Source organism: Klebsiella sp. BIGb0138 (genome assembly GCF_004342285.1).
Classification (GTDB): domain Bacteria; phylum Pseudomonadota; class Gammaproteobacteria; order Enterobacterales; family Enterobacteriaceae; genus Klebsiella.
Genome location: NZ_SMCV01000019.1, coordinates 1 through 48,660 on the forward strand (window position 1 = coordinate 1; position 48,660 = coordinate 48,660).

A 48,660-nucleotide genomic window follows, 5' to 3' on the forward strand; every position below is an offset into this window, starting at 1 on the left:
CATCTTATTATTCTGACTGGTGTTAAACATAGTTCCAAGACTACCTCTTATTTTAAGAGAGGCGAAGTGTCTGGTGATCTATGGGGCTAATCTAAACGTATTTATCTTCGATGAAAACCGAATTTGCGGAAAAGTCTTCCCTATACATCGGCTTTCTGTACCATAACTCCCCGTTGGGAGTCATCGCATAGTTTTGTTTCTGTAGTCCGAAGGGTAAATAACTGTCGCAATGAATCCAGACACGGCTATACACTATCGAATCACCGAACACCCTGCGAGCCATTGCAATCTCGCCTAACGTCATCCGGCGTAATGTTCCTTCATCTGTCTGTGCGCTCATAAACAGTCCTTCTTGTATGATTTATCTAAATCGTAAAATCATAAGTCGAAATAGTCTATACGCGAACATTAGCCATTCATCAAACGCAGTGACGGTGCAAGCGCTATTCCCCATTGGTATTATCCCCGTCCTCTTGTAGCATGGACTCGATAAACTCCCGTTGCTCATGCGTCGGCGCAAGTTCTTCCAGCAAGCGCTCCTGGACTGACCCCACAACCGTGGTGGGGTCAGTCCAATAAGAACAGCATGTACTCATTCACATACATCACTAAAGGGCAGTGCTCGTATACCAAAACCTTTGACACGGATGATCAGTCGTAGAGCCAGCGCCCGACTTTAGCACTTTCAATAAACATTTGTACCGTTAATGGTTCTGGTTTGTGGTGATCTGTTTTGAGGTATTCAGGAAGAATGGCGTTTGGAAGAAACCAAATGCCAGTACTGGGAAAATAGCGACGAAAGTTAGAACTCTCGATATCTACATTCAATGATTCAGAGTAGTCATTTAGGAATGAGTCCATATCTTCTGGAAGCACTACATTATCACCATCACTCAGTGATGTATCATCGTCCATCTTCCAAAAGTGCTTTTCGATCAGTCCGTGAACAGTAGCATCGATATCCATACCTATTTCCCCGTAATTAATCGGTAACGATGAACAACATTAGTAGTAATGACGCCAATATCGTAAACAGCGATCACAACACCAATCCACGGTACCCAGCGCCCAATATAACCACCGATACTAGTGGTGTATGCCCAATCTTTGCGGAGTATCGAAGCAATTGTGAGCGTCCTTTTGCGTTTCTCAAAGGAGCCTGTGAACACCTTACGGAAAACAAGAGATAGAGGCTTGTACCTTTGGTTGCACGGCGGTAATCAATCTTACCTCGTACAGGCACTAAAGGTAGTCCTTTCGAGACTATCAAAAATCGGTCAGATATTTTAAATTTGCTGCAATTTTGAGCGATGGAGCTATTTTTCTACTAAGCCGTGAGAATGTAGAGCCAGGGATATTTTAAGCAGGAGGATGTAAACTGGGAGGATAAAGAGATGGGACACCCACGGGGCGGGTTGTGAAAGTATTTCCTGTTGTCTTCGACCTTATTGCACATAAAATGACCAGACACATTTTGGGAAGGAGTCTTTAATGGATATCGCGCTGCTCAACAGGGGCTGGAACAGAACATGGTCAGATACCATGGTGAATCTTGAAGCCCGGAAACTCGTCGAAACAGCAAATCGGCTGTCAGCATTCTATTTGCAAGATGGTCTTACACGTATCAAGTTTGTCGAAGAGATAAAACAGGTCGTAGAGAAAGAATTTGAAACTGCACGACGGGCCAAAACCGATGAAGAATGCATTGCATGCATCAAAAATCTGCGTGCCGAAACGGATAATCTGCACGAACAAGAACGCCTGTTAAGAACCAGAGCCGCACAGCTTTACGCGAAGGTCGAGTTTGTTAAGGAAAATAATAAAATCGTCGGATACGTGATTTCGGCTATTCACATTGTGGTTTCTGGAATGGCAATTGCTGGCGGTGCGTTGATGGTCGCTACGATGACACCTTTAGGTATGCTGGCAGGGGCTATCCTTGTAACTGATGGCATTAACGGTCTGTCAAAAGAAATCATTCCTGGCATATATGGAAAACAATATAAAACAGAGGGATTTGTGGCTGATGGCACTATGGAAGCAGCCCAATTTATGGGTTTCAAGCCTGAAACAGGACTTGCGATTTATAACGCGATTACGTTAACTGCAAGTGTATATAGCATCTTTGGATTAGCCAGAAGACCCGAAGCATGGAGGCTATTTAAATGGATGCCCCGTGATTTCTATCGCAAGGTCGATACGATGAGCCGTCCAAAATTAACGATGAAAATAGTAGGTTATGGGCTTAAGGCCAAAGTAATATTTGACCTGCTTTCTACTGACACATCGAACCATTAGCCTCTAAATTTTCTCCAGAACCGCCAGGATTTATAAGAAAGGACTGGCGGCTGAATAAATGCAACGATGACTATTGCGATCAGAATTGATATCCCACCACCCACGACGGTTTCTTTCGCAGAAAACAACACTAAAATGATAAAAACCATCAGACATGCCGATGCTATCCATAAAACAACCCTGAATCGATTAGCTAGATCCTGAATCGCCTCACCCAACGTGCCACCATAGCTTTCAACGTTGTTTTTTATCTTCTGCAAATCCGATGGAGTAAACCCTGAACGTAACAAAGCCTCATCAGTCACTTTCATATCGTCTTGTCCCTTATCTCCCAGAAGTTTTTTCTCAATCGCTGATTGTGCAAGCAATCATACTGATGAACTTTACAGCAATCCAGCCGAAACTTTTCGGCAGACTCCATCTCCCCTTTCTTAACTTCTGGGTGATGCCAGGACATTGCGACGATATAAGATTAACGATCGCATGATGTTTCTGCTATTTATCAGATTTCAGACAATAACAGCCATAAAGCCCGTTGGTAGTAAGACAACGTGCGGAGCCGCCAGGCGACCACATCAGGGTATGTCAGACAGTGGGGTTTATCAGGATGACCATGTACCCGAAGGAGCGAGGCCGAACCGCTGGCAGAGCTTGCATGTGGTTTGCAAGTACCAAAACCACCATAAACCTGTTTATTCCCTGCAACGTCACCACGACGTGTGGCATGTGGGAGCATCGGCAAAAATGCGCTTCACTGAAAGTTCGGGGAATTATGCCGGGTAGACGGCTTTGTGTTCATGTTGGACTGTCGCAGTATGAGCGATGGAACGACTGCCAGTGTGAAGATATGCTCCCCTGTACCACAGACCAATCACACGACAGGTGCGGGCGTAGAACAATGGGTAGTTTAAGTTGTACCTGTAAAGCAGGGCAATGTAACTGACTGAACAATCTAACTTATTGATTATTCAGGAGAATTGGAGCGGGCGAAGGGAATCGAACCCTCGTATAGAGCTTGGGAAGCTCTCGTTCTACCATTGAACTACGCCCGCATTGAGGTGCGAGGGTCATTATAGACCTTACGCACCATGTTACAAGACTGAATGACGCTAACTGCCGATAAATTAACCTGTTAGCACTTAGGTTTACTGCCCTGCGGCGGTAAATAACGCAGCGGATCGATAGCGGTGGCCCGATAGCGTATCTGGAAGTGCAGACGCACGGAATCGGCATCGCTGCTGCCCATGGTGGCAATCTGTTGGCCAATCTTCACGCTCTGGCCATTATTGACCATCAGCTTATCATTATGGGCATAGGCGGTGATGTAATCTTCATTGTGCTTAATCATGATCAGATTACCGTAACCGCGCAGCTGATTCCCGACGTACACCACCTTGCCGGCCCCTGCCGCATAAACCGCCTGCCCGCGCGTGCCGGCGATATCGATGCCCTTATTCCCGCCATCATTAGAGGAGTAAGGCAGCACCACCTTGCCGCTGGTCGGCCAGCGCCAGCAGCGTTGCCCCACCGGTGGCCAGGATACCGGCGGCAAAGCGGCCGGCGGCTTCGCCGCCGCGGTACGCGTACCGCTGGTTTTCTTCGCACTCTTCGTAGAGCCCGCCCCTGCCGCCGGGTTCAGCTTCAGACGCTGCCCAACTTCAATCGTATAGGGTGGGGAGATGTTATTGAGTCGGGCCAGATCTTTGACGCTGGTGCCGGTCGCACGGGAAATTCGGTACAGCGTATCCCCGCGTTTGACGGTGTAGACGGAACCGGAATCAGATGTACTGGAACATCCCGCAATAACCAGGCTGCTGACCAACATCATCGTGATAAAAAAGCGTTTTCTCATCTGGCGTCCTGCACTTAACACAGCTCTCATCTCGTCACAATGGACGACCATCATACCAGCCCGCCGGCAGATCCCCAATCGATACGCTTGTTATGTCACCTGCGCTCCGTCGCGGTTGCCAACTGTTAGGGTAGCCTGTTTAGGTAATGCCTTTCGCGCATTTATCGGCTACCCTAGGCCCTGAGTGCATGACCTGGCGAGTGTGTGCCGGGTCATTTTTATGATCAGGAGTTGTCATGACCGGGGAATATGTCATTTTGCTCGATGAGCAGGATAAACCCGCTGGCATGCTGGAAAAGTATGCTGCCCATACCCTCAATACCCCTTTACACCTCGCGTTTTCCTGCTGGTTGTTTAATCAACGGGGCCAGCTGCTGGTGACCCGCCGTTCGCTGGGTAAGAAAGCCTGGCCGGGCGTCTGGACCAACTCGGTCTGCGGGCATCCTCAGGAAGGTGAAACCTTTGAACAGGCCGTGACGCGACGCAGCCGCTTTGAGCTGGGCGTCGATATCGCCAACGTCGCGCCCGTTCATCCTGAGTTCCGCTATCGGGCGGTGGCGCCAAACGGTATTGTCGAAAACGAAGTGTGCCCGGTGTACGCCGCGCGGATTACCAGCCCGCTGTTGCCCAATAGCGATGAGGTCATGGATTATCAGTGGTGTGAACTGGATGCGCTGCTGCAGGCTCTGGCGGTCACGCCGTGGGCATTCAGCCCGTGGATGGTGCTCGAAGCGGCGGATGAGGATGCGCGTCTGGCGCTGATAAACTACGCCGCCTCACTGGCTGACGGCACAGCGCAGCAATAAAAAACCCCGGCATCTGTGGCCGGGGTTTTGCTTTGCGCGGACGCGCTTATTTAACCGGACGCATCGCCGGGAACAGAATAACGTCGCGGATGGTGTGGCTGTTGGTGAACAGCATCACCATACGATCGATACCGATGCCGAGGCCAGCGGTCGGCGGCAGGCCGTGCTCCAGCGCGGTCACGTAGTCTTCGTCGTAGAACATCGCTTCGTCGTCGCCAGCGGCTTTCGCGTTCATCTGATCCAGGAAACGCTGCGCCTGGTCTTCGGCGTCGTTCAGCTCGCTGAAGCCGTTGCCGATTTCGCGGCCGCCGATGAAGAACTCAAAGCGATCGGTGATTTCCGGGTTCTCATCGTTACGACGCGCCAGCGGAGAAACTTCTGCCGGGTATTCGGTAATGAAGGTCGGCTGAATCAGGTGCGCTTCCGCCACTTCTTCAAAGATCTCGGTCACGATACGGCCCAGACCCCAGCTCTTCTCAACGTTAATGCCGATGGACTCGGCAATGGCTTTCGCCGAATCGAAGTTATCCAGATCCGCCATCTCGGTTTGCGGACGGTATTTCTTGATAGCTTCGCGCATGGTCAGTTTTTCAAACGGCTTGCCGAAGTCAAAGGTCTGATCGCCATAAGGCACAGCGGTGTTGCCCAGAATATCCTGCGCCAGGGTGCGGAACAGGGATTCGGTCAGCTCGATCAGATCTTTATAATCCGCATACGCCATGTAGAGTTCCATCATGGTGAACTCGGGGTTATGACGGACAGAGATCCCTTCGTTGCGGAAGTTGCGGTTGATCTCGAACACGCGTTCAAAGCCGCCCACCACCAGGCGTTTCAGGTACAGTTCCGGCGCGATACGCAGGTACATGTCCAGATCCAGCGCGTTGTGATGAGTAATGAACGGACGGGCAGACGCGCCGCCGGGGATCACCTGCATCATCGGGGTTTCCACTTCCATAAAGCCGCGGCCTACCATGAACTGGCGGATACCGGCCAGAATCTGCGAGCGGACTTTAAAGGTGTGGCGCGATTCGTCGTTGGAGATCAGATCCAGATAGCGCTGGCGATAGCGCGCTTCCTGATCCTGCAGGCCGTGGAATTTGTCCGGCAGCGGGCGCAGGGCTTTGGTCAACAGGCGCAGCTCGGTACAGTGGATAGACAGCTCGCCGGTTTTGGTTTTGAACAGCCTGCCGCGCGCCGCGAGGATATCGCCGAGGTCCCATTTTTTGAACTGCTCGTTGTAGACGCCTTCCGGCAGATCGTCACGCGCAACGTACAGCTGAATACGGCCGCCAACGTCCTGCAGGGTCACGAAAGAGGCTTTCCCCATGATACGACGGGTCATCATGCGGCCAGCCACAGAGACTTCAACGTTCAGCGCTTCCAGCTCTTCATTGTCTTTGGCATCGAAGTCAGCGTGCAGTTGGTCAGAGGTATGGTCACGACGGAAATCGTTCGGGAACGGGATACCCTGCTCACGAAGCTGAGCCAGCTTTTCACGACGGCTTTTCAGTTCATTATTAAGGTCAATTGCCGCGTCAGCGCCCTGTGCTTGTTGTTCAGACATGTTGGTTCCTCATAACCCTGCTTTCAAACTTGCTTCGATAAATTGATCCAGGCTGCCGTCAAGCACCGCCTGAGTGTTGCGGGTTTCCACCCCGGTGCGCAGATCTTTAATGCGGGAATCATCCAGCACGTAAGAACGGATCTGGCTGCCCCAGCCGATGTCGGATTTGGTATCTTCCATCGCCTGCTTCTCGGCATTTTTCTTCTGCATTTCCAGTTCATAAAGCTTGGCTTTCATCTGCTTCATGGCCTGGTCTTTGTTCTTGTGCTGTGAACGGTCGTTCTGGCACTGCGTCACTAACCCGGTCGGGATGTGGGTAATACGTACCGCCGACTCCGTACGGTTGACGTGCTGACCGCCCGCGCCGGAGGCACGGTAAACGTCAATACGCAGGTCCGCCGGGTTGATCTCGATATCGATATCCTCGTCAACTTCCGGATAGACGAACGCGGAGCTAAAGGAGGTATGGCGACGGCCGCCGGAATCGAACGGGCTCTTGCGCACCAGACGATGGACGCCGGTTTCCGTACGCAGCCAGCCGTAGGCGTAATCGCCGATAATCTTGATGGTCACGGACTTAATGCCCGCCACTTCACCCTCAGACTCTTCAATAATCTCGGTCTTAAAGCCGCGCGCTTCCGCCCAGCGCAGATACATACGCGTCAGCATGCTGGCCCAGTCCTGCGCTTCAGTGCCGCCGGAGCCGGCCTGAATGTCAAGGTAGCAGTCGGCGCTGTCGTATTCACCGGAGAACATGCGGCGGAACTCAAGCTGCGCCAGTTTCTCTTCCAGCACATCCAGTTCGGCAACGGCTTCGTTGAAGGTCTCTTCGTCTTCGGCTTCGACAGCCAGCTCCAGCAGACCGGAAACATCTTCCAGCCCCTGAGACATCTGATCCAAGGTGTCAACGATGGCTTCCAGTGAAGAACGCTCTTTCCCCAGCGCCTGCGCGCGCTCAGGTTCGTTCCACACGTCCGGCTGTTCCAGCTCGGCGTTTACTTCTTCCAGACGCTCTTTCTTAGCATCGTAGTCAAAGATACCCCCTAAGAACGTCAGAGCGCTCCGTGAGGTCCTGAATGCGGTTTTTTACCGGATTTATTTCAAACATGGTCGATTTTCTTTTAATGGATTCGTCAAAATGCGGTGATAAGAGCGGAATTGTACCGGATCCCCGCTCTCTTTTATAGACACTTCGCCCTTCAGTCGGCCTCTTTGTTGACGACTTTTTCGTCAGACCGGCCAGAGATGGTCGATGATAAGCTGCAGGCTGCGGTTGCCGCGGAACTCATTAATATCGAGCTTATAGGCCAACGTCACCTCGCGCACGCCGTTATCCGGCCATAGCGAAGTATCAACGTTGAAGGCAATACCGTCCAGCAGCGGGCCGCCGCCCACCGGCTCCACCATCACCTTGAGATGCCGCTCGCCCACCAGGCGCTGCTGTAACAGGCGGAAACGACCATCAAACAGCGGCTCCGGGAACATCTGTCCCCAGGGGCCCGCCTCACGCAGCATATGGGCCACGTCCATGCTCATCTCCGCCGCATCCAGCGGGCCGTCCGAGACCACCTCCCCCTGTAACAGCGCCGGATCCAGCCACTCGGTGACCAGTTCGCCGAAGCGCTGCTGAAACTCCTCAAAGCGCGCCTCTTCCAGCGACAATCCCGCCGCCATAGCGTGGCCGCCGAACTTCAGGATCAGCCCCGGGTTCAGCGTATCAAGACGTTCAAGCGCATCGCGCATATGCAGACCCTGAATGGAGCGGCCGGAGCCTTTTAACAGCCCGTCGCCGGTTGGCGCGAAGGCGATGACCGGGCGGTGGAAGCGCTCTTTAATTCGCGACGCCAGAATCCCGACCACCCCCTGATGCCACTGCGGATGATACATCGCCAGCCCGCCGGGCAGCGTTTCGCTGCTGCGCTCGAGCTGCTGGCACAGAGCTAGCGCTTCGGCCTGCATCCCCTGTTCAATCTCTTTGCGCGTCTGGTTCAGGGCGTCCAGCTCGTTCGCCAGCATCCGCGCTTCGCCGGCGTTATCGCACAGCAGCAGCGCCACCCCGACCGACATATCGTCCAGCCTGCCTGCCGCGTTCAGCCGCGGCCCGAGGGCAAAGCCGAGGTCGCTGGCCGCCAGTTTGCGCGGGTCGCGGTTGGCTATCTCCAGCAGCGCTTTAATCCCCGGACGGCACTTGCCCGCCCGAATGCGGCTCAGTCCCTGCCAGGTAAGGATGCGGTTATTGGCATCCAGCGGCACCACGTCCGCCACCGTGCCCAGCGCAACCAGGTCCAGCAGCTCCGCGAGGTTTGGGGCGGCAATGCCGCGCTCTTCAAACCAGTTTTTATCGCGCAGGAACGTCCGCAGGGCCAGCATCAAATAGAACGCCACGCCCACGCCGGCCAGCGATTTCGACGGGAAATCGCAGTCGCGCAGATTCGGGTTGACGATGGCTTCCGCCGCCGGCAGCGTATCGCCCGGCAGGTGGTGATCGGTCACTACCACCGGGATCCCCAGGGCATGGGCACGATCGACGCCGGCATGCGAGGAGATGCCGTTATCCACGGTCATAATCATCTGCGCGCCGCGGGCGTGGGCCTGATCGACCACTTCCGGGCTTAAACCGTAGCCGTCTTCAAAACGATTCGGCACCAGGTAGGAGACGTTGCTGTAGCCCAGCGCCCGCAGCGCCAGTACGCTCAGCGCGGTGCTGGTGGCCCCATCGGCGTCAAAATCGCCGACCACGACAATGTGCAGCTCCTGCTGGAAGGCGCCGTAGAGCATCTCCACCGCTTTATCGATGCCGTTCAGTTGCGTCCACGGCAGCATGCCTTTGACGCTGCGCTCCAGCTCCTGCGCGCGCAGTACGCCGCGGCTGGCGTATAGCCGCCGCAGCAGCGGCGGCAGGTCGGCCGGGAGAGCGGCATCCGCAACCGCCTCACGGCGGCGTAGTTGTATCTGTGGTTTCACGCGAATTATTTACCGCTTGTCTGTTTTTGATGCTCATCAAGGAAGGCTTTCAGCTCTTTCGGCCCCTGATAACCCGGAAGCACGTAGCCGTTACTCAGCACCATCGCCGGCGTACCGTTAACGCCGAACTGCACGCCAAGGGTGTAGTGTTTGCTGATATCGATGTTGCAACTCGCCGTCGGTACGCCTTTGCCGGCCATGGCTTCATCCAGAGCTTTGTTACGATCTTTGGCGCACCAGATGGCCTTCATATCCTGCTCGGTCTGGCTTTGCAGCCCCTGACGCGGGAAGGCCAGGTAACGCACGGTGATGCCCAGCGCGTTATAGTCGCTCATCTCTTCGTGCAGCTTGTGACAGTAGCCGCAGGTGATGTCGGTGAAGACGGTGATGACGTGTTTTTCCTGCGGCGCTTTATAGATAATCATCTCTTTTTCCAGCGCGTTCAGTTTAGCCACCAGCAGCGAGTTGGTGACGTTAACCGGCTGCGCGCCGCTGACGTCGTACATCGGCCCCTGGATGACGTGCTTGCCGTCATCGGTCACGTACAGCACGCCGCCGTCGGTCAGCACGGTGCTCATTCCGCTGACCGGCGAAGGCTGAATATCCGTGCTCTGCACCCCCAGCTTGGCCAGCGACTGTTTGATGGCCGCGCTGTCGGCCTGCGCCGCGCCGGACAGCGTTGCCGCCAGCAGAGTGAACATCAGTAAACCTTTTTGCATACTCAGTCCTTTTATTCAGCACTCACGCCCGCGGGTGGTGCTGTTGATGAAGTTGTCTCAGACGCTCTGTCGCCACATGGGTGTAGATCTGCGTCGTTGAGAGATCGCTGTGTCCCAACAGCATCTGTACCACGCGTAAGTCCGCGCCATGGTTGAGTAAATGCGTGGCAAACGCATGGCGTAAAACGTGCGGAGAGAGTTTCGCGCTGTCTATCCCCGCCAGCACGGCATAGTGCTTAATCCGATGCCAGAAGGTCTGACGCGTCATTTGCTGCGCGCGTTGGCTGGGAAAAAGCACATCCGACGCCACGCCGTTCAGCAGCCACGGACGCCCGTGCTCCAGGTAGTTTTCGACCCATAGCACCGCCTCTTCGCCCAGCGGCACCAGCCGTTCTTTATTGCCTTTGCCCACCACCCGCAGGACGCCCTGGCGCAGGCTGATATCGCTCATCGTCAGCCCCACCAGTTCCGATACGCGCAGGCCGGTTGCGTACAGCACCTCCAGCATCGCTTTATCGCGCAGTTCCAACGGTTGCTCCACTAACGGCGCCTGCAGCAGGCGATCGACCTGGGCTTCGCTGAGATCTTTTGGCAGCCGCTGCGGCAGCTTCGGCGACGCCAGCAGCGCACTGGGATCGTCCGGGCGTATTTTTTCCCGATACAGATGCTGGAAGAAACGGCGCACGGCGCTTAACAGGCGTGCGGTACTGGTGGCTTTATAGCCGCCCGTTTGCCTCTCCGCCAGCAGCGTCTGCAGATCTTCACCGCTGACGCTGACCAGCGCCAGCCCACGATGGTGCAGCCATTCCACCACCATCGTCAGATCCCGGCGGTAGGCGCTCAGCGTATTTTCCGCCAGATTGCGCTCCAGCCACAAAGCATCAAGAAACTGTTCGATTCGTGCAAGATCCTGTTCCACATCGGCCTCTTTGCTCGTTAAAACGGCCCCAGTATAACCAAATTCGCGGTCCTGCTGGGCAAAAACGGCGGCGCTGTTTTTACCCGCGGCCAGACAGGTAAGCTTAAGTATGACGGCTGCTGCCACCTTTCTGATAAACTAGCCGCAAAGTCACCGCATGAATTGAGATGTTTACGCCATGAACATAGGTCTTTTTTACGGCTCCAGTACCTGCTACACCGAAATGGCAGCGGAGAAGATCCGCGATATCATCGGCCCGGAATTAGTGACGTTGCATAATCTGAAAGATGATTCCCCGGCCCTGATGACACAATATGACGTGCTGATTCTCGGCATCCCGACGTGGGATTTCGGCGAAATTCAGGAAGACTGGGAAGCTATCTGGCCGCAGCTGGACACGCTGGATCTCGAGGGTAAAATCGTCGCGCTGTACGGCATGGGCGACCAGCTCGGCTACGGCGAATGGTTCCTCGACGCGCTGGGGATGCTGCATGATAAGCTGATTGCCAGAGGCGTTAAGTTTATCGGTTACTGGCCGACTGAAGGCTACGAATTCACCAGCCAGAAACCGATTATCGCCGATGGCCAGCTGTTCGTGGGCCTGGCGCTGGATGAAACCAATCAGTATGACCTGAGTGACGACCGCATCCAGAACTGGTGCGAGCAAATCCTCGGCGAAATGGCTGAGCAGTTCGCCTGATTCGGCTTAATCGTGCGCCGGTTTTTGTAATACCAGCCGGCGCAGATCGCGCCACTCTTTAGCATCCATACTGTCTGCCGCCACCCACAGATGCTGGCTACGGCGCGTTTGCGCGTCCCGAAGTCGCAGCAACATGCCGCTATTAATCACCCACGGCGTGCCGACAATCTCCCACTCCGCCTTTTGCCAACGCAGACGCGAGTCGGTCATCAGCTTTATTTCACCCTGGCAGGCGTGGATCCGCCGCTGGCTGCGCACGCAGTCAAACACCACCAGCGACAGCAGTAACAGCCATAGCGGAGTGTAGCTCAGCGGCCAGGGCATCAGCAGCACGATAGCCGCCACGATGCCGTGGAGCAGCAGAGAGAACCACTGCGAACGCCAGGATATGCGTAAATCAGATTGCCACAGGACCACGTTCCCGATTCCGAGTCTGGATTAATTTTACCATCCGTTGCAGTTGCGCATCAGCCGGTTCGCCATGATTCATCAGCCAGTTGAACAGATCCGGATCGTCGTTCTCTAACAAACGGATGAACAGCTGTTTGTCTTCATCGCTGAGGGTATCGTACTCATGCTCGAAAAACGGCATGATGGAGATATCGAGTTCACGCATACCCCGGCGGCATGCCCAGTGGATGCGGGCTTTGTTAGTAATGTCCATGTTGTCCTTCCAGCGTAAAGATATACACACCTCATCCCCCAGCCGGCCTGAACGCCGCCTGACAGATGTTGTTGATAGGTTAGTTTAACCCGTTTTTTGCCGTTACTTTACAGCAATATCGAGAAGAGCGAACGGCATTCCATAAAAACCGCAGGTTAACTATGGAGTTATCATTTTCCGTTGTTTCTCCATTTGTGCCATCAGGGCACAAATGGCCTGCCGAAAGCGCTTGCATTGCACCATAGCTCTTTTACCATTAGTGACTCACTCTGCGTTAAGCTATTCAGGATATGACTATGGCTTTTACACCTTTTCCTCCGCGTCAGCCTTCCTCCTCCGCTCGTCTGCCGTTAACGCTGATGACGCTGGATGACTGGGCGCTGGCGACGATAACCGGTCAGGATGGCGAGAAATATCTGCAGGGACAGATTACCGCCGACGTCAGCTCGCTGACCGACGATCGGCACCTGCTTGCCGCGCACTGTGACGCCAAAGGCAAGATGTGGAGCAACCTGCGGGTCTTTCGCCGTAACGGTGGATTTGCCTGGATTGAACGCCGCAGCCTGCGCGATGCGCAGCTGAGCGAACTGAAAAAATACGCGGTGTTCTCGAAGGTGACTATTGCCGCCGATGACGAACACGTTCTGCTGGGCGTGGCCGGTTTCCAGGCCCGCGCCGCGCTGGCTCCACTGTTTGGCGAACTGCCGACCAGTGATAAGCCGCTGGTGACCGATGGTGAAACCAGCCTGCTGTGGTTTGAACATCCGGCGGAACGTTTCCTGCTGGTTACCGACGTGGCAACGGCGACCCGGGTGACCGAAGCGTTACGCAATGATGCCCAGTTGAACAACAGCCAGCAGTGGCTGGCGCTGAACATCGAGGCCGGCCTGCCGGTCATTGATAGCGCCAACAGCGCGCAGTTTATTCCGCAGGCCACGAACCTGCAGGCGCTGGGCGGCATCAGCTTTAAAAAAGGCTGCTATACCGGTCAGGAGATGGTCGCCCGCGCCAAATTCCGCGGGGCCAACAAACGCGCCCTGTGGTATCTGGCAGGCAAAGCCAGCCGCGTCCCGGAAGCCGGGGAAGATCTCGAGCTGAAGATGGGCGAAAACTGGCGCCGTACCGGTACCGTACTGGCGGCGGTACAGCTGGATGACGGTCATCTGCTGGTGCAGGTGGTGATGAACAACGATATGGAGCCGGACAGCGAGTTTCGCGTGCGCGATGATGCCGGCACATTGAGCATCGTCCCGCTGCCCTATTCGCTGGAAGAAGCGTAAAAGCCCCGGGCAACAGGCAGGGCTTCCGCATAGCCCCGGTCAGCGTCGCGCACCGGGGTTAGCGGCTTAAAGCTGCCCGACGTATAAATAGATCGCCAGAAAATGACAGACGCTGCCGCCCAGCACAAAGCCGTGCCAGATCGCATGGTTGTAAGGGATACGTTTGCAGACGTAAAAGATAACCCCCAGCGAATACACCACGCCGCCCACCGCCAGCAGCGTCACGCCGCCCACCGCCAGCTTGACCGCCAGCTGATAGACAACGATTAACGACAGCCAGCCCATCAGCAGATAGGTCACCAGCGAGAGAACCTTAAAACGGTGCGCGATGGTCAGCTTAAACAGAATCCCCAGCAGCGCCAGGCTCCAGATGACGATCATCAGCCCCCGCGACAGCGGTGAATTGAGCCCCACCAGCAGAAACGGGGTGTAGGTCCCGGCAATCAGCAAATAGATGGCGCAGTGGTCGCACTTCTTCAGCCACCGCTTGGCCCGCTGATGGGGGATAGCGTGATAGAGCGTGGAGGCGAGGAACAGCAAAATCATGCTGCCGCCGTACAGACTGTAGCTGGTGATCGCCGTTGCGCTGGCGTTGCTATCTACCGCCTGCACCAGCAGGAGCACCAGGCCGACGATACCGAACACCAGCCCGATGCCGTGACTGATGCTGTTAGCTATCTCCTCTGAGAGAGAATAACCCTGTGTGATTAATGGTTTACTAACCATAATTAACTCCGAAAACAAGAACGCTTTCTATGCTCATCTAGGGTAACTGAGAATGATTCCAGTGAACACCTGTTAGCTAAAATAAAAAGATGAATATTTATGAACACTATAAAATCATAATGTTACATTAAAATTTTCACCTAACAGTCGTTCACTGTTTCATCAAAGCACTTTGAATTCAATGACATGAAACTGCTCTTCACCAGGATAGATTTCGGTAATCACCTGCCGCAGCTGTTGCAGGGTCATATTCTCCTGCTGAGCATGCGCCCCGGTCAGCGTAGCGAGCGTGACCGTCGATGTAGCCACCACGCCAATCGTGCAAAAATAGCCGTCATCTTCGTAGCGCCCGACGCGCAGCACGTCGCCGGTTTTAAAATGCGCCCCGGCGGCATCGCGGAGAGTAATCGTTTTCCGCCCGGCGAGGATGTCGTCCTGAAAACGCTGAAAAAAGGTTATGTCATTCGGCTGCATGATATAATTCCATCCCGGTCATTATGAATTGTGAGTTGCTACTGTGAGTATGTTCTCCCACGCTGCTATCGCCAGTCTCAATAATCTTGAGATGATGGTCTACCACTACGTCATTAAGAATCGTGACAAAGTGATGTATATGACCATCCGCGAACTGGCGGAAGCCGCCGGGGTCTCCACGACCACCGTCCTGCGCTTTTGCCGCAAGCTGCAGTGCGCAGGGTACTCGGAGTTTCGCGTACGCTTTAAATTATATCTCGAGCACCACCCGTCTCAACAGGCAAATATCGGCGCCAGCGAAATCATGAGTTTTTTTAAAAGCGTCAATAACGACGAATTTGATAATTTACTCGAGCGCGCCGTCGATATTATCCTCGCTTCAGAACGTATTATTTTTGTCGGCGCCGGCACCTCGGGCGCGCTGGCAAAATATGGCGCACGCTTCTTTTCCAACGTCGGGAAATTCAGCAATCATATCGATGACCCCTATTTCCCGGTCACCAACGATATGGCGCGTAACGCGTTGGCGATCGTCCTGTCCGTTTCCGGGGAAACCGAAGAGATCCTGCGTTTCGCCAGCCAGTTCAGCCTGCATAACTGCAAAGTGCTGTCGATCACCAGCCATGAGCATTCCCGGCTGGCGAAGCTGGCGGACTTCAACCTCTCCTGGCACGTGCCGCAAACCCGCATCGGCGGAGTCTACGATATTACGACGCAAATTCCGGTTATTTATATTCTGGAATCGCTGGGGCGTAAATTAGCGCGTAAACTGGCCTGAAATAACACCCTGTTTTTTCGATGTAACATATTCCACCGCGGATAAATTGTTATATCGTGACATTTATAATGCCTTTGTTAGACTCGAAAACAGAAATTATTTGACGAGACGAGCAAAGATGAAAAAGATCACCTTACCGAAAGACTTTTTATGGGGCGGCGCGGTTGCCGCACATCAGGTTGAAGGCGGCTGGAATAAAGAGGGCAAAGGCCCGAGCATTTGCGATGTGCTGACCGGCGGCGCCCACGGCGTACCGCGCGAGATTACCCACCAGGTTGAGCCGGGTAAATATTACCCGAACCATGAAGCGATTGATTTCCATGGTCGCTACAAAGAAGATATCAGGCTGTTCGCCGAGATGGGCTTCAAATGTTTTCGCACCTCCATCGCCTGGACCCGCATCTTCCCGCTCGGCGACGAAACTCAGCCGAACGAAGAGGGGCTGAAATTCTATGACGACATGTTCGATGAGCTGCTGAAGTACAATATCGAACCGGTTATCACCCTCTCCCACTTTGAAATGCCCCTGCACCTCGTGCAGCAGTACGGCGGCTGGACGAACCGTAAAGTCGTCGATTTCTTCGTGCGCTTTGCCGAAGTGGTTTTCGAGCGCTATAAGCACAAAGTGAAATACTGGATGACCTTTAACGAGATCAACAACCAGCGTAACTGGCGTGCCCCGCTGTTCGGCTACTGCTGCTCCGGCGTGGTCTATACCGAGCACGAAAACCCGGAACAGACCATGTACCAGGTGCTGCACCACCAGTTCGTGGCCAGCGCGCTGGCGGTGAAAGCAGCACGGCGCATCAACCCGCAGATGCAGGTCGGCTGCATGCTGGCGATGGTGGCACTGTATCCGTTCTCCTGCAAACCGGAAGATGTGATGTTTGCGCAGGAATCGATGCGCGAGCGTTACGTCTTTACCGACGTGCAGCTGCGCGGCTACTACCCGACCTACGTGCTCAACGAGTGGGAGCGTCGCGGCTTTACCATCCACATGGAAGATGGCGACGAGCAGATCCTGCGCGAAGGCACCTGCGACTATCTCGGCTTCAGCTACTACATGACCAACGCGGTCAAAGCGGAAGGCGGCAGCGGCGATGCGATTTCCGGCTTCGAAGGCAGCGTGCCGAACCCGCACGTCAAAGCCTCCGACTGGGGCTGGCAGATTGACCCGGTTGGCCTGCGCTACTCGCTGTGCGAACTGTACGAGCGCTACCAGAAGCCGCTGTTTATCGTGGAAAACGGCTTTGGCGCCTACGACAAAGTGGAAGAAGACGGCAGCATCAACGACGACTATCGTATCGATTACCTGCGCGCGCACGTTGCCGAGATGATGAAAGCGGTCACTTATGATGGCGTCGAGCTGATGGGCTACACCCCGTGGGGTTGTATCGACTGCGTCTCCTTCACCACCGGCCAGTACAGCAAACGCTACGGCTTTATCTACGTCAATAAACATGACGACGGTACCGGCGACATGTCCCGCTCGCGCAAGAAAAGCTTCAACTGGTACAAAGAAGTGATTGCCAGCAACGGCGAAAATCTCTGATTTCCCCCTTGCTTCCTTCCTCTCCCCCCCGGGGAGAGGAAAAATCCCCCGCCTTACAGACACTTCTTTACAGCTTTAGCATTGCTAAAACGCGTTCGCCCGATAAGATAAGCCTCGTGAATTCCTGAGGCGATAATGATTAAGCGACAGCGTAAAGCCATTCTTCTTGTAGCCCTTGCCTGCCTGGTGGTGCTGATATGCACCGCCCAGCGTATGGCCGGGCTGCACGCGCTGGGCATGAACGCCACCGCCGTAACGCAATCCGCCCAGCAGGAACAGGATACGGCCGAAGCGCCGCTGACGCCCTGCGAGCTGAGCGCAAAATCGCTGCTGGCCTCGCCGCCGGTGATGTTTGAAGGCGCACTGTTTGCCGTCGCGCTGCTGCTGGCGGTGCTGGCGGCGATACCGCCGCGCATTGCCCGTCTCTGGCCTCCCCGCGTTATCTCCCCGCCCCGGCTACGGGTGCATCTGCGATTGTGCGTCTTCCGTGAATGAGAATTTCCCTGACAGTTCAGGTTAATCAATCATTTACGGAGAAAATTTATGCTTATGGTATTCAGGCGACTGCTGGTCTGCCTGCTTTGGCTATGGCTGCCCGTCAGCCAGGCCGCCGACAGCGGCTGGCTGCGCGCCGCCGATAATCAACACGCCAGCGTCCGCCTGCGCGCACAAACTGAAAGCAGCGGCGCCACCCGCCTGCTGCTGGACGTGGCGCTGGAAAAGGGCTGGAAAACCTACTGGCGATCGCCGGGAGAAGGCGGCATCGCGCCGACGATCGCCTGGCATACGCCGCTGGATGTCACCTGGCACTGGCCCACGCCACAGCGCTTTGAGGTCGCCGGGATTTCCACCCAGGGCTATCACGGCAATGTCAGTTTCCCGCTGGAGCTCCGCGGTCAGGTAGCGCCGACGTTAAGCGGTGTGCTGACGCTGCCCACCTGCAGCAACGTCTGCATCCTGACCGACTATCCCTTCTCGCTGGATATGACCTCCCCGCCGGCAGGCGATTTTCGCTACGACTTTACCCGTGCGCTGGGCACGCTACCGCGAGCGGATGGCCTGACTTCCCGGCTGAGCGCAAGCTACGGCAGCGGCAAGCTGACGGTCACCGCCGTTCGCGCGGCGAGCTGGCAGCAGCCATCGCTGTTTATCGACAGCATGGCGGATGTCGATTTTGGCAAACCAACCTTCTCGCTAAAAGGCGATACGCTGACCGCCCAGCTCCCGGTGACCGACAGCTGGGGAGAGGCGGCTCCCGATCTACGCAGTAAACGCCTGTCGCTGGTGCTGGCCGACGAGGGTCTGGCGCAGGAGAGCGCGCTGACGATCGGCGGGAGCGCCGCCGCGCCAGCGCCGGCGTTATGGTGGATAGTGCTGATGGCGCTGGCGGGCGGGCTAATACTCAATGTTATGCCCTGCGTCCTGCCGGTGCTGGCCATGAAGCTCGGATCGCTGGTGCAAACCGGCGCGCGCGAACGCGGCGTCGTACGTCGGCAGTTCCTGGCCTCGGTTTGCGGGATTGTGGTGTCATTTCTGGCGCTGGCGTTGATGATGACCCTGCTGCGGCTGGGCAACCAGGCGTTAGGCTGGGGCATCCAGTTTCAGAGTCCGTGGTTTATTGGCGCGATGGCGCTGGTGATGGTGGCGTTCAGCGCCAGTCTGCTGGGATTATTTGAGATCCGTCTCTCCTCCGGCAGCAGTACCTTTCTGGCAACCCGCGGCGGTAACGGCCTGATGGGGCATTTCTGTCAGGGCGCCTTTGCCACTCTGCTGGCAACGCCGTGTACCGCCCCGTTCCTCGGTACCGCCGTCTCGGTCGCGCTGGTGGCGCCGCTGCCGCTGCTGTGGGGGATATTCTTCGCCATGGGGATCGGCATGAGCCTGCCGTGGCTGCTGGTGGCCGCCTGGCCTGCCCTCGCCCGCCATCTGCCGCGCCCGGGTCGCTGGATGAACAGCCTGCGGGTGGTGCTTGGGCTGATGATGCTGGGATCGTCATTATGGCTGATCGGCCTGCTGACGGTCCACATTGGCCGAACTCCGGTGCTCACGCTGATAGCGCTCCTGACGCTGACGCTACTGCTGGCAACGCTCTGGCGCTACCGCTGGCGCACGGCGCTGCGGGCCGGCGTCCTGGCATTGGCTGTCGTCGGTATAGTGACCTTCATTGTTCAGCCCGACGGCCAGGCTTCCCGGCGCGATCGCGTAAACTGGCAGCCGCTCAGTGAACAGGCGATTAGCGACGCGCTGGCAAACCATAAGCGGCTGTTTATCGACGTCACCGCCGACTGGTGCGTAACCTGTAAAGCCAATAAATATAACGTGTTGCTACGCGATGACGTACAGAGTGCGCTATCCGAGCCGGACGTGGTGGCGCTGCGCGGCGACTGGAGCCGCCCCTCGGTAACCATCAGCCGCTTCCTGAGCGCCCGCGGCAGCGCGGCGGTCCCCTTCAATCAGATCTACGGGCCGGGATTGGCGCAGGGCCACGTGCTGCCTGCGCTGTTAAATCGCGACGATCTCCTCGCCACCCTGTCCGACGCGAAAGGAAAATAATCATGAGAATCCTCGCCGCATTACTGCTGCTGTGTGTGTCCACACTGAGTCTGGCCGCTCCGGCAGAACAGCCAGACTCCTCCTCCGACGCGCAGCTGGCGAACCTGCTGTTTAACGATCCCAACAGCCCGCGTGTCGGGGCCAAAACGCCGCGCCTGACCATCGTCTCATTTACCGATTACAACTGCCCCTACTGCAAGCAGTTCGATCCGCTGCTGGAGAAAATCGTTCACGATAATCCCGACGTGCAGCTGATCGTAAAGCTGCTGCCGTTTAAAGGGCAAAGCTCGGTCAATGCCGCTAAAACCGCGCTCTCAGCCTGGCGCCAGCAGCCGGACAAATTCTGGGCGCTGCATCGGCGTCTGATGGCCAAAAAAGGCTACCACGATGATGCCAGTATTTCCGCCGCGCAGCAGAAAACCGCCACCGACGGCGTAAAGACGGATGACGAGACGATGGATTCATTGAAGATGAACCTGATTTTGTCGCAGGTTCTGCGTATCCAGGGTACCCCGGCGACGATTATCGGCGATCGGATGGTCGCCGGAGCGATTCCCTATGACGACCTGGAGGAGCTGGTGAAAGAGCTGCTGGCAAAAACCAATGGTCAGTAAATTACGCCGCTGGCTGCGCGAGCTGCTCATCCTGCTGCTGCTTGCCGCGGCGCTCATCGGCGGCATCGACTATCTGCGCCAGCCCGCGTTACCGCAGAACTTTGCCAGCACGCCGCTGCAGACCCTGGACGGTAAAGTCGTTGACCTGAACGCCATGAGTCAACAGCGCCCGCTGCTGCTCTACGTCTGGGCCACCTGGTGCGGCGTTTGTCGCTATACCACGCCGTCCGTCGCGGCGCTGGCAAGCGATGGCGGTAACGTGATGACGGTCGCGCTGCGCTCCGGCGACGATGGCTCGCTGACCACCTGGCTGGCGCATAAAAAAATGGCGCTGCCGACGGTTAATGACCCCGCTGGCCAGCTTTCCCGCCAATGGGATGTCCAGGTGACGCCAACGCTGATCGTTATTTCCCGCGGCGAGGTCAAGTCGGTGACGACCGGCTGGACCAGCCGCTGGGGGATGCGCCTGCGCTTATGGCTGGCCTCCTGACCTCATGAGCCCGGGCAAGGCAGATGCCGCCGCCCGGGGTTTCCCCGGCTCACGCCGGGCTATCGGTTATTTCCCGCCGGCCAGCTCGAGGAAGCTGCCGGTGACATAGGAGGCTTTTTCGCTCAGCAGCCACGCGATGGCCTGCGCCACCTCTTCCGGCTGGCCGCCGCGCTGCATCGGTAACGCCGCTTTCACCCGATCCACGCGCCCCGGCTCACCGCCGGAGGCGTGCATATCGGTGTAGATAAAGCCGGGACGAACGCCGTTAACACGAATCCCCTGCGCCGCGACTTCCAGAGATAACCCGGTGGTCAGGGTATCCACCGCCCCTTTCGAAGCGGCGTAATCAACATATTCTCCCGCCGCACCGAGCCGTGACGCCGCCGAAGAGACATTAACGATCGCCCCGCCTTTTCCACCGTGGCGGTGCGCCATCCGTTTCACTGCCTCCCGGCAGCAGAGGAAATAGCCGGTGACATTGGTGCCCAGCACCCGGTTAATCCGCTCGGCATTCAGGTTTTCAATCGTACTTTGCGTAAACAGAATTCCCGCGTTGTTCACCAGCGCGGTCAACGGCTCGCCAAGACGGTCAATACCGTCAAACATCGCCAGCACCTGCGCTTCATCGCTGATGTCTGCGCGCAGCGCCACGGCTTTGCCGCCCTGGGCGACGATCTCATTAACCACCTCAGTCGCGGCGTTGATGTTGTGGTGGTAATTCACCGCGACGGTATAGCCTTCCTGCGCCAGCAGCAGCGCTGTCGCCTTGCCTATTCCGCGGCTGGCGCCGGTAATCAATACTACAGCCATCTTATTCTCCCAAAAAATAAAGGCGCCGAAGCGCCTTTAAAAGATAGTCCGATCGGCCGGTTACTGATATTCGCTCAGCGGAACGCAGGCGCAGAACAGGTTACGATCGCCGTAAACATCATCCAGACGTTTCACCGTCGGCCAGTATTTATTCGCCAGCCCTGCCGGGAATACCGCCTGTTCGCGGGTGTACGGATGGTGCCATTCGGCAACCAGTTCGCCCTGCGTGTGCGGCGCGTTAACCAGCGGGTTATCTTCCAGCGGCCACTCGCCCGCTTGCACACGGTCGATTTCACTGCGAATCGCCAGCATGGCAGCGATAAAGCGATCCAGCTCGACTTTGCTTTCAGATTCCGTCGGCTCAACCATCAACGTACCAGCCACCGGGAAGGACATCGTCGGCGCATGGAAACCGAAGTCGATCAAACGCTTAGCAATATCCAGCTCGCTGATGCCGGTCTCTTCTTTCAGCGGGCGAATATCAAGAATACATTCGTGCGCCACGCGGCCGTCGCGGCCGGTATAGAGCACCGGGAAGGCCTCTTTCAGACGGGTCGCAATGTAGTTGGCGTTGAGGATCGCCACCTGGCTGGCCTGCTTCAGCCCTTCCGCGCCCATCATGCGGATATACATCCAGCTGATAGGCAGAATAGAGGCGCTGCCGAACGGCGCGGCAGATACGGCGCCCTGGCGGGTCAGCATCCCTTCGATTTGCACCACGCTGTGGCCCGGAACAAACGGCGCGAGGTGCGCTTTGACGCCAATCGGCCCCATACCCGGGCCGCCGCCGCCGTGCGGAATACAGAAGGTTTTATGCAGGTTAAGGTGCGATACGTCCGCGCCGATAAAGCCCGGGGAGGTGATCCCCACCTGAGCATTCATGTTAGCGCCGTCGAGGTAAACCTGGCCGCCGAAGTGATGCACGATTTCGCACACTTCACGGATAGTCTCTTCGTAGACGCCGTGCGTCGACGGATAGGTCACCATGATGCAGGAAAGATTTTCCCCCGCCTGCTCCGCCTTGAGACGCAGATCCGCCAGATCAATGTTGCCATTTTTATCACAGGCGACCACCACCACCTGCATCCCCGCCATCTGTGCGGACGCCGGGTTGGTGCCGTGCGCAGAGCTTGGGATCAGGCAGATGTCACGATGGCCTTCATTGCGGCTTTCATGGTAGTGACGAATGGCCAGCAGACCCGCGTATTCGCCCTGCGCGCCAGAGTTCGGCTGCATGCACACGGCATCATAGCCGGTCAGTTTTACCAGCCAGTCGGAGAGCTGGGCAATCATCTGATGGTAGCCTTCGGCCTGCTCTGCCGGACAGAACGGGTGCAGTTCGGCAAACTCCGGCCAGGTGATCGGGATCATTTCCGCCGCCGCGTTCAGCTTCATGGTGCAGGATCCCAGCGGGATCATCGCCTGATTGAGGGCCAGATCTTTACGCTCGAGCGAGTGCATATAGCGCATCATCTCGGTTTCGCTGTGATAGCGATTGAACACCGGGTGCGTCAGAATCGCATCGTTACGCAGCATGCTTTGCGGGATCGAACGGCTGTCAAGCGCCACGTCCTTATCCAGGGTATCGATATCCAGACCATGGTCGTCGCCAATCACGGCGCGGAACAGATTCAGCACATCTTCACGGGTTGTCGCTTCATCGAGGGTGATGCCGACCGCGTGATGAATATCGCTGCGCAGGTTCATTTCCAGCGCTTCAGCGCGCGCCAGCACCGCCGCTTTGTCAGCCACTTCGACGCACAGGGTGTCGAAGTAGTGCGCGTGGCGCAGCCTGAGCCCTTTTTTCTGCAGGCCGTCGGCCAGAATGTCGGTCAGACGGTGGATACGGCTGGCGATACGCTTCAGACCTTCTGGCCCGTGGAACACCGCGTACAGGCTGGCAATGTTCGCCAGCAGCACCTGGGAGGTACAAATATTCGAGTTCGCTTTCTCGCGGCGGATATGCTGCTCGCGCGTCTGCATCGCCATGCGCAGCGCGGTATTGCCTGCGGCATCTTTCGATACGCCGATAATACGGCCCGGCATGGAACGTTTGAATTCATCTTTCGCGGCAAAGAAAGCCGCGTGTGGGCCGCCGTAGCCCATCGGTACGCCGAAACGCTGGGCGGAACCGAAAACGATATCGGCCCCCTGCTTGCCCGGCGCGGTCAGCAGCACCAGCGCCATAAAGTCAGCGGCGACGCTGACCACCACTTTGCGCGCTTTCAGTTCGGCGATCAGGTTGCTGTAGTCATGAACTTCGCCGGTGGTACCCACCTGCTGTAACAGCACGCCGAAGACGTCCTGATGGTCGAGCGCTTTGTCAGCATCGTCAACGATGACATCAAAGCCGAAAGTTTCAGCACGGGTGCGCACCACATCCAGCGTCTGCGGATGAACGTCAGCGGCGACGAAGAAGCGGTTAGCGTTCTTCAGTTTGCTGACGCGTTTGGCCATCGCCATCGCTTCTGCCCCGGCGGTCGCTTCATCCAGCAGCGAGGCGGAGGCGATGTCCAGACCGGTTAAATCGAGCGTAACCTGCTGGAAGTTCAACAGCGCTTCCAGACGGCCCTGGGACACTTCCGGCTGATACGGCGTGTAGGCGGTGTACCAGCCCGGATTTTCCAGCATATTGCGCTGGATAACCGGCGGCAGCTGCACGGCGGTATAACCCATGCCGATGTAAGACTTAAAGCGCTTGTTACGACCGGCGATCGCCTTCAGTTCCGCCAGCGCGGCGAATTCGGTGGTCGCGTCACCCACCTGCGGTGGGGTCGCCAGCTGAATATCCTGCGGCACAATCTGGCCAATCAGGGCGTTAAGCGAATCGGCGCCGACGGTATTCAGCATCTCCTGCTGTTGCTGAGCATCCGGGCCGATGTGACGTTCAATAAAGGCGCCGCGGTTTTCAAGCTGACCTAAAGTCTGAGTCATGAGCGATGGTTCCTGAAACGTGCAGTGAATCGTAGATGTCTTTACTTACCTGAACAGGCAAAATCATCCGGACTGCCGCTACAGACGCAGCGGCAGTCCGGCGGGTGCGGCTATTTACTCGTTTTCCAGCAGCGCCGCGTAGGCGGCCGCATCCAGCAGGGCCGCAACCTGGGATTCATCGCTGGCTTTGATTTTGAAAATCCAGCCGTCAGCATACGGATCGCTGTTCACCAGCTCCGGCGAGTCGTTCAGCGCTTCATTAATCGCGACAATCTCGCCGCTAACCGGGGCATAGATATCAGAAGCCGCTTTGACCGACTCGGCAACCGCGCAGTCGTCGCCCGCATCAACGGTGGTACCGACGTCCGGCAGGTCGACAAAAACCATATCGCCAAGCAGCTCCTGCGCATGTTCGGTGATGCCGACGGTATAGGTACCGTCGGCTTCTTTACGCAGCCATTCGTGTTCTTTGCTGTATTTCAGTTCTGCTGGTACGTTGCTCATCAATTCATCTCCAAAAAGGGGGAATCACACCACGGCTTTGCCGTTGCGTACAAAAACAGGTTTAGTCACTTTTACCGGCATTTCGCGGTTGCGAATCTGCACAATGGCCGTTTCGCCGATCCCGGCCGGTACCCGTGCCAGGGCAATACTGTAGCCCAGCGTCGGGGAGAAGGTGCCGCTGGTGATAATGCCTTCTTTCTGATTGCCGTCAGCATCGGTAAAGTGCACCGGCAGGCCGCCGCGCAGAACGCCTTTTTCGGTCATCGCCAGGCCTACCAGCTGTTCAGTGCCCTTTTCACGCTGCAGCTCCAGGGCTTCGCGGCCGATGAACTGACGATCGGCGGGTTCCCAGGCAATGGTCCAGCCCATATTGGCCGCCAGCGGAGAGATGCTCTCATCCATCTCCTGACCATACAGGTTCATCCCCGCTTCGAGGCGCAGGGTATCGCGAGCGCCCAGGCCGCATGGCTTCACGCCAGCGTCCAGCAGACCGCGCCAGAAATCCGCGGCTTGCTCATTCGGCAGCGCGATTTCATACCCGGTTTCGCCGGTATAGCCGGTGGTGGCAATAAACAGATCGCCCGCCTGCACGCCAAAGAACGGTTTCATCCCCGCAACGGCCTGACGCTGCTCGTCGGTAAACAGGGTGGCGGCCTTCTCTTTCGCCTGCGGCCCTTGTACGGCAATCAGCGAAAGATCGTCGCGGACGGTGATCTCAAGACCATAGGGTTCGGCCTGCTGGCTAATCCAGGCGAGGTCTTTTTCACGGGTGGCGGAGTTAACAACGAGGCGGAAATAATCTTCGGCAAGGAAATAGACAATCAGGTCATCGATGACGCCAGCGGAGGCGGTGAGCATGCCGCTATAGAGCGCTTTGCCGGGAACCGTGAGCCTGGCGACATCGTTAGCCAGCAAATAGCGCAAGAACTCACGAACCCGGCTGCCGTGGAAGTCGACAATGGTCATGTGCGAGACATCGAACATTCCGGCGTCGCCTCGCACCGCGTGGTGCTCATCAATCTGGGAACCGTAATGTAGCGGCATCATCCAGCCATGGAAGTCCACCATGCGAGCGCCGCACAGCGTGTGTTGTTCATACAACGGAGTCTGTTGAGCCATCTTTTCCTCATCGAATAAAACGGAACCAGCTACTGTTTTGGGCGATGACGTTTGGGCCATTTCACACCACGAAATCCGCCGCCGACATCGTTATCCGACGCCGACGCAAACGTTCTCTTTTGCCTGAACTTACCACCGAAACCGGCGCTAAACCATAAGCTAAATCAGGACATCACATTAGCTTATGACCAAAATCCGCCCAAAAGACTACAGAGTTATTAACTGGAAAAAAGCGATTTAAGCCACATAAAATTAAGACCATTCGCTAAAAATACCGAGCATGATGGTGTTTTATGCGAAAAAATGGGCCGATTTTCGTTGACTAAAAAAGAGAAACATTAATAAAACTAATGCGAAAAAATGGGTGAGATTAGATTATTTCAAATGAGCGGGAAAAACCCGGCGCGCCGGCCGGGTGAGAGAAGTGTGACGCGCTTAACGTAACCAGGCGGGAAGATCGTTTAAGCCCATCGCCTGACGAATCAGCTGCGGCTTCACCCCGGGTAAGGTATCCGCCAGTTTCAGGCCAATATCGCGCAGGAGCTTCTTCGCCGGATGGCTACCGGAGAACATTTCGCGAAAGCCCTGCATGCCTGCCAGCATCAATGCGGCGCTGTGCTTACGGCTGCGTTCGTAACGCCGCAGATACAGGTACTGACCGATATCTTTGCCCTGGCCATGCAGACGCCGCAGTTCATCGATCAGTTCCGCCGCATCCATAAAGCCCAGATTCACCCCCTGCCCGGCCAGCGGGTGGATGGTGTGCGCGGCATCGCCCACCAGCGCCAGCCGGTGCGCGGCGAACTGACGCGCGTAGCGGCCGGTCAACGGGAAAGTCTGACGCTCGCTTGCAAGCTGGCACAGACCAAGACGATTATCGAAGGCGATATTCAGCGCCTGATTAAAGGCCGCCTCATCCGCCTGGTGCATCCGTTCCGCCTCCTGCGGCGACAGCGACCAGACGATAGAACACAGGTGCGGATCGCTGAGCGGCAGAAACGCCAGGATACCGTCGCCGTGGAACACCTGGCGGGCCACCGCCTGGTGCGGTTCTGCGGTACGGATGGTGGCGACCAGCGCATGGTGGCGATAGTCCCAGAAGGTCAGCGGGATATCCGCTTTGTTACGCAACCAGGAGTTTGCGCCATCGGCGCCGACCACCAGCCGGGCGGTCAGCATCGTGCCGTCCTGCAGGCTCAGAAAAGCCTCGTTTTCGCCCCACGCCACCTGCTGCAGCTGAGCCGGGGCCAGCAGCGTGATGTCAGAACAGCGCTGCGCCTTCTGCCACAACGCATGGTGAACGACCGCATTTTCAATAATATGACCAAGGTGGCTGAAGCCCATACTCTGGTCATCAAAGCTGATGTGGCCAAAGCTGTCCTTATCCCACACCTCCATCCCGTGATAGCAGCTGGCGCGCTGGGCGATAATTGTCGGCCAGACGTCCAGCCTGGTGAGCAGTTTTTCGCTGGCGGCGTTTATGGCCGAAACCCGCAGCGCCGGCGGCGCATCGGCGTTTAATGGCTGCGGCTCGGCCTGTTCCAGCACCGCAACCCGCAGCCCGCTCCCCTGCAAACCGCAGGCGACCGCCAGGCCCACCATGCCACCGCCCACAATGGCAACATCAACACTTTGCACGTTCAACTCCTTAACGGGGAACCCAACCGAGGGTACGCTGCGCCAGCGCATCGCGCGCCGGGGTAAATAATTCCATCGCCATCAGGCCCACGTTTCGCCCCGCCACCAGCGGCGCCCAGTGATTGGCGAACAGATGAACCAGCCCATCGGTCACGCCGATGGTGGCGGCTTTATCATCCGCGCGCCGCGCCTGATAATGACAAAGAAGCGAGTAATCGCCGGGATCCTGCCCGTTAGCGCAGGCCTGGGCCAGCGTTTCCGCCAGGCTCATGACATCCCGCAGGCCAAGGTTAAAACCCTGGCCGGCGATGGGATGCAGCGTCTGCGCCGCGTTGCCCACCAGCACCAAGCGATGGGAAACCGGGCGCGTAGCGGTAGTCAACGTCAATGGATAAACGCTGCGCTTTCCGGCATGAGTGATGCGCCCCAGCCGCCAGCCAAATGCCTGCTGCAGCTGCGCGCAAAATTGCGCGTCGGACCAGGCCAGCACCTCATCGCGCCGCGACTGCGGGTGGCACCACACCAGCGAACAGCGGCCCTGCGACATCGGCAACATCGCCAGCGGGCCGTGCTCGGTGAAACGCTCAAAGGCGCGGCCCTCATGGGGCAGTGCGGTACTGACGTTGGCGATAACCGCCAGCTGCTCATAGGGCTGCTGCTGCCATTTCATCCCGCAGCGCGCGCCCAGGGTTGAACGCGAACCGTCGGCGGCGACCAGCAGTTGGCCCTCAATCGTCTCGCCGCTGTCCAGGGTGATGCTGACGCCCTCTTCCCAGCGGGTGACGTCTTCGACCGTCGCCGGACAGTGCAGGGTCACCCCCGGGGCTTCGCGCAGTTGCGCAAACAAACGCTGGCCGATATCGTGCAGCTCGACCACCTGCCCCAGGGCCGCCAGGCCGTAGTCCTGCGCCTCGAGCGTGACAAAGCCCGCATGCCCGCGATCGCTAACGTGGACGCGCTGAATAGGCGTCGCGCAATCGGCGATGCCTTGCCAGATGCCGGTACGCGCCAACTGCTGGCAAGTGCCCGCCGCCAGCGCAATCGCCCGGGCGTCAAAACCGGGATGCTGTGACGAATCTGGCTGCGCCGCCTCCACCAGATGCACCGGCAGCGCGCCGTCGGTCAACCGGGAGATGGCCAGCGCCAGGGTCGCCCCGGTCATCCCTCCGCCCACGATCAGTACGCTCATGACCGCTGTGCCGCCGCCATCAGCGCCTCGATATCGTCGGCTTTTTTCACCACTCCGGCGGTAAGGTTTTCATTGCCGTCTTCGGTTATCACAATATCGTCTTCAATGCGGATGCCAATGCCGCGATATTGCGGCGGCACGTCGGCATCCGTCGCAATATATAACCCCGGTTCTACGGTCAGCACCATCCCCGGTTCAAGAACCCGCGAGCGATCGACATCGTAGTTGCCGACGTCGTGAACATCCAGCCCCAGCCAGTGGCTCAGGCCATGCATAAAGTATGGACGATGCGCGTTGTTCACCATCAGCTCGTCAACATCCCCTTTCAGGATGCCGAGGCGCACCAGGCCGGTAATCATAATGCGCACCACCTGCTGGTTAACCTGCTGAATGGAGGTGCCAGGACGATACAGTTCCAGCGCGGTGTCCAGCGACTCGAGGACAATATCGTAAATCTCGCGCTGCGCCGGGCTGAATTTGCCATTCACCGGGAAGGTGCGGGTAATATCGCCGGCATAGCCGCGATATTCACAGCCGGCGTCAATCAGCACCAGCTCGCCGTCGCGCAGTTCGGATTCATTTTCGGTGTAGTGAAGAATACAGCCGTTTTCGCCGCCGCCAACGATGGTGTTATAGGAGGGGAAACGGGCGCCGTGGCGGTTGAACTCATGCAGAATCTCGCCTTCCAGCTGATATTCGAACATTCCCGGGCGACATTTTTGCATCGCACGGGTGTGGGCCAGGGCGGAAATCTCACCGGCGCGGCGCATCACCTCCAGCTCTTCCGGCGATTTAAACAGCCGCATTTCGTGCACCATCGGCCGCCAGTCAATCACCGAGGCGGGCGCCTGCAGATTCTGGCGCACGCCTTTACGCAGCTTGTCCAACGCGGTGAAGACGATTTTGTCGGCATAGGCGTATTCGCCCTGGGCAAAGTAGATCGCGTCAAGACCGTTCAGCAGCTGGAACAGCTGCTGGTTAATTTCGCTGAACGCCAGCGCCCGATCGACGCCGAGCTTCGCCGGTGCCGCGTCCTGGCCAAGACGGCGGCCGAACCAGATTTCCGCCGTGAGATCGCGGACGCGGTTAAACAGCACGCTGTGGTTATGGGTGTCGTCGCTTTTAATCAACACCAGCAAGGCTTCCGGCTCATTAAATCCCGTGAAGTACCAAAAATCGCTGCTCTGCCGGTAGGGATATTCTGAATCTGCGCTGCGCACGGCTTCCGGCGCGGCAAAAATCAGCGCCGCGCTGCCTGGCTGCATCTGCGCCAGCAGTGTCTGGCGACGAGAAAGAAATTCCTGCTGTGTCATGACGCCCCCTCAACAAATTATCGTTAGTGTAATGTTGGCTTGCGAACTTCCGGCGCGGTTGGCTGCTGGCGGGAGAAGGTCTCGTGGCACAGCAGCGCGGCAACGCGCACGTACTCGATGATCTCCTCCAACGACATCTCCAGCTCTTCCTGATCTTCGTCTTCGTCGTAACCCAGTTGCGCAATATTACGCAGGTCGTCGATGGCTTCGCCGGTCTCGTCTTTGATTTTATCCAGCTTCGGCTGAGTGACGCCCAGGCCGAGCAGGAAGTGGTTAACCCAACCGGCCAGCGCGTCGGCGCGTTCAAATACGCTTACCGCGTCGCCTTCCGGCAGGTATAGCTGGAATAAGAAACCGTCATCTTCCAGCGAGTCGCTGGTCACGGAATGCATGGTACGCAGAGACTCGGCCAGCTCATGACCGAATGCCAGGCCTTCGTTGGTCAGGTCGTGCACCAGCGGCTGCCAGCTGCTGTCTTTATTGCCGCCGCACAGGATCCCACTGATCAAACCGTGCATTTCGGCAGGGGTTAAGCCCACGCCCTGTTGGTTCAGTAACTGGTCTACAGCGTTGTAACCAGGCATTTCGTTCTGTATAGACATGCGCATTCGTCATCGTTGGGAGGAATATTCATGATATGCTACCACTTTGGACCCTGGTGAACCAGAATAGGGCTTGTACCTTCGCATCAGGGTAGCTATAGTGTCGCCCCTTCGCAGCCCCCTCCGGGCGTGAAGGCCGCGCAGTCAATCAGCAGGAAGGTGGCATGTCTGCACAACCCGTCGATCTCCAAATTTTTGGCCGTTCACTTCGCGTGAATTGCCCGCCTGAACAAAGGGATGCCTTGAATCAGGCAGCTGATGACCTGAATCAGCGGTTGCAAGATTTAAAAGAACGCACTAGAGTCACAAATACTGAGCAGCTGGTCTTCATCGCCGCGTTGAACATCAGCTATGAGTTGACTCAGGAAAAAGCGAAAACCCGCGATTACGCTTCCAGCATGGAGCAGCGTATTCGGATGCTTCAGCAGACCATCGAACAAGCGTTGCTTGAGCAAGGTCGCATAAGCGAAAGAACCGGGCCGAAGTTTGAATAACACTTTGCCGTTAACTGTGTTAGAGTAATCGCAAGAACAAAATTTCTCTGAGATGTTTGCAAGCGGGCCAGTCCCCTGAGCCGATATTTCATACCACAAGAATGTGGCGCTCCACGGTTGGTGAGCATGCTCGGTCCGTCCGAGAAGCCTTAAAACTGTGACGACGCATTCACCTTGAACCAAGGGTTCAAGGGTTACAGCCTGCGGCGGCATCTCGGAGATTCCCTTTCTTTTTCGTTTCATCCCTCACGGCTTCATCTTCAGCATTTCACTCCTTGTGTATTACACTACGCCTACATGCATACCAGGCTCACGCCATGCCGTGATAATGCCAAAGCAGGCGATCGATCATGACCCAAATTTTTGATACTCAGGCCAACCGGCAACAGATTCGTCAGCAGATTCGCCAGCGTCGACGCGCGCTGACGCCAGAACAGCAGCGGCAGTTCGCCCAACAGGGCGCGGATCGAATGATGGCCTACCCGCCGATGGTGATGGCACGCACCGTCGCGCTGTTTCTATCCTTTGATGGCGAACTCGATACCCAGCCGCTGATCGACCAGCTGTGGCGAGCCGGCAAACGGGTCTATCTCCCCGTGCTCCACCCTTTTAGTCCGGGAAACCTGCTGTTTTTGCACTACCATCCACATAGCGAGCTGGTGCTGAACCGGTTGCGAATTCACGAGCCGAAGCTTGATGTACGCGACGTCTTGCCGCTGAGCCAACTGGACGTACTGATCGTCCCGCTGGTCGCTTTTGATGCCTCCGGGCAGCGTCTGGGGATGGGCGGCGGATTTTACGACCGGACATTGCAAAACTGGCAGCGCTATCGCCTGCAGCCTGTCGGCTATGCCCATGACTGCCAGCAGGTCGAGGCACTGCCCGCGGAGCAGTGGGATATCCCGCTGCCCGCGGTGATAACGCCCGCAAAACTGTGGCAGTGGGCGTAGCTTATTTGCCGCCCGACGTCTTTAGTGCTCTGTGATGCCAACCGCTTAACAGGAAGATCGGTGCCGGCGCCAGCTGCTGGAAAAAGTGGCCAGGGTTGTGGTACGGATTACGGCTTACATTCAGCCACACCTGCACATCAAAGCCTATCGCCACGTTGGCAGAGGTATACCTCCCGCCCACTATCAGAGTAATGGCGTGAAATTAAGCAGAGATTGATTCATCAGTTAAAGGGATCCCCGCAGGGATCCTTTCGACGAATCAGAACAGCAGACGCGCGCGGATGGTGCCAGGAATGGCTTTCATCGCCTGCAGCGCCTGTTGCGCCACATCCTCTTCCGCCTCAATATCGATAACCACATAGCCCATCTGCGGCGTGGTTTGCAGATACTGCGCCGCGATGTTGATGCCCTGAGTGGCAAAAATCTGGTTGATTGCGGTCAGCACGCCCGGACGGTTTTCATGGATGTGCAGCAAACGGCGCCCGCCGTGCAGCGGCAGAGAAACTTCCGGGAAGTTAACCGCCGAGAGCGTCGAACCGTTGTCGGAATACTTTGCCAGCTTGCCCGCCACTTCCAGACCGATATTCTCCTGCGCTTCCTGGGTAGAGCCACCGATGTGCGGCGTCAGGATTACGTTGTCGAACTCGCACAGCGGCGAGGTGAACGGGTCGCTGTTGGTGGCCGGTTCGGTCGGGAACACATCAATCGCCGCGCCCGCCAGATGCTTACGCGCCAGGGCATCGCACAGCGCCGGGATATCCACCACCGTACCGCGAGAGGCGTTGATCAGCAGCGCGCCGGGTTTCATCAGCGCCAGCTCTTCTGCACCCATCATATTTTTGGTGGAGGCATTTTCCGGCACATGCAGGCTCACCACGTCGCTCATGTTCAGCAGGTCGGAGAGGTGTTGAACCTGAGTGGCGTTGCCCAGCGGCAGTTTGCTTTCGATATCATAGAAATAAACGTGCATACCCAGCGATTCCGCCAGAATACCCAGCTGCGTGCCGATGTGCCCGTAGCCGATAATCCCCAGCTTTTTACCACGCGCCTCGAAACTCCCGACCGCCAGTTTGTTCCACACGCCGCGGTGCGCTTTGGCATTGGCTTCCGGCACGCCGCGCAGCATCAGCAGCAGCTCGCCAATCACCAGCTCCGCCACGGAGCGGGTATTCGAGAACGGGGCGTTGAACACCGGGATCCCGCGTTTCGCCGCCGCGTTTAAGTCCACCTGGTTGGTGCCGATACAGAAACAGCCAACCGCCACCAGTTTTTCCGCCGCGGCGAAGATCTCTTCAGTCAGATGAGTACGGGAACGCAGGCCAATGAAATGGGCATCACGGATCGACGCTTTCAGCTCCTCGCTGTCCAGCGCGCCTTTGTGAAATTCAATGTTGGTGTAGCCTGCCGCGCGGAGGTTCTCCAGCGCTTTCTGATGCACACCTTCAACCAGCAGAAACTTAATCTTGTCTTTTTCCAGTGATACCTTAGCCATTTCCCCGTCCTGTTTTGTCTTATCTGATGTCGTGCGGAACGAAAGTTCTTCCAGCAACATATCAAAAAAAACTATCGCGGCAATATGAACGTTTGCGTCGGCGACCTGAAGAAATATCACTCAGAGGGAAATGGCAGGACAAAACACCAGAAAGCGGGAAAAAGGTAGATTGTTACTAATACTGGTTGCATAAATGTGACAGAAGTCACTAAATTCAGCCAGGAGAAAAAATATTTGCGAGGGAGCCGCTCGCTCCCTCGATCCAGATTATTTTACGATGGTTTTTACACCATCGGCGGTACCGATGAGTGCCACATCAGCCCCGCGGTTGGCAAACAGCCCGACGGTGACAACGCCAGGAATACCGTTGATGGTATTTTCCAGCGCGATGGCATCCAGAATTTCCAGGCCGAAGACGTCAAGAATCACGTTGCCGTTGTCGGTCACCACGCCCTGACGATACTCCGGACGGCCGCCCAGCTTCACCAGCTGACGCGCCACGGCGCTGCGCGCCATCGGAATCACTTCCACCGGCAGCGGGAACGTACCAAGAATATCAACCTGCTTGGAGGCGTCGGCGATGCAGATAAACTTGTCCGCCACCGAGGCGATAATCTTCTCGCGGGTTAACGCCGCGCCGCCGCCTTTAATCATCTGCATATGGCCGTTAATCTCATCGGCGCCGTCAACGTAAATCCCCAGACGGTCAACGCTATTGAGATCGAAAACCGGGATGCCAAGGCCTTTCAGTTTTTCGGTGGAAGCATCGGAGCTGGAGACCGCGCCTTCAATCTGCCCTTTCATGGTGCCCAGCGCATCGATAAAATGCGCGGCCGTGGAGCCGGTACCGACACCGACGATGGTGCCCGGTTGTACATATTGCAATGCCGCCCAGCCTACTGCTTTTTTCAGTTCATCTTGCGTCATGATTATGGTCCGAGATGTGAATACCTGTGGCGCATTATAGAACACCAGGCGGGGAATTGTCCCTGCGGTGGGGTCACACAACTAAGCAGACCATTTTTCATCTTCATCAAAAACGAATTTATGTCATAGTGCGAGGTAATGAAAAGTGATAGGGGTACGCCAGAATAATGAAACGACCGGACTACAGAACACTACAGGCGCTGGACGCGGTGATAAGAGAACGTGGGTTTGAGCGCGCCGCGCAGAAGCTATGCATTACACAGTCCGCCGTCTCTCAGCGTATTAAACAGCTGGAAAATATGTTCGGGCAGCCGCTGCTGGTCCGTACCGTGCCGCCGCGTCCGACCGAACAAGGCCAGAAACTGTTGGCCCTGCTGCGTCAGGTTGAGCTGCTGGAAGAGGAGTGGCTGGGCGATGAGCAGACCGGCTCCACGCCGCTGCTGCTGTCGCTGGCGGTTAACGCCGACAGTCTGGCCACCTGGCTGCTGCCCGCGCTGTCCAGCGTACTTTCCGACTCCCCTATCCGCCTCAATTTGCAGGTGGAAGATGAAACCCGCACTCAGGAGCGCCTACGCCGCGGCGAAGTGGTCGGCGCGGTGAGTATCCAGCCGCAGGCGCTGCCAAGCTGTCTCGTCGATCAGCTCGGGGCGCTGGACTATCTGTTCGTCGCCTCGAAAGAGTTTGCGCAACGCTACTTCCCCAATGGCGTCACCCGCTCAGCGCTGCTCAAAGCGCCGGTTGTCGCTTTCGATCATCTGGATGATATGCATCAGGCGTTTCTACAGCAGAACTTCGACCTGCCGCCGGGCAGCGTGCCTTGCCATATCGTTAACTCTTCGGAAGCCTTTGTACAGCTCGCACGTCAGGGGACCACCTGCTGTATGATCCCGCATCTGCAGATTGAAAAAGAGCTGAACAGCGGTGAGCTTATCGATTTGACGCCGGGGCTGTTTCAGCGGCGGATGCTCTACTGGCACCGCTTCGCACCGGAAAGCCGGATGATGCGCCGGGTGACCGATGCGCTGATCGACTACGGTCACAAGGTGCTGCGCCAGGACTAAGCGCGAGCGATAAAAAAAGCCACTTCAGATGAAGTGGCTTGTTTATTTGCTGACTTACTGCGCCGCTTCGGGCTGTTTCGCCGGTGCCGCAGGCGCTGATGCGGGCTGACCCGGCTGCAGTTCAAAGACCACATCGACCTGATCGTCAAACTGAATGGTCGCCTGCTCGTAGGTTTCCTGTGCGGAAACCGGGGCGGCATCGGCGGCTTTCATCATCCGCACCATCGGGCTCGGCTGATAGTTGGAGACATGATAGCGCACGCTATAGACCGGTCCCAGCTTGCTGTGGAAGCCTGACGCCAGCTCCTGCGCCTGATGCACGGCGTCATCAATTGCCGCTTTACGCGCTTTGTCTTTGTAGGTATCCGGTTGCGCAACGCCTAACGAAACGGAGCGTACTTCGTTCAGACCGGCCTTTAACGCGCCGTCCAGCAGACCATTCAGCTTGTCCAGCTGGCGCAACGTCACCTCAACGGTGCGCACCGCGCGGTAGCCTTTCAGGATGCTTTTGCCATTCTGATAATCGTAATCAGGCTGGGTACGCAGGTTGGCTGAATTAATATCTTTTTTGGCAATACCGTTCTTTTCCAGGAAAGAGAGGTACTGCGCCACGCGCTCATCGGCTTGCTTCTTCGCCGAGGCCGCATCTTTCGCCGCGACGTTAACTTCAATCGCCAGGGTGGCGATATCAGGAACCGCCGCCACGCTGGCGGTACCTGAAGTCACAATGTGTGGGCCATTCGGCAATTCATTTGCCTGCACTGCCATTGCGCTAAATCCGATTGCTGCCGCCAGGGCCATGAGTTTTAACTTCACTGTCGTTTCTCCATCTTACATTGGTCGTCCATACGCGGACGCATGCCTGCAAGCTTAACGCGTATGCGGCGAAAGTCCATCGGACAACGCTTAGTTCAATAAGGTCTGGAGATGTAATAGACCGTCCTTTGCCAGCTGCAGCGCGATAAACCACATCACCAGCCCCACCAGCACGTTAATCACCCGCTGCGCGCGCGCGGTGCGCAAACGCGGCGCCAGCCAGGCCGCCAGCAGCGCCAGGCCAAAAAACCACAGGAACGACGCGCTGATGGTCCCCAGCGCAAACCAGCGCTTCGGCTCGACGGCAAGCTGGCCGCCCAGGCTACCCAGCACCACAAAGGTATCGAGATAGACGTGGGGATTAAGCCAGGTCACCGCCAGCATGGTGACGATAATTTTCCAGCGCCCCTGCTTCATTACCTCCGCGCTGGCCAGTTCCAGGTTGCTACTCCACGCCGTTTTCAGCGCGCCAAAGCCGTACCATAGCAGAAAGGCCACGCCTCCCCAGGTCACCAGAGCCAGCAGCCACGGCGACTGCATCAGCAGCGCGCTGCCGCCAAAAATACCGGCGCAAATAAGCACCAGGTCGCTCACCGCGCACAGCAACGCAATCATTAAATGATACTGACGACGAATGCCCTGATTCATCACAAAGGCGTTTTGCGGACCAAGCGGCAAAATCATAGCCGCTCCCAGGGCAAGCCCCTGAAAGTAATACGATAACATGTTGGATTTTCCGATGAGGTCGTTAATGCAGATGAATATAACGCGCTAAAATCATTAGAGGAAATTGATAATTTTAATCATTAATAAGATTGGCTAATAACATAAAAACAATAAAGGCCAGCAGCGCTGGCCTTGTCGATAAACGGCTGTATTACTCCGCTTCTTTTTCCTGTGGACGAACCACGTGCACGTCCATCTGCGGGTACGGGAAGCTGATGCCGTTGGCGTCAAAATCGCGCTTAATGCGCTCCAGCACATCCCAGTAAACGCTTTGCAGATCGCTGCTCTGGCTCCAGACGCGTACCACGTAGTTCACCGAGGAGGCCCCCAGCTCATTCAGGCGCACGGTCATTTCGCGATCCTTGAGGATACGTTCTTCCGATTCGATGATGTTCGTCAGCAGCTGTTTGACTTTATCGATGTCGGCATCGTAGGAGACGCCGATGATAAACTCGTTGCGACGTACCGGTTCACGGGAGAAGTTAATGATATTGCCGGCGATAATTTTCCCGTTCGGGATGACCACGATTTTACCGTCAGCGGTACGCATGGTGGTGGAGAAAATCTGCACGCTCAGCACGGTACCGGCAACGCCGCCGAGATCAACGTATTCACCGGCGCGGAACGGGCGGAACATCACCAGCAGTACGCCAGCGGCGAGGTTAGACAGTGAACCTTGCAGCGCCAGACCAACGGCTAAACCGGCGGCACCGAGTACGGCAATCACCGAGGCCGTCTGTACGCCGACGCGGCCCAATGCGGCAATCAGGGTGAACGCGATAACGGCATAACGCACCAGGGCGGAGAGAAAATCGGCAACGGTGGCGTCAATCTTACGCGCCAGCATCAGGCGGTTAACCGTGTTTGAGACGATGCGCGCCACAATCATCCCGATAATGATAATGGCTAACGCCGCAACGATGTTGACGGCATAGCTCAGCAGCAGCGCCTGGTTGCGGACCAGCCAGGTTCCCGCACCATTTATGCTGTCGACAACATTCAAATCTTCCATTTAACATTCCTTATGAATACCCGAAGGGGAATAAAAACCAGGCCTGCAAAACGGCAGGTAGGTTAAGGGTAAACAATAAGTGCATGTTTTGCCAAGTTGATCACAATTTCTCGGCAGAATATCGTATTGCTTCGATATGAAAAAGCCCGCTAATCAGCGGGCTTGTGGGTAAGAAACAGAATTTTCTTACAGAACGTCAACCGCATTCAGTTCTTTGAATGCCTGTTCCAGACGCGTCACCATGGAGGTCTGGGCAGCGCGCAGCCATACGCGCGGATCGTAGTATTTCTTGTTCGGCTGGTCTTCGCCTTTCGGGTTGCCCAGCTGGCCCTGCAGGTAAGCTTCGTTAGTTTTGTAGTACTGCAGGATACCGTCCCAGGTTGCCCATTGGGTATCGGTATCGATGTTCATTTTGATCACGCCGTAGCTAACGGAGTCTTTGATTTCCTGAGCAGAAGAACCGGAACCACCGTGGAATACGAAGTTCAGGCTGTTGTGCGGCAGGTTGTGTTTCTTAGAAACGTATTCCTGAGAGTCGCGCAGGATAGTCGGGGTCAGAACCACGTTACCCGGTTTGTACACGCCGTGTACGTTACCGAAGGAAGCCGCGATGGTGAAACGCGGGCTGATTTTGCTCAGTTCAGTGTACGCGTAATCAACGTCTTCCGGCTGGGTGTACAGAGCAGAAGCGTCCATGTGGCTGTTGTCCACGCCGTCTTCTTCGCCACCGGTGCAGCCCAGTTCGATTTCCAGAGTCATGTCCAGTTTGGCCATGCGCGCGAGATATTTAGAGCAAATTTCGATGTTTTCGTGCAGAGACTCTTCAGACAGGTCGATCATGTGAGAAGAGAACAGCGGTTTGCCGGTGGCAGCGTAGTGTTTTTCACCCGCGTCCAGCAGACCGTCGATCCACGGCAGCAGTTTCTTCGCGCAGTGGTCGGTGTGCAGGATAACCGGCACGCCGTAGTGTTCAGCCATCTGGTGAACATGATGTGCGCCAGAGATAGCCCCCAGGATTGCAGCGCCCTGCGGAACGTCGGTTTTCACGCCTTTGCCTGCGATGAACGCGGCGCCGCCGTTGGAGAACTGAACGATAACCGGAGCTTTCGCTTTTGCAGCGGCTTCCAGAACGGCGTTGATGGAGTCAGTGCCCACGCAGTTAACCGCTGGCAGAGCGAAGTTGTTTTCTTTAGCTACCTGGAACACTTTCTGAACGTCATCACCAGTGATCACGCCAGGTTTTACGAAATCAAAAATTTTAGACATGTTACGTAGTCCTGTATCTTCGGCCGTTTCAGCTCGTCATAACTCGTGCCGCCGTAGTTTGGCTGTCCTCGTTTACCCGGGTCACCTGAGTGCCTGGGATTCGCGGTGTCGCCGACCTCCGGCAACACGAATTATTTAGAGCAACAAATTGAATGTGATTTGAAAAACAGGCGGGAATTTCCCGCCTGATCAAACTTACTTCTTAGCGCGCTCTTCAAGCATTGCTACTGCTGGCAGGACTTTGCCTTCCACGAATTCGAGGAATGCGCCGCCGCCAGTGGAGATGTAGGAAATTTTGTCCGCAATACCGAACAGGTCAATCGCCGCCAGGGTGTCGCCGCCGCCGGCGATGGAGAAACCTTCGCTATCGGCGATGGCGTTAGCCACGATTTCAGTACCTTTACGGAAGTTCGGGAATTCGAATACGCCAACCGGACCATTCCACAGAATAGTTTTGGCGTTTTTCAGGATATCAGCCAGTTTCTGTGCAGAAACGTCGCCCAGATCCAGAATCTGCTCGTCATCTTTAATATCGTTGACAGATTTCAGGGTGGCGGTCGCCGTTTCGGAGAACTCGGTGGCCACGCGAACATCGGTCGGAACCGGGATATCGCAGGTGGTCAGCAGACGTTTCGCTTCGTCAACCAGGTCAGCTTCGTACAGGGATTTACCGACGTTGTGGCCCTGAGCGGCAACGAAGGTGTTGGCGATACCGCCACCGACGATCAGCTGGTCAGCGATTTTAGACAGGGAGTCCAGAACGGTCAGTTTGGTGGAGACTTTAGAACCACCGACGATGGCGACCATCGGGCGAGCCGGCTCTTTCAGCGCTTTACCCAGCGCGTCGAGTTCTGCCGCCAGCAGCGGACCGGCGCAAGCGACGTCGGCGAATTTACCGATACCGTGGGTAGATGCCTGCGCACGGTGGGCAGTACCGAAGGCGTCCATGACGAACACGTCGCACAGCGCCGCGTATTTTTTAGACAGCGCTTCGTCGTCTTTCTTCTCGCCTTTGTTAAAGCGAACGTTTTCCAGAACAACCAGTTCACCAGCGGCAACGTCCACGCCATCCAGGTAATCTTTAACCAGACGTACCGGGTTAGACAGTTTGTCTTTCAGGTAATTAACAACCGGCAGCAGAGAGAATTCTTCGTTGTACTCGCCTTCGGTCGGACGACCCAGGTGAGAAGTGACCATCACTTTAGCACCCTGTTTCAGAGCCAGCTCAATGGTCGGCAGAGAAGCACGGATACGCGCGTCGCTGGTTACTTTCCCGTCTTTAACTGGTACGTTCAGATCAGCACGGATAAAAACGCGTTTACCAGCCAGATCCAGATCGGTCATCTTAATTACAGACATGGTGAATCCTCTCAATGATTCTTAAAGTTTTGCAGACGCCATACGCACCATCGTGAACGATGTTACGCAGGGATGTCTCACCTGAAACCAATAGCAGCCATCGCTAACGTCGTGTCGAGCATCCGGTTAGCAAAGCCCCATTCATTATCGCACCAGACCAATGTCTTGATCAGGTGAGCGCCACTGACCCGGGTTTGGGTGCCATCCACGATGGCGCTGTGCGGGTCGTGGTTAAAATCTATCGAGACTAACGGTATTTCCGTATAGTCAACTATACCATGAAATGCACCTTGTGCTGCTTTTTGCAGCAACTGGTTGACTTCATTGGCCTTTACCGGTTTTTTGACCGTCACGCTAAGGTCGATCGCCGTCACATTAATCGTCGGTACGCGGACCGCAATCGCTTCAAAACGGTCATTAAACTGCGGGAAAATTCGCGTAATCCCCGCCGCAAGTTTGGTATCAACCGGAATGATCGACTGGCTGGCCGCGCGGGTACGGCGCAGGTCCGGATGATAGGCATCGATCACCTGCTGGTCGTGCATGGCAGAGTGGATAGTTGTGACCGTTCCTGACTCAATGCCATAGGCATCATCTAACAGCTTGATGACCGGGATAATGCAGTTGGTGGTGCAGGAGGCGTTGGAGACAATACGGTGCTCTGTACGCAACTCATCATGGTTCACGCCAAAAACAACGGTTGCGTCGAGATCGCTGCTGCCGGGATGGGAAAAGAGCACTTTCTTTGCCCCAGCCTGAAGATGGGCTTCGCCATGCTCACGGCTACCGTAAACGCCGGTACAATCAAGAACAATATCAACCGCCAGCTCCTGCCAGGGTAGCGCCGCTATCGAAGGCTCGTGTAGCAGGCGAATCGCATCATCGCCGACATACAGCTGTTCTCTCTCCTGGCGAACATCCCAGGCAAAGCGCCCATGGCTGGTGTCATATTTCAACAAATGCGCGATGCCCGCCGCATCCGCCAGCTCGTTGATTGCCACCACGGTAATTTCCGCACGACGCCCGGATTCATATAACGCGCGAACCACGTTGCGCCCTATGCGACCGAAGCCATTAATCGCGATGCGTATGGTCATAGGTCTCCTGCAAGGTTGTCCCTGATTTGAGATGGCTGACAGAGTAATCCAGCAACGCTCTAAGGGAAACCTTACCCGTCGCAAACTGCGACTGATTGATTAATTGTCGAACATTTAAACGACTGAAACGCTTCAGCCAGAATAAGCCAAACGAGGAATAAAAGGAATGTTCACCCCGATAGATTCACCATTTATCTGACTTACGTCACATTTCTTTACCCATTTACGGCGAAATTATTCCACTCCGGCAAAAACATATTCGCCCTCTGCCGTCATCTGCAACGTCAGATCTGCGGGACGACTATGGCAAAGAACACGTTCAACGTTTGGACCGTCTGTGCGCAGATAAAAAGCTTCGGCGTCATCCTGAGATAAACCGCCTGCCCGCTTGCGCTGCACCAGGCGTTCGCGCAGGGCCAGCGCAGGTGCTGTGATAAACAGGGAAAAATCACAGAACTCACCCAATTCGCGCCACTTATCGTCATCCAGCAACAGCCAGTTGCCTTCAACAATGACCACCGGCGCCGTCACCCTGATGGCCGCTTCCACCGGATCATGTTTTTGTCGACTGTACTGGGGCCAGTCGCCGTCCCCATCCCGAATCTGACGCAAATTTGCCGCCAGCTTATCGACGTCAAAGGTCTCGGGAGCCCCTTTATAAGGCCGCAGGTTGTGCACATCCAGCCAGGCGTTGTAGTGGTGAAAACCATCCATAGGTAGCGTCTGGATTTCCGGTAAATCCGGATCCTGACGGGAGAGGGTTTCCCAGAACGTTGTCAGGGTCGATTTTCCCGTTCCCGGCGGCGCGCTCAGAAAAATAATGGTTCGAAGATGAGGAGTGGAAGCATGGCGCTTCGCAATTTGTTGCAGTAACGGTTGATGAACGTTTTGAATCTCATGGTCTGAATAATACGCATCAATCTGTAATCCATTCACCATCAGGCCGATTTTCACGGTGTTAATTCCTTTATTATCGTCGTTATCGCGAGCGTTAATGCCGTCTTGACCATGGCGGTAAATCGGACTTCAGACCATGCGGCAAAATCGGCAAATTTCATTGCGTTGAGCGCATTGAATAACGTTGCGTTGCGGGTAATGGTGTTAACGTTGCTGATAAAATCCCAGGTAATATCATCCACAAAATCGGGGATCTCATCCTGCTCTCTGAGATACTGATAAAACTGGGAAAAATGGGTGATATCGGCATACAGCCATTTATCCATTTTCCCCAGCGCGTAAATCAGACGTAAAGCAACATCAATATCATCCAGTGGCCCGCTTTGAGCGAGTAACGGCTTCACTGCATATTCCAGGATTTCTTCATCATTATTCACGAACAACGACGGCAGGAAGTGCTTTATACTTCGCAGCAAAATGTCATTTGCCGTCGTCATAAACGAAAGTAAATTATCCTGAGCGTCCAGTTGCTCAAGCACATCATCTTCTGTCAGCGTCGTCATTCGTTTCTCGATAAATCACCATGAATGCAGAGAGTCTATTATATTACACGTTCGATCTGCGCCACTGATCAGTAAAGTTTGCGTGCGCACACCGTTCGTGACCTGTTGAATACCACTCACAAGATCGCCTCCCGTCACGCCGGTGGCCGAGAAGATGACGTCATCCCCTTTCACCAGATCGCTGAGGAGATAGACGCGGTTGAGCTCAACTCCCATCGCCTTGCAGCGGGTGCGTTCCTCCTCCGCCACCCGACTGTTTTCCACCGACTGTCCTTTAGCCTGACAAAAATCAATAAGTTGTGCCTGCATATCCCCGCCTAATGCCTTAACGGCGCAAGCAGAGATCACCCCCTCCGGCGCGCCGCCGACGGTATACATGACATCATACTGATTGTCCTGCAAACATGTCAGAACGCTGGCCGCCACGTCACCATCCGGTAGGGCAAACACTTTCACGCCAAGCTGCTTCGCTTCAGTAATCGCCTCACGCGATCGCGGTTTATCCAGCGTTACCATGCGGAGTCGATCCAGGGGTTTACCCAGCGCACGTGCAACGTGACGTAAGTTGTCCGCCAGCGGGAGCACAAGATTAATCGCCCCCTTCGCCAGTCGATTGACCACCAGCTTTTTCATGTACATATCGGGAGCGTGGAGCAAACAGCCCTGTGGGGCAAAGGCCATGACGGCCAGCGCGTTGCTTTGCCCCATCGCCACCATGCGTGTACCTTCGATCGGATCCACGGCGATATCCACGTAGGGCCCGATTCCCTGCCCGACCTCTTCGCCAATCCACAGCATCGGCGCGCGATCGATTTCGCCTTCACCGATGACAATGCGTCCACGAATAGCCATCTGGTTCAACGCCTGGCGCATCGCGGAAACGGCGAGTCCGTCGATTTTGTTTTTATCGCCACACCCAATTTGCGGCCAGGCAGCCAACGCGGCCTGTTCCGTGGTACGAAAGATCGGCCATGCAAGTGACATCATGCCACTGCCTCCCCGGTATCCACGCCGAAGTGGGCCAGCAGGTACTTCTCGGCCTGCTCATTCCAGATGCCATGCGTCTCCGCGACCAGCAACGCGAGCTGTTTAAACAGCGGGTCGGTTTTCCCTTTTTCGGCAAAATCAGCAATCGCCGTGAGGGGCATCGTGACGCCGTTATAGATGAGCTTCTTGCCGCCTGGAATGTTGGGCAGGTTCAGCACCGTTTCGGGGACCGCATCCAGCCCACCGATATGGGTGACCATAAACGAGGGCTGCAGCTTCCCGGAGGCACTGAGCGCAATCGCCTCTTTCATATCGTCCGTGGAACCGCCGGAGGTGCCCACAACGTGAGTGCTGTTGTAGTGTACGTTGTAAAAGTTAAAAGGCACCTTGAAGTTTTTATCCGTCGGTCCAGCGAAAAAGTTCAGGCAGCCATCTTCTGCCAGCAGCTCATCCGCCATCTCCACCACGGCTGGAACCGCGGCGTAGACAAACACGTCGTCGAAACCAGCATCATCCGTGAGGGCGCGCAGCTCGGCTGTCGGGTTTTTCATATTCGCAGTATTCACGTAGATAAGCTCAATACCTTTTGCAGCCGCCAGCTCGACGGGCAACAATTTACTCGCCTGTGCCAGGCGGGCTTCATCAATATCCACCACTACGATGCGCGAAGGCTGGATCTCGCCGTTGATGGCGTAATCAATCGCGCCAATGCCCATCGGCCCGGCGCAGGCCAACAGTGCCAGATTTCCCCTGGGCTTAATTCCCATGCGATGTTCATACACATACTGGGTGGTGTGATAATTGGCGTTGTACGCGCCGATAATGCAGCACATCGGTTCCGCCAGCGACGCGGCGGCAAAATAAGAACCGTGATAAGGTAAAACACAGCCCATATTAACGGCCACTTCGGGAATAATCATATAAGTGGCATTGCCACCAAAATATTCATAGCTGTAGCCAGCGGAATAGCCTGTGGGTAATCCCATCGCCGGTTGTAATACAAATCGCTGACCTTTTTTATATTTATCCTTGAGGTTTTCACCCACTTCAACAATGACACCTGCACATTCATGTCCGGTAATCACCGGATGGTTTTCTAAATCATCTGGAACGCGTTTGTGTTCGCTCCCTAATAATGCCGCTTTCCAGGTGGATAAACAGACGCTGTCGGATATCACATTCACCAGTAACTCATCCTCTGTAATGGCGGGCAAATCAAATTCACGCAGACGAACATCGCCCTTGCCATATATTGCAGCAACTTTCGTTTTCATATTAAACCTCTACAACAGGTGTTAGATTTCAGCGATCAGTTTTTTAAATAAAATGTCGAGCTGCGGGTCACCAATATAATTATTAATCAACACCAGCGGTTTTTCGGAAACACGCTTGACGCGCCCTTCCAGGCTGGAATGTGTCACCACAATATCGGCATCATTTGGAATATTTTCGATGGCATAATGTTTGACGTCGATGGCAAGACCACTTTTCTCCAGGCGCTTACGGAATGTCGTCGCCCCCATGGCGCTGGAGCCCATTCCGGCATCACAGACAAACGCGATGTGTTGAACATGACGTAGGGAAAATGCGCCTTCCTGCTTCATGTTTTTTACGGCCCTGGCAGACTCAGCAAACTGATCTTCATTTTCCATTTCGACCGTTTTTTCCATTTTCAAAATTAACGATGTCACGGCAAAGGTCACGATGGTTCCCACGATTACACCGGCAATGGTGGCTAAAAACGATCCCTTCGGCGTCAAGGCGAGATAGGCAAAGATAGACCCCGGACTCGGCCCAGCCACCAGCCCGCCGCCGAGCAGATTGAACGTCCAGGTCCCGCACATACCGCCCGCAATCATCCCGATCAGGGTGAGCGGCTTCATCAGCACATACGGGAAGTAAAGCTCATGAATCCCGCCTAAAAAGTGGATAATCATCGCGCCCGGAGCGGAGCGTTTACTCATCCCCTTGCCAAAAAGGCTAAACGCGAGCAACAGCCCTAAGCCTGGTCCCGGATTTGACGCCACCATAAAGAAGATAGATTTCCCGTCCACAGAAGCCTGCTGCATGCCCAGCGGATAGTACACCCCCTGATCGATGGCGTTATTGAGAAAGAGAATTTTTGCCGGTTCATTGATGACCGAGAGCAGCGGCAAATAGCCCGCATGGACCAGTGCTTCAATGCACTCTTTCACGAAGTTATTGGCAATCAGTACGGCCGGGCCAATCACTTCAAAGCCCAGCAAGCACAGTAACATACCGGCGATACCCAGCGAGAAGTTATTGATCACCATCTCAAAACCGGCGGGAATACGCTTTTCCAGCACTCTGTCGATATGCTTGATGATCAGCCCTCCGAGTGGCCCCATGATCATCGATCCCAAGAACATGGGAATATCGGCACCGATGATCACGCCAATGGTGCCGATACCCCCCATCACCGCACCGCGTTTACCGCCAATCAAATGACCACCGGTCGAACCAATCATGACCGGCAGCAAATAGGTAATCATAGGGCCGACAATTTTGGCGAAATGCTCATTCGGCAGCCAGCCGGTGGGAATAAATAAAGCCGTAATTAAACCCCAGGCAATAAAGGCACCGATATTGGGGATGACCATTGCCGTCAAAAATCCCCCAAAAGCCTGGACTTTTGCGCGAGCAGACTTATTTTCCATGATGTTATCCTGTGAAGGAAAGTATGATTATGCGTGAGCGATAATATCCGTGAGCTGTTTCTCGGTATGACATTCTAAAAGCGCAGATAACTGGTCATCTTCCGATAGCAGTTCGCTGAGCGCCTGAATGGCACCAATATGTGAATCCGCATCCGCAGCAGACAAACCAATTAAAAGTTTTACCGGTTCATTCGTCTCACTAAAAAAGACACCTTCCTGTAATAAGGTGAGAGACATGCCTGTTTTTAATGCGCCATATTCTGGCCTGGCATGAGGCATCGCCACACCCGGAGCCAAAATATAATAAGGACCATTACTCAGGGTGGATTCTTTGATAGCTTCAATATACTGCGAATTAACATAATTTTGTTTCAGCAGCGGAGCCATGGATAAATCAATCGCATCCTGCCAGTCTCGCGCCGTTTTTTTTACCGTGATAGATGCTTCAGGGAAATAATTTATTAGTCGCATGAGTACTCTCTTATTTTTAGGTACAGTAGGTTCTAAAAATAAAATACTCGCGCAAAAGGATGAAAGCAAACTGGCGGGAATGGGGGAATCGCTCAAATACTAAATATAAAACTCATTACATAACAATTAGTTATTAATAAAAATAAATAATGCAATCACATAAATGTGACGTGAATAGCAAATACTATAAAAAATCATTATCTTAATTTGTGACGTAAATCACTTTTTGCATCTTGCCAGACCAATATTAAGTGATCGCTCTCATAAAAAAACCAGGCGGTATTTCTACCCGCCTGGCCTTGTTCTTTCTGCCCGACGCGTCGCTCGCCATCGGGCATGGCTGCGATTACAGCAGCGCTTTCGCTTTCGCCACCACGTTGTCAACGGTGAAGCCAAACTCTTCGAACAGCAGCTCCGCCGGCGCAGACTCACCGAAGGTGGTCATGCCAACGATGGCGCCGTTCAGGCCGACGTATTTAAACCAGTAGTCGGCGATACCCGCTTCAACGGCCACACGAGCGGAGACCGCTTTCGGCAGCACCGATTCACGATACGCCGCGTCCTGCTTGTCGAACGCGTCGGTGGACGGCATGGACACCACCCGCGCCTTCACCCCTTCGGCCGTCAGTTTGTCCCACGCGGCAACCGCCAGCTCCACTTCAGAACCGGTGGCGATGAAGATCAGCTCCGGCTGCGAACCGACACAGTCTTTCAGCACGTACCCGCCGCGGGCGATGTTCGCCAGCTGCTCTGCCGTACGATCCTGCTGCGCCAGGTTCTGACGGGAGAGGATCAGCGCGGT

At 55.8% G+C, this 48,660-nt stretch carries 48 protein-coding genes, 1 tRNA gene, 1 other RNA gene and 2 pseudogenes; 14 read left to right on the forward strand and 38 right to left on the reverse strand.

The window, feature by feature from the left end; all coding sequences use genetic code 11:
• Positions 1-94 precede the first annotated feature (94 nt).
• A pseudogene (locus EDF73_RS27900) lies at positions 95-340 on the reverse strand (type IV secretion protein Rhs); the annotation flags it as partial.
• 311 nt (positions 341-651) lie between these two features.
• Complete coding sequence (locus tag EDF73_RS26465; protein WP_132731911.1) at positions 652-966, reverse strand: DUF1493 family protein; 315 nt, start codon at positions 964-966, stop codon at positions 652-654.
• Positions 967-1,491: 525 nt separating this feature from the next.
• Here EDF73_RS26465 and EDF73_RS26470 point away from each other — a divergent pair.
• Positions 1,492-2,298 (forward strand): DUF4225 domain-containing protein, encoded by an 807-nt coding sequence (locus tag EDF73_RS26470; RefSeq protein ID WP_132731912.1) that lies wholly within the window; start codon positions 1,492-1,494, stop codon positions 2,296-2,298.
• Here the strand turns inward: EDF73_RS26470 and EDF73_RS26475 are convergent.
• From EDF73_RS26475 to actS, 3 genes are all read right to left on the reverse strand, one after another.
• On the reverse strand, positions 2,295-2,609 hold the full coding sequence (locus EDF73_RS26475) for a hypothetical protein (protein WP_132731913.1): 315 nt from the start codon (positions 2,607-2,609) through the stop codon (positions 2,295-2,297). The two genes, EDF73_RS26470 and EDF73_RS26475, sit on opposite strands and share 4 nt — an antisense overlap.
• 667 nt (positions 2,610-3,276) lie before the next feature.
• A tRNA-Gly gene (locus EDF73_RS26480) sits at positions 3,277-3,350 on the reverse strand.
• Between the two features lie 80 nt (positions 3,351-3,430).
• Positions 3,431-4,150, reverse strand: coding sequence for an amidase activator ActS (gene actS / locus EDF73_RS26485; protein ID WP_132731914.1), 720 nt, complete (start codon positions 4,148-4,150; stop codon positions 3,431-3,433).
• Positions 4,151-4,386: 236 nt separating this feature from the next.
• On the opposite strand from actS, the gene idi reads away from it, so the two are divergent.
• Entirely contained in the window at positions 4,387-4,956 is a 570-nt protein-coding gene (gene idi / locus EDF73_RS26490) for an isopentenyl-diphosphate Delta-isomerase (protein WP_132731915.1), read from the forward strand.
• Between the two features lie 46 nt (positions 4,957-5,002).
• Here the strand turns inward: idi and lysS are convergent, their stop codons facing one another.
• From lysS to xerD, 5 genes are all read right to left on the reverse strand, one after another.
• Entirely contained in the window at positions 5,003-6,520 is a 1,518-nt protein-coding gene (lysS, locus tag EDF73_RS26495; protein ID WP_132731916.1) for a lysine--tRNA ligase, read from the reverse strand.
• A 9-nt stretch (positions 6,521-6,529) separates the two neighbouring features.
• A protein-coding gene (gene prfB / locus EDF73_RS26500; protein ID WP_132731917.1) for a peptide chain release factor 2 occupies positions 6,530-7,628 on the reverse strand; the annotation gives its coding sequence in 2 pieces (ribosomal slippage) (positions 6,530-7,552 and positions 7,554-7,628; 1,098 coding nt in all).
• Between the two features lie 122 nt (positions 7,629-7,750).
• Complete coding sequence (gene recJ / locus EDF73_RS26505) at positions 7,751-9,484, reverse strand: single-stranded-DNA-specific exonuclease RecJ (protein WP_132731918.1); 1,734 nt, start codon at positions 9,482-9,484, stop codon at positions 7,751-7,753.
• A gap of 5 nt (positions 9,485-9,489) precedes the next feature.
• A complete protein-coding gene (dsbC, locus tag EDF73_RS26510; protein WP_132731919.1) occupies positions 9,490-10,203 on the reverse strand; it encodes a bifunctional protein-disulfide isomerase/oxidoreductase DsbC in 714 nt (237 codons plus the stop codon).
• A gap of 22 nt (positions 10,204-10,225) precedes the next feature.
• Entirely contained in the window at positions 10,226-11,122 is an 897-nt protein-coding gene (xerD, locus tag EDF73_RS26515; RefSeq protein ID WP_132731920.1) for a site-specific tyrosine recombinase XerD, read from the reverse strand.
• A 178-nt stretch (positions 11,123-11,300) separates the two neighbouring features.
• On the opposite strand from xerD, the gene fldB reads away from it, so the two are divergent.
• The gene (gene fldB / locus EDF73_RS26520) at positions 11,301-11,822 is read left to right on the forward strand and encodes a flavodoxin FldB (protein ID WP_132731921.1); all 522 of its coding nucleotides are present in this window, start codon (positions 11,301-11,303) and stop codon (positions 11,820-11,822) included.
• A gap of 6 nt (positions 11,823-11,828) precedes the next feature.
• On the opposite strand, the gene EDF73_RS26525 is transcribed toward fldB, so the two are convergent.
• Together EDF73_RS26525 and sdhE are read right to left on the reverse strand one after the other, a co-directional pair.
• A complete protein-coding gene (locus EDF73_RS26525; RefSeq protein WP_132731922.1) occupies positions 11,829-12,239 on the reverse strand; it encodes a protein YgfX in 411 nt (136 codons plus the stop codon).
• Entirely contained in the window at positions 12,220-12,486 is a 267-nt protein-coding gene (gene sdhE, locus EDF73_RS26530) for an FAD assembly factor SdhE (protein ID WP_132731923.1), read from the reverse strand. The genes EDF73_RS26525 and sdhE overlap by 20 nt, the downstream gene beginning before the upstream one ends.
• A 296-nt stretch (positions 12,487-12,782) precedes the next feature.
• Between sdhE and ygfZ the strand changes: the two genes are divergently transcribed.
• On the forward strand, positions 12,783-13,766 hold the full coding sequence (gene ygfZ / locus EDF73_RS26535; RefSeq protein ID WP_132731924.1) for a tRNA-modifying protein YgfZ: 984 nt from the start codon (positions 12,783-12,785) through the stop codon (positions 13,764-13,766).
• A 66-nt stretch (positions 13,767-13,832) separates the two neighbouring features.
• Here ygfZ and EDF73_RS26540 read toward each other — a convergent pair whose 3' ends face one another.
• Together EDF73_RS26540 and yqfB are read right to left on the reverse strand one after the other, a co-directional pair.
• Positions 13,833-14,492 carry a hemolysin III family protein gene (locus tag EDF73_RS26540; RefSeq protein ID WP_132731925.1) on the reverse strand — a complete coding sequence of 220 codons (660 nt, stop codon included), beginning with the start codon at positions 14,490-14,492 and terminating at the stop codon, positions 13,833-13,835.
• 162 nt (positions 14,493-14,654) lie between these two features.
• Complete coding sequence (gene yqfB / locus EDF73_RS26545) at positions 14,655-14,966, reverse strand: N(4)-acetylcytidine aminohydrolase (protein WP_132731926.1); 312 nt, start codon at positions 14,964-14,966, stop codon at positions 14,655-14,657.
• 49 nt (positions 14,967-15,015) lie between these two features.
• On the opposite strand from yqfB, the gene EDF73_RS26550 reads away from it, so the two are divergent.
• From EDF73_RS26550 to EDF73_RS26575, 6 genes are all read left to right on the forward strand, one after another.
• Entirely contained in the window at positions 15,016-15,744 is a 729-nt protein-coding gene (locus EDF73_RS26550; protein ID WP_132731956.1) for a MurR/RpiR family transcriptional regulator, read from the forward strand.
• Between the two features lie 118 nt (positions 15,745-15,862).
• The gene (locus EDF73_RS26555; RefSeq protein WP_132731927.1) at positions 15,863-17,296 is read left to right on the forward strand and encodes a 6-phospho-beta-glucosidase; all 1,434 of its coding nucleotides are present in this window, start codon (positions 15,863-15,865) and stop codon (positions 17,294-17,296) included.
• A gap of 135 nt (positions 17,297-17,431) precedes the next feature.
• Entirely contained in the window at positions 17,432-17,791 is a 360-nt protein-coding gene (locus EDF73_RS26560; RefSeq protein ID WP_132731928.1) for a copper resistance protein, read from the forward strand.
• A gap of 48 nt (positions 17,792-17,839) precedes the next feature.
• Positions 17,840-19,849 carry a protein-disulfide reductase DsbD domain-containing protein gene (locus EDF73_RS26565; RefSeq protein WP_132731929.1) on the forward strand — a complete coding sequence of 670 codons (2,010 nt, stop codon included), beginning with the start codon at positions 17,840-17,842 and terminating at the stop codon, positions 19,847-19,849.
• 2 nt (positions 19,850-19,851) lie between these two features.
• Positions 19,852-20,463, forward strand: a complete 612-nt coding sequence (locus EDF73_RS26570; RefSeq protein ID WP_132731930.1) for a DsbA family protein — start codon at positions 19,852-19,854, stop codon at positions 20,461-20,463.
• Positions 20,453-20,953, forward strand: coding sequence for a protein disulfide oxidoreductase (locus EDF73_RS26575; protein ID WP_132731931.1), 501 nt, complete (start codon positions 20,453-20,455; stop codon positions 20,951-20,953). The genes EDF73_RS26570 and EDF73_RS26575 overlap by 11 nt, the downstream gene beginning before the upstream one ends.
• Before the next feature lie 66 nt (positions 20,954-21,019).
• On the opposite strand, the gene EDF73_RS26580 is transcribed toward EDF73_RS26575, so the two are convergent.
• The 8 genes from EDF73_RS26580 to EDF73_RS26615 form a co-directional block, all read right to left on the reverse strand.
• Positions 21,020-21,763: an SDR family oxidoreductase gene (locus EDF73_RS26580; protein WP_132731932.1), complete on the reverse strand. Its 744-nt coding sequence runs from the start codon at positions 21,761-21,763 to the stop codon at positions 21,020-21,022.
• Between the two features lie 60 nt (positions 21,764-21,823).
• On the reverse strand, positions 21,824-24,697 hold the full coding sequence (gene gcvP, locus EDF73_RS26585; RefSeq protein ID WP_132731933.1) for an aminomethyl-transferring glycine dehydrogenase: 2,874 nt from the start codon (positions 24,695-24,697) through the stop codon (positions 21,824-21,826).
• Positions 24,698-24,811: 114 nt separating this feature from the next.
• Positions 24,812-25,201: a glycine cleavage system protein GcvH gene (gcvH, locus tag EDF73_RS26590; protein WP_132731934.1), complete on the reverse strand. Its 390-nt coding sequence runs from the start codon at positions 25,199-25,201 to the stop codon at positions 24,812-24,814.
• A 24-nt stretch (positions 25,202-25,225) separates the two neighbouring features.
• Positions 25,226-26,320, reverse strand: a complete 1,095-nt coding sequence (gcvT, locus tag EDF73_RS26595) for a glycine cleavage system aminomethyltransferase GcvT (RefSeq protein WP_132731935.1) — start codon at positions 26,318-26,320, stop codon at positions 25,226-25,228.
• Between the two features lie 435 nt (positions 26,321-26,755).
• Entirely contained in the window at positions 26,756-27,958 is a 1,203-nt protein-coding gene (gene ubiI / locus EDF73_RS26600) for an FAD-dependent 2-octaprenylphenol hydroxylase (protein WP_132731936.1), read from the reverse strand.
• Positions 27,959-27,968: 10 nt separating this feature from the next.
• A complete protein-coding gene (gene ubiH / locus EDF73_RS26605; RefSeq protein WP_132731937.1) occupies positions 27,969-29,147 on the reverse strand; it encodes a 2-octaprenyl-6-methoxyphenyl hydroxylase in 1,179 nt (392 codons plus the stop codon).
• Complete coding sequence (gene pepP / locus EDF73_RS26610; protein WP_132731938.1) at positions 29,144-30,460, reverse strand: Xaa-Pro aminopeptidase; 1,317 nt, start codon at positions 30,458-30,460, stop codon at positions 29,144-29,146. The genes ubiH and pepP overlap by 4 nt, the downstream gene beginning before the upstream one ends.
• A gap of 23 nt (positions 30,461-30,483) precedes the next feature.
• Positions 30,484-31,062: a YecA family protein gene (locus tag EDF73_RS26615; protein ID WP_132731939.1), complete on the reverse strand. Its 579-nt coding sequence runs from the start codon at positions 31,060-31,062 to the stop codon at positions 30,484-30,486.
• A 164-nt stretch (positions 31,063-31,226) separates the two neighbouring features.
• On the opposite strand from EDF73_RS26615, the gene zapA reads away from it, so the two are divergent.
• From zapA to EDF73_RS26630, 3 genes are all read left to right on the forward strand, one after another.
• Complete coding sequence (gene zapA, locus EDF73_RS26620; protein WP_004867406.1) at positions 31,227-31,556, forward strand: cell division protein ZapA; 330 nt, start codon at positions 31,227-31,229, stop codon at positions 31,554-31,556.
• Positions 31,557-31,597: 41 nt separating this feature from the next.
• Positions 31,598-31,781: non-coding RNA, 6S RNA (gene ssrS / locus EDF73_RS26625), on the forward strand.
• Between the two features lie 125 nt (positions 31,782-31,906).
• Positions 31,907-32,506: a 5-formyltetrahydrofolate cyclo-ligase gene (locus EDF73_RS26630; RefSeq protein ID WP_132731940.1), complete on the forward strand. Its 600-nt coding sequence runs from the start codon at positions 31,907-31,909 to the stop codon at positions 32,504-32,506.
• 61 nt (positions 32,507-32,567) lie between these two features.
• On the opposite strand, the pseudogene EDF73_RS26635 reads toward EDF73_RS26630, so the two are convergent.
• The 3 genes and pseudogenes from EDF73_RS26635 to rpiA form a co-directional block, all read right to left on the reverse strand.
• Positions 32,568-32,708, reverse strand: a pseudogene (locus EDF73_RS26635) (DUF2238 domain-containing protein); the annotation flags it as partial.
• Between the two features lie 57 nt (positions 32,709-32,765).
• Positions 32,766-33,998 (reverse strand): phosphoglycerate dehydrogenase, encoded by a 1,233-nt coding sequence (gene serA, locus EDF73_RS26640; RefSeq protein ID WP_132731941.1) that lies wholly within the window; start codon positions 33,996-33,998, stop codon positions 32,766-32,768.
• Between the two features lie 267 nt (positions 33,999-34,265).
• Positions 34,266-34,925, reverse strand: a complete 660-nt coding sequence (gene rpiA / locus EDF73_RS26645; RefSeq protein WP_132731942.1) for a ribose-5-phosphate isomerase RpiA — start codon at positions 34,923-34,925, stop codon at positions 34,266-34,268.
• Positions 34,926-35,092: 167 nt separating this feature from the next.
• Here rpiA and argP point away from each other — a divergent pair, with 167 nt between their 5' ends.
• Positions 35,093-35,986 (forward strand): DNA-binding transcriptional regulator ArgP, encoded by an 894-nt coding sequence (argP, locus tag EDF73_RS26650; protein WP_132731943.1) that lies wholly within the window; start codon positions 35,093-35,095, stop codon positions 35,984-35,986.
• A 54-nt stretch (positions 35,987-36,040) separates the two neighbouring features.
• Here argP and EDF73_RS26655 read toward each other — a convergent pair whose 3' ends face one another.
• From EDF73_RS26655 to EDF73_RS26715, 13 genes are all read right to left on the reverse strand, one after another.
• Entirely contained in the window at positions 36,041-36,802 is a 762-nt protein-coding gene (locus EDF73_RS26655; RefSeq protein WP_132731944.1) for an oxidative stress defense protein, read from the reverse strand.
• Between the two features lie 90 nt (positions 36,803-36,892).
• Positions 36,893-37,528: an arginine exporter ArgO gene (argO, locus tag EDF73_RS26660; RefSeq protein WP_132731945.1), complete on the reverse strand. Its 636-nt coding sequence runs from the start codon at positions 37,526-37,528 to the stop codon at positions 36,893-36,895.
• Between the two features lie 151 nt (positions 37,529-37,679).
• Positions 37,680-38,540 (reverse strand): small-conductance mechanosensitive channel MscS, encoded by an 861-nt coding sequence (locus EDF73_RS26665; protein WP_132731946.1) that lies wholly within the window; start codon positions 38,538-38,540, stop codon positions 37,680-37,682.
• 186 nt (positions 38,541-38,726) lie between these two features.
• Positions 38,727-39,806 (reverse strand): class II fructose-bisphosphate aldolase, encoded by a 1,080-nt coding sequence (fbaA, locus tag EDF73_RS26670; protein ID WP_132731947.1) that lies wholly within the window; start codon positions 39,804-39,806, stop codon positions 38,727-38,729.
• A gap of 195 nt (positions 39,807-40,001) precedes the next feature.
• The gene (pgk, locus tag EDF73_RS26675) at positions 40,002-41,165 is read right to left on the reverse strand and encodes a phosphoglycerate kinase (RefSeq protein WP_132731948.1); all 1,164 of its coding nucleotides are present in this window, start codon (positions 41,163-41,165) and stop codon (positions 40,002-40,004) included.
• Between the two features lie 77 nt (positions 41,166-41,242).
• Positions 41,243-42,262 carry an erythrose-4-phosphate dehydrogenase gene (gene epd, locus EDF73_RS26680; RefSeq protein ID WP_132731949.1) on the reverse strand — a complete coding sequence of 340 codons (1,020 nt, stop codon included), beginning with the start codon at positions 42,260-42,262 and terminating at the stop codon, positions 41,243-41,245.
• A gap of 234 nt (positions 42,263-42,496) precedes the next feature.
• On the reverse strand, positions 42,497-43,216 hold the full coding sequence (locus tag EDF73_RS26685) for a nucleoside/nucleotide kinase family protein (RefSeq protein WP_132731950.1): 720 nt from the start codon (positions 43,214-43,216) through the stop codon (positions 42,497-42,499).
• On the reverse strand, positions 43,213-43,722 hold the full coding sequence (locus EDF73_RS26690) for an MltR family transcriptional regulator (protein WP_132731951.1): 510 nt from the start codon (positions 43,720-43,722) through the stop codon (positions 43,213-43,215). Before EDF73_RS26690 ends, EDF73_RS26685 begins: the two co-directional genes overlap by 4 nt.
• A 15-nt stretch (positions 43,723-43,737) precedes the next feature.
• The gene (gene glpX, locus EDF73_RS26695; RefSeq protein ID WP_132731952.1) at positions 43,738-44,709 is read right to left on the reverse strand and encodes a class II fructose-bisphosphatase; all 972 of its coding nucleotides are present in this window, start codon (positions 44,707-44,709) and stop codon (positions 43,738-43,740) included.
• Positions 44,706-45,983, reverse strand: a complete 1,278-nt coding sequence (locus tag EDF73_RS26700) for a zinc-binding dehydrogenase (RefSeq protein ID WP_132731953.1) — start codon at positions 45,981-45,983, stop codon at positions 44,706-44,708. The genes glpX and EDF73_RS26700 overlap by 4 nt, the downstream gene beginning before the upstream one ends.
• Before the next feature lie 21 nt (positions 45,984-46,004).
• Complete coding sequence (locus EDF73_RS26705; RefSeq protein ID WP_132731954.1) at positions 46,005-47,387, reverse strand: PTS mannitol transporter subunit IICB; 1,383 nt, start codon at positions 47,385-47,387, stop codon at positions 46,005-46,007.
• A gap of 27 nt (positions 47,388-47,414) precedes the next feature.
• Positions 47,415-47,858 carry a PTS mannitol transporter subunit IIA gene (gene cmtB / locus EDF73_RS26710; RefSeq protein ID WP_132731955.1) on the reverse strand — a complete coding sequence of 148 codons (444 nt, stop codon included), beginning with the start codon at positions 47,856-47,858 and terminating at the stop codon, positions 47,415-47,417.
• A gap of 346 nt (positions 47,859-48,204) precedes the next feature.
• Positions 48,205-48,660 (reverse strand): transketolase C-terminal domain-containing protein (locus EDF73_RS26715; RefSeq protein ID WP_279388016.1); only part of this gene is annotated, 456 nt, incomplete at its 5' end.

Bases quoted from the DNA above. Each gene is read 5' to 3' on its own strand.
- gcvT (WP_132731935.1), bottom strand. From the start codon at position 26,320: ATGGCTCAACAGACTCCGTTGTATGAACAACACACGCTGTGCGGCGCT.
- pgk (WP_132731948.1), bottom strand. From the start codon at position 41,165: ATGTCTGTAATTAAGATGACCGATCTGGATCTGGCTGGTAAACGCGTT.
- cmtB (WP_132731955.1), bottom strand. From the start codon at position 47,858: ATGCGACTAATAAATTATTTCCCTGAAGCATCTATCACGGTAAAAAAA.
- EDF73_RS26470 (WP_132731912.1), top strand. From the start codon at position 1,492: ATGGATATCGCGCTGCTCAACAGGGGCTGGAACAGAACATGGTCAGAT.
- argO (WP_132731945.1), bottom strand. From the start codon at position 37,528: ATGTTATCGTATTACTTTCAGGGGCTTGCCCTGGGAGCGGCTATGATT.
- EDF73_RS26565 (WP_132731929.1), top strand. From the start codon at position 17,840: ATGCTTATGGTATTCAGGCGACTGCTGGTCTGCCTGCTTTGGCTATGG.
- epd (WP_132731949.1), bottom strand. From the start codon at position 42,262: ATGACCATACGCATCGCGATTAATGGCTTCGGTCGCATAGGGCGCAAC.
- EDF73_RS26690 (WP_132731951.1), bottom strand. From the start codon at position 43,722: ATGACGACGCTGACAGAAGATGATGTGCTTGAGCAACTGGACGCTCAG.
- EDF73_RS26705 (WP_132731954.1), bottom strand. From the start codon at position 47,387: ATGGAAAATAAGTCTGCTCGCGCAAAAGTCCAGGCTTTTGGGGGATTT.
- ygfZ (WP_132731924.1), top strand. From the start codon at position 12,783: ATGGCTTTTACACCTTTTCCTCCGCGTCAGCCTTCCTCCTCCGCTCGT.
- EDF73_RS26550 (WP_132731956.1), top strand. From the start codon at position 15,016: ATGTTCTCCCACGCTGCTATCGCCAGTCTCAATAATCTTGAGATGATG.
- serA (WP_132731941.1), bottom strand. From the start codon at position 33,998: ATGGCTAAGGTATCACTGGAAAAAGACAAGATTAAGTTTCTGCTGGTT.
- EDF73_RS26575 (WP_132731931.1), top strand. From the start codon at position 20,453: ATGGTCAGTAAATTACGCCGCTGGCTGCGCGAGCTGCTCATCCTGCTG.
- EDF73_RS26665 (WP_132731946.1), bottom strand. From the start codon at position 38,540: ATGGAAGATTTGAATGTTGTCGACAGCATAAATGGTGCGGGAACCTGG.
- EDF73_RS26570 (WP_132731930.1), top strand. From the start codon at position 19,852: ATGAGAATCCTCGCCGCATTACTGCTGCTGTGTGTGTCCACACTGAGT.
- argP (WP_132731943.1), top strand. From the start codon at position 35,093: ATGAAACGACCGGACTACAGAACACTACAGGCGCTGGACGCGGTGATA.
- gcvH (WP_132731934.1), bottom strand. From the start codon at position 25,201: ATGAGCAACGTACCAGCAGAACTGAAATACAGCAAAGAACACGAATGG.
- EDF73_RS26540 (WP_132731925.1), bottom strand. From the start codon at position 14,492: ATGGTTAGTAAACCATTAATCACACAGGGTTATTCTCTCTCAGAGGAG.
- glpX (WP_132731952.1), bottom strand. From the start codon at position 44,709: ATGATGTCACTTGCATGGCCGATCTTTCGTACCACGGAACAGGCCGCG.
- EDF73_RS26560 (WP_132731928.1), top strand. From the start codon at position 17,432: ATGATTAAGCGACAGCGTAAAGCCATTCTTCTTGTAGCCCTTGCCTGC.
- zapA (WP_004867406.1), top strand. From the start codon at position 31,227: ATGTCTGCACAACCCGTCGATCTCCAAATTTTTGGCCGTTCACTTCGC.
- gcvP (WP_132731933.1), bottom strand. From the start codon at position 24,697: ATGACTCAGACTTTAGGTCAGCTTGAAAACCGCGGCGCCTTTATTGAA.
- EDF73_RS26700 (WP_132731953.1), bottom strand. From the start codon at position 45,983: ATGAAAACGAAAGTTGCTGCAATATATGGCAAGGGCGATGTTCGTCTG.
- EDF73_RS26555 (WP_132731927.1), top strand. From the start codon at position 15,863: ATGAAAAAGATCACCTTACCGAAAGACTTTTTATGGGGCGGCGCGGTT.
- fldB (WP_132731921.1), top strand. From the start codon at position 11,301: ATGAACATAGGTCTTTTTTACGGCTCCAGTACCTGCTACACCGAAATG.
- EDF73_RS26615 (WP_132731939.1), bottom strand. From the start codon at position 31,062: ATGTCTATACAGAACGAAATGCCTGGTTACAACGCTGTAGACCAGTTA.
- fbaA (WP_132731947.1), bottom strand. From the start codon at position 39,806: ATGTCTAAAATTTTTGATTTCGTAAAACCTGGCGTGATCACTGGTGAT.
- EDF73_RS26630 (WP_132731940.1), top strand. From the start codon at position 31,907: ATGACCCAAATTTTTGATACTCAGGCCAACCGGCAACAGATTCGTCAG.
- lysS (WP_132731916.1), bottom strand. From the start codon at position 6,520: ATGTCTGAACAACAAGCACAGGGCGCTGACGCGGCAATTGACCTTAAT.
- rpiA (WP_132731942.1), bottom strand. From the start codon at position 34,925: ATGACGCAAGATGAACTGAAAAAAGCAGTAGGCTGGGCGGCATTGCAA.
- actS (WP_132731914.1), bottom strand. From the start codon at position 4,150: ATGAGAAAACGCTTTTTTATCACGATGATGTTGGTCAGCAGCCTGGTT.
- EDF73_RS26580 (WP_132731932.1), bottom strand. From the start codon at position 21,763: ATGGCTGTAGTATTGATTACCGGCGCCAGCCGCGGAATAGGCAAGGCG.
- idi (WP_132731915.1), top strand. From the start codon at position 4,387: ATGACCGGGGAATATGTCATTTTGCTCGATGAGCAGGATAAACCCGCT.
- pepP (WP_132731938.1), bottom strand. From the start codon at position 30,460: ATGACACAGCAGGAATTTCTTTCTCGTCGCCAGACACTGCTGGCGCAG.
- ubiH (WP_132731937.1), bottom strand. From the start codon at position 29,147: ATGAGCGTACTGATCGTGGGCGGAGGGATGACCGGGGCGACCCTGGCG.
- sdhE (WP_132731923.1), bottom strand. From the start codon at position 12,486: ATGGACATTACTAACAAAGCCCGCATCCACTGGGCATGCCGCCGGGGT.
- yqfB (WP_132731926.1), bottom strand. From the start codon at position 14,966: ATGCAGCCGAATGACATAACCTTTTTTCAGCGTTTTCAGGACGACATC.
- dsbC (WP_132731919.1), bottom strand. From the start codon at position 10,203: ATGCAAAAAGGTTTACTGATGTTCACTCTGCTGGCGGCAACGCTGTCC.
- EDF73_RS26475 (WP_132731913.1), bottom strand. From the start codon at position 2,609: ATGAAAGTGACTGATGAGGCTTTGTTACGTTCAGGGTTTACTCCATCG.
- EDF73_RS26465 (WP_132731911.1), bottom strand. From the start codon at position 966: ATGGATATCGATGCTACTGTTCACGGACTGATCGAAAAGCACTTTTGG.